Source organism: Variovorax sp. W2I14, from assembly GCF_050435205.1.
GTDB lineage: Bacteria > Pseudomonadota > Gammaproteobacteria > Burkholderiales > Burkholderiaceae_C > Variovorax > Variovorax paradoxus_C.
The window spans coordinates 3609052-3666168 of record NZ_JBNDJX010000001.1 but is presented as its reverse complement, the minus strand read 5'-3'; the positions used below and the strand labels follow the sequence as shown (position 1 = coordinate 3666168).

Annotated in this window: 52 protein-coding genes, 1 tRNA gene and 2 pseudogenes (2 of these 55 cut by a window edge); 32 read left to right on the top strand and 23 right to left on the bottom strand. The window is 62.2% G+C overall.

Features of this window, described 5'->3' with window-relative positions; all coding sequences use genetic code 11:
• The 7 genes in view from QF040_RS17145 to cyoA are tightly spaced (each overlapping or abutting the next) and all read right to left on the bottom strand, a layout consistent with a single transcriptional unit that may run on beyond the window.
• Positions 1-68, bottom strand: partial view of a response regulator transcription factor gene (locus QF040_RS17145; protein ID WP_306880863.1) — the 5' end (the start) only. The gene continues 496 nt to the left of window position 1, outside the view; 68 of the gene's 564 nt are visible here — the first part of the coding sequence; its start codon is at positions 66-68; the stop codon falls past the left edge of the window.
• On the bottom strand, positions 65-1447 hold the full coding sequence (locus QF040_RS17140) for an ATP-binding protein (RefSeq protein ID WP_429612064.1): 1383 nt from the start codon (positions 1445-1447) through the stop codon (positions 65-67). The genes QF040_RS17145 and QF040_RS17140 overlap by 4 nt, the downstream gene beginning before the upstream one ends.
• Positions 1431-2288 (bottom strand): SURF1 family protein, encoded by an 858-nt coding sequence (locus QF040_RS17135; RefSeq protein ID WP_429612063.1) that lies wholly within the window; start codon positions 2286-2288, stop codon positions 1431-1433. The genes QF040_RS17140 and QF040_RS17135 overlap by 17 nt, the downstream gene beginning before the upstream one ends.
• Positions 2285-2695, bottom strand: coding sequence for a cytochrome o ubiquinol oxidase subunit IV (cyoD, locus tag QF040_RS17130; RefSeq protein WP_307502789.1), 411 nt, complete (start codon positions 2693-2695; stop codon positions 2285-2287). The genes QF040_RS17135 and cyoD overlap by 4 nt, the downstream gene beginning before the upstream one ends.
• A complete protein-coding gene (gene cyoC / locus QF040_RS17125) occupies positions 2692-3357 on the bottom strand; it encodes a cytochrome o ubiquinol oxidase subunit III (protein ID WP_429612062.1) in 666 nt (221 codons plus the stop codon). Before cyoC ends, cyoD begins: the two co-directional genes overlap by 4 nt.
• Positions 3350-5380, bottom strand: coding sequence for a cytochrome o ubiquinol oxidase subunit I (cyoB, locus tag QF040_RS17120; RefSeq protein WP_013543084.1), 2031 nt, complete (start codon positions 5378-5380; stop codon positions 3350-3352). Before cyoB ends, cyoC begins: the two co-directional genes overlap by 8 nt.
• Entirely contained in the window at positions 5377-6402 is a 1026-nt protein-coding gene (gene cyoA, locus QF040_RS17115; protein ID WP_013543083.1) for a ubiquinol oxidase subunit II, read from the bottom strand. The genes cyoB and cyoA overlap by 4 nt, the downstream gene beginning before the upstream one ends.
• 183 nt (positions 6403-6585) lie before the next feature.
• Here cyoA and QF040_RS17110 point away from each other — a divergent pair.
• Together QF040_RS17110 and QF040_RS17105 are read left to right on the top strand one after the other, a co-directional pair.
• Positions 6586-7939, top strand: a pseudogene (locus QF040_RS17110) (MFS transporter).
• A gap of 210 nt (positions 7940-8149) precedes the next feature.
• Positions 8150-8830 carry an HAD family hydrolase gene (locus QF040_RS17105; RefSeq protein ID WP_429612061.1) on the top strand — a complete coding sequence of 227 codons (681 nt, stop codon included), beginning with the start codon at positions 8150-8152 and terminating at the stop codon, positions 8828-8830.
• 22 nt (positions 8831-8852) lie between these two features.
• Here QF040_RS17105 and paoC read toward each other — a convergent pair whose 3' ends face one another.
• The 9 genes from paoC to QF040_RS17060 form a co-directional block, all read right to left on the bottom strand.
• On the bottom strand, positions 8853-11063 hold the full coding sequence (paoC, locus tag QF040_RS17100) for an aldehyde oxidoreductase molybdenum-binding subunit PaoC (RefSeq protein WP_429612060.1): 2211 nt from the start codon (positions 11061-11063) through the stop codon (positions 8853-8855).
• A gap of 2 nt (positions 11064-11065) precedes the next feature.
• Positions 11066-12016, bottom strand: coding sequence for an FAD binding domain-containing protein (locus QF040_RS17095; RefSeq protein WP_429612059.1), 951 nt, complete (start codon positions 12014-12016; stop codon positions 11066-11068).
• The gene (paoA, locus tag QF040_RS17090; RefSeq protein ID WP_429612058.1) at positions 12013-12672 is read right to left on the bottom strand and encodes an aldehyde dehydrogenase iron-sulfur subunit PaoA; all 660 of its coding nucleotides are present in this window, start codon (positions 12670-12672) and stop codon (positions 12013-12015) included. Before paoA ends, QF040_RS17095 begins: the two co-directional genes overlap by 4 nt.
• A 201-nt stretch (positions 12673-12873) precedes the next feature.
• Complete coding sequence (locus QF040_RS17085; protein ID WP_429612057.1) at positions 12874-13884, bottom strand: AraC family transcriptional regulator N-terminal domain-containing protein; 1011 nt, start codon at positions 13882-13884, stop codon at positions 12874-12876.
• A 133-nt stretch (positions 13885-14017) separates the two neighbouring features.
• Complete coding sequence (locus tag QF040_RS17080; protein WP_429612056.1) at positions 14018-15031, bottom strand: isopenicillin N synthase family dioxygenase; 1014 nt, start codon at positions 15029-15031, stop codon at positions 14018-14020.
• 16 nt (positions 15032-15047) lie between these two features.
• A complete protein-coding gene (locus QF040_RS17075) occupies positions 15048-15791 on the bottom strand; it encodes an amino acid ABC transporter ATP-binding protein (RefSeq protein WP_306880850.1) in 744 nt (247 codons plus the stop codon).
• The gene (locus QF040_RS17070; RefSeq protein ID WP_429612055.1) at positions 15788-16513 is read right to left on the bottom strand and encodes an amino acid ABC transporter permease; all 726 of its coding nucleotides are present in this window, start codon (positions 16511-16513) and stop codon (positions 15788-15790) included. Before QF040_RS17070 ends, QF040_RS17075 begins: the two co-directional genes overlap by 4 nt.
• A 13-nt stretch (positions 16514-16526) precedes the next feature.
• Positions 16527-17222 (bottom strand): amino acid ABC transporter permease, encoded by a 696-nt coding sequence (locus tag QF040_RS17065; protein ID WP_429612054.1) that lies wholly within the window; start codon positions 17220-17222, stop codon positions 16527-16529.
• Positions 17223-17395: 173 nt separating this feature from the next.
• Positions 17396-18223, bottom strand: a complete 828-nt coding sequence (locus QF040_RS17060; RefSeq protein ID WP_429612053.1) for an ABC transporter substrate-binding protein — start codon at positions 18221-18223, stop codon at positions 17396-17398.
• Between the two features lie 164 nt (positions 18224-18387).
• On the opposite strand from QF040_RS17060, the gene fabV reads away from it, so the two are divergent.
• Genes fabV through QF040_RS17045 form a run of 3 tightly spaced genes read left to right on the top strand, consistent with a single transcriptional unit; the run spans position 18388 to position 21305 of the window.
• On the top strand, positions 18388-19584 hold the full coding sequence (gene fabV, locus QF040_RS17055; protein WP_429612052.1) for an enoyl-ACP reductase FabV: 1197 nt from the start codon (positions 18388-18390) through the stop codon (positions 19582-19584).
• Between the two features lie 26 nt (positions 19585-19610).
• A complete protein-coding gene (locus QF040_RS17050; protein ID WP_013543070.1) occupies positions 19611-20030 on the top strand; it encodes a group II truncated hemoglobin in 420 nt (139 codons plus the stop codon).
• Between the two features lie 51 nt (positions 20031-20081).
• Positions 20082-21305 (top strand): NAD(P)/FAD-dependent oxidoreductase, encoded by a 1224-nt coding sequence (locus QF040_RS17045; protein WP_429612051.1) that lies wholly within the window; start codon positions 20082-20084, stop codon positions 21303-21305.
• 34 nt (positions 21306-21339) lie between these two features.
• Here the strand turns inward: QF040_RS17045 and QF040_RS17040 are convergent, their stop codons facing one another.
• Positions 21340-22023, bottom strand: a complete 684-nt coding sequence (locus QF040_RS17040) for a Smr/MutS family protein (RefSeq protein ID WP_306880843.1) — start codon at positions 22021-22023, stop codon at positions 21340-21342.
• On the bottom strand, positions 22023-22700 hold the full coding sequence (gene radC, locus QF040_RS17035) for a RadC family protein (RefSeq protein WP_306880842.1): 678 nt from the start codon (positions 22698-22700) through the stop codon (positions 22023-22025). Before radC ends, QF040_RS17040 begins: the two co-directional genes overlap by 1 nt.
• A 108-nt stretch (positions 22701-22808) precedes the next feature.
• Here radC and QF040_RS17030 point away from each other — a divergent pair, with 108 nt between their 5' ends.
• The 5 genes from QF040_RS17030 (at position 22809) to QF040_RS17010 (ending at position 26709) form a co-directional block, all read left to right on the top strand.
• Positions 22809-23252, top strand: a complete 444-nt coding sequence (locus QF040_RS17030; RefSeq protein ID WP_429612050.1) for an FKBP-type peptidyl-prolyl cis-trans isomerase — start codon at positions 22809-22811, stop codon at positions 23250-23252.
• Positions 23249-24217: a 4-hydroxy-3-methylbut-2-enyl diphosphate reductase gene (ispH, locus tag QF040_RS17025; RefSeq protein WP_429612049.1), complete on the top strand. Its 969-nt coding sequence runs from the start codon at positions 23249-23251 to the stop codon at positions 24215-24217. Before QF040_RS17030 ends, ispH begins: the two co-directional genes overlap by 4 nt.
• Positions 24214-25176 (top strand): threonine/serine dehydratase, encoded by a 963-nt coding sequence (locus tag QF040_RS17020; RefSeq protein ID WP_429612048.1) that lies wholly within the window; start codon positions 24214-24216, stop codon positions 25174-25176. Before ispH ends, QF040_RS17020 begins: the two co-directional genes overlap by 4 nt.
• Before the next feature lie 53 nt (positions 25177-25229).
• Entirely contained in the window at positions 25230-26561 is a 1332-nt protein-coding gene (serS, locus tag QF040_RS17015; RefSeq protein ID WP_429612047.1) for a serine--tRNA ligase, read from the top strand.
• Positions 26562-26619: 58 nt separating this feature from the next.
• Positions 26620-26709, top strand: a tRNA-Ser gene (locus QF040_RS17010).
• A 188-nt stretch (positions 26710-26897) separates the two neighbouring features.
• Here the strand turns inward: QF040_RS17010 and QF040_RS17005 are convergent.
• Positions 26898-27128, bottom strand: coding sequence for a hypothetical protein (locus tag QF040_RS17005; protein WP_429612046.1), 231 nt, complete (start codon positions 27126-27128; stop codon positions 26898-26900).
• Between the two features lie 707 nt (positions 27129-27835).
• Between QF040_RS17005 and QF040_RS17000 the strand changes: the two genes are divergently transcribed.
• From QF040_RS17000 to QF040_RS16895, 22 genes are all read left to right on the top strand, one after another.
• Positions 27836-28909 (top strand): polysaccharide biosynthesis/export family protein, encoded by a 1074-nt coding sequence (locus QF040_RS17000; RefSeq protein WP_429614664.1) that lies wholly within the window; start codon positions 27836-27838, stop codon positions 28907-28909.
• Positions 28910-29077: 168 nt separating this feature from the next.
• Positions 29078-30385: a Vi polysaccharide biosynthesis UDP-N-acetylglucosamine C-6 dehydrogenase TviB gene (gene tviB / locus QF040_RS16995; protein ID WP_429612045.1), complete on the top strand. Its 1308-nt coding sequence runs from the start codon at positions 29078-29080 to the stop codon at positions 30383-30385.
• 33 nt (positions 30386-30418) lie between these two features.
• Positions 30419-31366, top strand: coding sequence for a Gfo/Idh/MocA family protein (locus QF040_RS16990; protein WP_429612044.1), 948 nt, complete (start codon positions 30419-30421; stop codon positions 31364-31366).
• 17 nt (positions 31367-31383) lie between these two features.
• Positions 31384-31974 (top strand): acyltransferase, encoded by a 591-nt coding sequence (locus tag QF040_RS16985; protein WP_306880834.1) that lies wholly within the window; start codon positions 31384-31386, stop codon positions 31972-31974.
• Positions 31971-33056: a DegT/DnrJ/EryC1/StrS family aminotransferase gene (locus tag QF040_RS16980; RefSeq protein ID WP_429612043.1), complete on the top strand. Its 1086-nt coding sequence runs from the start codon at positions 31971-31973 to the stop codon at positions 33054-33056. The genes QF040_RS16985 and QF040_RS16980 overlap by 4 nt, the downstream gene beginning before the upstream one ends.
• Before the next feature lie 7 nt (positions 33057-33063).
• Positions 33064-34449 (top strand): lipopolysaccharide biosynthesis protein, encoded by a 1386-nt coding sequence (locus tag QF040_RS16975; RefSeq protein ID WP_429612042.1) that lies wholly within the window; start codon positions 33064-33066, stop codon positions 34447-34449.
• Positions 34450-34811: 362 nt separating this feature from the next.
• Positions 34812-35018, top strand: a complete 207-nt coding sequence (locus QF040_RS16970) for a DapH/DapD/GlmU-related protein (protein ID WP_429612041.1) — start codon at positions 34812-34814, stop codon at positions 35016-35018.
• 170 nt (positions 35019-35188) lie between these two features.
• On the top strand, positions 35189-36250 hold the full coding sequence (gene wecB, locus QF040_RS16965) for a non-hydrolyzing UDP-N-acetylglucosamine 2-epimerase (protein WP_429612040.1): 1062 nt from the start codon (positions 35189-35191) through the stop codon (positions 36248-36250).
• Between the two features lie 104 nt (positions 36251-36354).
• Positions 36355-37545, top strand: coding sequence for an oligosaccharide repeat unit polymerase (locus QF040_RS16960; protein ID WP_429612039.1), 1191 nt, complete (start codon positions 36355-36357; stop codon positions 37543-37545).
• An 83-nt stretch (positions 37546-37628) separates the two neighbouring features.
• Positions 37629-38744 carry a hypothetical protein gene (locus QF040_RS16955; protein WP_429612038.1) on the top strand — a complete coding sequence of 372 codons (1116 nt, stop codon included), beginning with the start codon at positions 37629-37631 and terminating at the stop codon, positions 38742-38744.
• 69 nt (positions 38745-38813) lie between these two features.
• Positions 38814-39884: a glycosyltransferase gene (locus QF040_RS16950; RefSeq protein ID WP_429612037.1), complete on the top strand. Its 1071-nt coding sequence runs from the start codon at positions 38814-38816 to the stop codon at positions 39882-39884.
• A complete protein-coding gene (locus tag QF040_RS16945; RefSeq protein ID WP_429614663.1) occupies positions 39871-40914 on the top strand; it encodes a polysaccharide biosynthesis protein in 1044 nt (347 codons plus the stop codon). Before QF040_RS16950 ends, QF040_RS16945 begins: the two co-directional genes overlap by 14 nt.
• A 4-nt stretch (positions 40915-40918) precedes the next feature.
• Positions 40919-42046, top strand: a complete 1128-nt coding sequence (gene wbjC, locus QF040_RS16940) for a UDP-2-acetamido-2,6-beta-L-arabino-hexul-4-ose reductase (protein ID WP_429612036.1) — start codon at positions 40919-40921, stop codon at positions 42044-42046.
• Positions 42047-42067: 21 nt separating this feature from the next.
• Positions 42068-43204: a non-hydrolyzing UDP-N-acetylglucosamine 2-epimerase gene (wecB, locus tag QF040_RS16935; protein WP_429612035.1), complete on the top strand. Its 1137-nt coding sequence runs from the start codon at positions 42068-42070 to the stop codon at positions 43202-43204.
• A 3-nt stretch (positions 43205-43207) separates the two neighbouring features.
• The gene (locus QF040_RS16930) at positions 43208-44443 is read left to right on the top strand and encodes a glycosyltransferase family 4 protein (RefSeq protein WP_429612034.1); all 1236 of its coding nucleotides are present in this window, start codon (positions 43208-43210) and stop codon (positions 44441-44443) included.
• Positions 44440-45045 carry a sugar transferase gene (locus tag QF040_RS16925; RefSeq protein ID WP_429612033.1) on the top strand — a complete coding sequence of 202 codons (606 nt, stop codon included), beginning with the start codon at positions 44440-44442 and terminating at the stop codon, positions 45043-45045. The genes QF040_RS16930 and QF040_RS16925 overlap by 4 nt, the downstream gene beginning before the upstream one ends.
• On the top strand, positions 45042-45701 hold the full coding sequence (locus tag QF040_RS16920; RefSeq protein ID WP_429612032.1) for an acetyltransferase: 660 nt from the start codon (positions 45042-45044) through the stop codon (positions 45699-45701). The genes QF040_RS16925 and QF040_RS16920 overlap by 4 nt, the downstream gene beginning before the upstream one ends.
• 6 nt (positions 45702-45707) lie before the next feature.
• The gene (locus QF040_RS16915) at positions 45708-46895 is read left to right on the top strand and encodes a DegT/DnrJ/EryC1/StrS family aminotransferase (protein ID WP_429612031.1); all 1188 of its coding nucleotides are present in this window, start codon (positions 45708-45710) and stop codon (positions 46893-46895) included.
• Positions 46892-47260, top strand: a complete 369-nt coding sequence (locus QF040_RS16910; RefSeq protein ID WP_429612030.1) for a VanZ family protein — start codon at positions 46892-46894, stop codon at positions 47258-47260. Before QF040_RS16915 ends, QF040_RS16910 begins: the two co-directional genes overlap by 4 nt.
• A gap of 138 nt (positions 47261-47398) precedes the next feature.
• Complete coding sequence (locus tag QF040_RS16905; protein WP_429612029.1) at positions 47399-47833, top strand: low molecular weight protein-tyrosine-phosphatase; 435 nt, start codon at positions 47399-47401, stop codon at positions 47831-47833.
• Positions 47830-50076 carry a polysaccharide biosynthesis tyrosine autokinase gene (locus QF040_RS16900; RefSeq protein WP_429612028.1) on the top strand — a complete coding sequence of 749 codons (2247 nt, stop codon included), beginning with the start codon at positions 47830-47832 and terminating at the stop codon, positions 50074-50076. The genes QF040_RS16905 and QF040_RS16900 overlap by 4 nt, the downstream gene beginning before the upstream one ends.
• A 162-nt stretch (positions 50077-50238) precedes the next feature.
• Complete coding sequence (locus QF040_RS16895) at positions 50239-52218, top strand: polysaccharide biosynthesis protein (protein ID WP_429614662.1); 1980 nt, start codon at positions 50239-50241, stop codon at positions 52216-52218.
• 225 nt (positions 52219-52443) lie between these two features.
• Here QF040_RS16895 and QF040_RS16890 read toward each other — a convergent pair.
• The 4 genes and pseudogenes from QF040_RS16890 to QF040_RS16875 form a co-directional block, all read right to left on the bottom strand.
• Positions 52444-54532, bottom strand: a pseudogene (locus QF040_RS16890) (YjbH domain-containing protein).
• Positions 54533-55479: 947 nt separating this feature from the next.
• Positions 55480-56109, bottom strand: a complete 630-nt coding sequence (locus QF040_RS16885; RefSeq protein WP_429612027.1) for a YjbF family lipoprotein — start codon at positions 56107-56109, stop codon at positions 55480-55482.
• A gap of 135 nt (positions 56110-56244) precedes the next feature.
• Positions 56245-56532: a hypothetical protein gene (locus QF040_RS16880; protein WP_429612026.1), complete on the bottom strand. Its 288-nt coding sequence runs from the start codon at positions 56530-56532 to the stop codon at positions 56245-56247.
• A gap of 10 nt (positions 56533-56542) precedes the next feature.
• On the bottom strand, positions 56543-57117 hold the 3' portion of the coding sequence (locus QF040_RS16875; RefSeq protein WP_429612025.1) for a response regulator transcription factor. 283 nt of this gene lie beyond the right edge of the window; only the last 575 of its 858 coding nucleotides appear in the window; its start codon lies off the right edge, out of view — the gene reads right to left on this strand; it ends in the stop codon at positions 56543-56545.

Here is a 57117-nt window from a genome sequence, read left to right as displayed (position 1 = left end):
CGCGCGAACGCCTCGTCGTCCTCGACGATCAGCAACTGGCGTGGGGCTTCGGCGGTTTCTTCCGTCATGGCTTTGCGTTGGCGATGGGCTCGGCCGGCGAGACCGCTTCGTCGTCGGCTTCTTCCTCTTCCAGCACGACGGCCGCGAGCGGCAGCGTGACGGTCACGATGGCGCCGCCTTCGGGCCGGTTGCGCGCCGCGACGCGGCCGCCCAAGGTGCGCGCCACGTTGGCGACGAGGAACAGCCCGAGCCCGCCGCCGGGGCGGCCCTTGCTCGACTGGTAGGGCTTGCCGAACTCCTTGAGGATCGCCGGCAGGAAGCCCGGGCCTGCGTCGGTGACGGTGATCGTGAGGTTGTCCGCATCGTGCGCCGCTTCGAGGCGCAGCCAGTGCGGCGAGGCCTCCAGGGCGTTGTCGAGCACGTTGCAGATCATCTGCTTCAGGGCTGAGTCGGAAACCATGGGCAGGTCTTGCCCGAAGCGGTTGTCGTAGTCGAACTCCTCGACCGGGCGGGTGGTGCGCCATTCCTCCACGAGGTCGTCCAGGAAGGTGCTCACTGTGGTTTCTTCCGACGATTCGCCGCGCGCCTCCCCGGCCGACAGCAGGATGCCGCTCACGATGCTCTTGCAGCGCTGGATCTGCAGTTCCATTTCCGCCACCTCGGTCAGGAGTTCGGGGTCGGAGCTGAAATGCGGCAGGCGCCGCCAGTCTCCGAGGATCACCGCCAGCGTGGCAAGCGGCGTGCCCAGCTCGTGCGCCGCGCCCGAGGCGAGCAGGCCCATGCGCACGATGTGTTCTTCTTCCGAGGCGCGCTGGCGCAGGTCGGCCAGCCGCGCATCGCGGGCGCGCAGGTTGCGGCTGATGCGGGTGATGAAGATCACCAGCAGCGCCGCATTGAGCGCGAAGCACACCAGCATGCCCTGGATGTAGGGGCTCCAGAGGCCCCGGTTGTGGTCCAGCGGCAGCGCGAGCGGGCGCGAGAAGAGGGCCAGCCCCGCGAAGCACAGGCTGGTGATGACCACGATTGTCCAGGTCGACCAGGCCTTCAGCAGCACTGCGCCCAGGATCACCTGCAGCAGGTACAGAAAGACGAACGGGTTGGTCGCGCCGCCGCTCAGGTAGAGCTGCGCCGTGAGCGTGGCCACGTCGACCAGCAGCGCGAGGAACAGCTCGCCGTTGGTCACCCGGCGGTGGGTGCGCGAGCGCAGCAGGCTCACCATGTTGAAGAGCGCGAGGCAGGTGAGCACCTGCAGCATGTTGTCCAGCGGCAGCCGGATGCCGAAGCCGTAGTGCACCACCAGGATGGTGGCGACCTGCCCGACCACCGCGAACCAGCGCAGCTGGATCAGCTGCTGCATGTTCTTGTGGCCGGTGGCGTTGTCCAGGCTCACCACGCCTGCGCGGGGGGCGGGCAGCTCGCCCGCGACCGCTTCAGTCGCGGTACGCATCGGAGCGAGGGCTGGGGTCGGCATGGGCCGCATTTTCGCTGCTGCCGCCGGGAGCCCGCCCGGCGCGCTTGCGCCCGTCGCGCCAGACGAACCAGGCGGCGCCCAGGACCATCAGTGCCAGCCCGTACCAGGTGAGGGCGTAGACGAGGTGGCTGTTGGGGAAGGCGATGACCGTCAAGCCACGCACGGGGTAGTCGGCCGTTTCTGCAGAGAGCGACGGATCGGCCTCCGCATCGACGAAGTACGGCGCCACGTCTTTCAACCCGCGTGCCGCGCCGATGGCCTGCACATCGCGCGAGAACCAGCGGTCTGCGGCGGGGTCGTTCTTGCGGAGGAATCCGCCCTTGGGCTCGGTGATGCGCAAGAGGCCGGCGACAGTGACTTCGCCCTTCGCCTTGGTGGCCGCGCGGCTCGCGCGTTCGCGGGCTTCGGGCGGCACGAAGCCGCGATTGACCAGCACCACGGTGCCGTCGGCCGTCTGCAATGGCGTCAGCACCCAGAAGCCTGCGCCGAGCCGGGTGCTGGCCTGGGTCAGGGTTTCCTTGTCGTGCAGGAAGGTGCCGGTGACGCGCACATGGCGGTATTCGTCGTTGGCCGCGTTCACTTGCGGCCAGGCGGCGCGCGCGGGGGGCTCGGCGGCCGGGGCATGCACGCGCTGGTCGACGCGGGCGATGAGATCGAGCTTCCAGGCCCTGCGCTCGACCTGCCAGGTGCCGAGCGCGAAAAAGCCGGCAAAGGCAAGCACCGCACAGACCGCCAGTGCCACCCGGGCGGCCGCGGAGCGCGGGCGGCCTGCCGGTTTGTCGTGGCTGGGGAGGAGGTCTGGCGGCAGGGGCGTCAAGGCATGTTCTTCATGTCGTGCACCGACATCGGCATCATGTTGGTGTTCATGTGATACATGACCCAGAGCGATCCGGCCAATGTGATGACGACGAGCACGATCGTGAAGATCAGCGCCAGCATGTTCCATCCGCTCTCGGACTTGGCGTCCATGTGCAGGAAATAGATCATGTGCACGACGATCTGCACCGCGGCGAAGCCCAGGATGATGAGCGACGTGGTGTTGGTGTTCGCGAACACCTTGCCCATCACGAGCCAGAACGGAATTGCCGTCAGGATCACGGCCAGCACGAAACCGGTCATGTAGCCCTTGAAGGTGCTGTGGCTCACGGGGCCATCGTCGTGATGGTCGTCGTGGGCGCCATGCGCGTCGTGACCGTGCGCGGCGGTGTCGGTGTGGGCGCTCATGCCATCGATCCCATCAAATACACGAAAGTGAAGACGCCGATCCACACGACGTCCAGGAAGTGCCAGAACATCGACAGGCACATCAGACGGCGGCGGTTCGCGGCGGTGAAGCCGTGCTTGGGCAGCTGGATCATCAGGACGATGAGCCAGATGATGCCGAAGCTCACGTGCAGCCCGTGGGTGCCGACCAGCGCGAAGAACGACGACAGGAACGCGCTGCGCTGCGGGCCCGCGCCTTCGTGCAGCAGGTGCGCGAATTCGTACAGTTCGAGGCCGATGAAGCCCGCGCCCAAAAGGCCCGTGATGGCCAGCCACACGAGCACGCCGCCCATGCGCTTCTTCTGCATCTCGAGCATCGCGAAGCCGTAGGTGATCGACGACAGCAACAGCAGCGAGGTGTTGATCGCCACCAGCGGCAGATCGAACAAATCGGCGCCCGAGGGGCCGGCCGCGTAGCTGCGGCCCAGCACGCCGTACACCGCGAACAGGCACGCGAAGATGAGGCAGTCGCTCATCAGGTAGAGCCAGAAGCCCAGCAGCGTGCCGTTTTCCGGGTGATGGTCGTTGCCGACGTGGAACAGCTCGAACACGGGCGGCTTGCCGGTGTGGTCGCTGTGGGCGTGGGTGCCCGCGGGGGCGTGGAGGGCGGTGGTATCAGACATGGGCGGCTCCCGAGACTCCCGAGACACCCAAGAGGCGCGTGCGTTCGCCCTCGGTGCGAACGACGTCTTCCGCGGGGATGTAGTAGTCGCGCTTGTAGTTGAAGGTATGAATGATCACGGCGGCCAGCATGGCGACGAAGCCGATGCCCGCCACGAGCCACATCTGCCAGATCAGCGCGAAGCCGCAGACCGCCGCCAGGGCCGCGATGATGAAGCCGGCGCTGGTGTTCTTGGGCATGTGGATCGGGGTGAAGCCCTCGAGCGGACGCTCGTAGCCGCGGCGCTTCATGTCGGTCCAGGCATCGTTGTCATGGATGCGCGGCGTGAACGCGAAGTTGTAGGCCGGCGGCGGCGAGGAGGTCGACCATTCGAGCGTGCGGCCGTTCCACGGATCGCCCGTGGTATCGCGCAGCGAATCGCGGCGGATGTAGCTCACCACCAGCTGGATGATGAAGGAGGCGATGCCCAGCGCGATCAGCACGGCGCCGAAGGCGGCGATCTGGAACCAGATCTGCAGCGACATGTCCTGGAAGTGGCTCATGCGGCGGGTGACGCCCATCAGGCCCAGGATGTACAGCGGCATGAAGGCGAACCAGAAGCCGATGATCCAGAACCAGAACGAGCACTTGCCCCAGAACGGATCGAGCTTGTAGCCGAAGGCCTTGGGGAACCAGTAGGTGATGCCCGCCAGCATGCCGAACAGCACGCCGCCGATGATCACGTTGTGGAAGTGGGCAATGAGGAACAGGCTGTTGTGCAGCACGAAGTCGGCCGGGGGAACGGCCAGCAGCACGCCGGTCATGCCGCCGATCACGAAGGTGATCATGAAGCCGATGGTCCACATCATCGGCAGCTCGTAGCGGATGCGGCCGCGGTACATGGTGAAGAGCCAGTTGAAGATCTTCGCGCCCGTCGGGATCGAGATGATCATCGTCGTGATGCCGAAGAACGAATTCACGCTGGCGCCCGAGCCCATGGTGAAGAAGTGGTGCAGCCACACGAGATACGACAGGATCGTGATCACAACCGTGGCGTACACCATCGAGGCGTAGCCGAAGAGGCGCTTGCCCGAGAAGGTGGAGACCACTTCCGAGAAGATGCCGAAGGCAGGCAGGATCAGGATGTACACCTCGGGGTGGCCCCAGATCCAGATCAGGTTCACGTACATCATGGCGTTGCCGCCCAGGTCGTTCGTGAAGAAGTTGGTGCCGACGTAGCGGTCGAGCGACAGCAGGGCCAGAACGGCGGTCAGCACCGGGAAGGCAGCGACGATCAGCACGTTGGTGCACAGAGCCGTCCAGGTGAAGACGGGCATCTTCATCATGGTCATGCCGGGCGCGCGCATCTTCACGATGGTCGCCAGCAGGTTCACGCCAGAGAGCAAGGTACCTACCCCCGCTATCTGCAGTGACCATATGTAGTAGTCGACCCCCACGTCGGGGCTGAAGAGAATGCCCGACAGCGGCGGGTAGGCGAGCCAGCCCGTCTTGGCGAACTCGCCGACGAACAGCGACGCCATCACGAGGCCGGCGCCGAAGGTGGTCATCCAGAAGCTGAAGTTGTTCAGGAACGGGAAGGCCACGTCGCGCGCGCCGATCTGCAGCGGCACCACGAAGTTCATGAGGCCCGTGACCAGCGGCATCGCCACGAAGAAGATCATGATCACGCCGTGGGCGGTGAAGATCTGGTCGTAGTGGTGCGGCGGCAGGAAGCCCGCGTTGTCTCCGAAGGCGAAGGCCTGCTGGGCCCGCATCATGATCGCGTCGGCAAAGCCGCGCAGCAGCATCACCAGCCCGAGGATGATGTACATGATGCCGATCTTCTTGTGGTCGATGCTGGTGATCCAGTCGCGCCACAGCACACCCCACACCTTGAAGTAGGTGAGGGCGCCCAGGAGGGCCAGGCCGCCCAGCACCACGGCCGCGAAGGTCGCAAGCAGGATGGGCTCGTGGTAGGGAATCGCCTCCCACGTGAGGCGGCCGAAGACGAGCTTCGTCAGGTCAAGGTTCGCAAGCATCGTCATTCTTCGGTGGTGCACATCGCCGTCACGTACTTACGCTTGGGCGAGTTGAGGGTGTCGGGTTGCCAGCTCTGCATGGTGGCGACGTTGAATGCGCCGGGCTTGCCCAGGCCGCCGTCGGCGTCGATGGCCATCATCTGGCTCATGCACATCTTGTTGCGGTCGACGCAGCGGTTGAGGATGGCGTTGTACAGGTCGGCATCGACGCTGGCGTAGTGGCGCACGGGCTCGCGCTCGCTGGGCACTTCGAGCTTCGTGTAGCCCTCGCGGGTGAGCTCGCCTTCCTTGCCGGCCTTGACCTTGGCAACCCACTGGTCGAAGTCGTCCTTGTTCAGGCCGTGGAACTTGAAGCGCATGCCCGAGAAGCCCGCGCCGCTGTAGTTGGCCGAGAAGCCTTCGAATTCGCCCGGCTTGTTGATCACCGCGTGCAGCTTGGTTTCCATGCCCGGCATGGCGTAGATCTGGCCGGCCAGCGCGGGGATGAAGAAGGAGTTCATCACCGAGGAGGCGGTGATCTTGAAGCTGATCGGCACGTCCACCGGCGCGGCCAGTTCATTCACCGTGGCGATGCCCTGCTCGGGGTAGATGAAGAGCCACTTCCAGTCGAGCGCCACCACTTCGACCACCAGCGGCTTGGTCTCGGGCGAGATCTGGCGCTTGGCGTCCAGGCGCGTGAGCGGGCGGTACGGGTCGAGCGTGTGGGTGCTGATCCAGGTGATCGCGCCCAGCGCGATGATGATCAGCAGCGGTGCCGCCCAGATCGCCAGTTCGAGCTGGGTGGAGTGGTCCCAGTCGGGGCTGTAGGTGGCCTCTTTGTTCGACTGGCGATAGCGCCAGGCGAAGAAGATGGTCAGCGCGATCACCGGGATGATGATGATCAGCATCAGCACCGTGGACACGACGATGAGTCGGCCCTGCTGGTTGGCGATGTCGCCGGAGGGGTTCATGAGCACCGTGTTGCAGCCCGCCAGCAAGGCGAGGGGGAGCAAGACGAGCCATCGGCGAAGGGAGTGGAGGGTGGGCATGCCGAAGAGAAAGAAAGAAGTGCGTGGGCTGCGCTAAGACTCCACAATCTACGACCAAAGGGACTTGGCGCCTATTGGACGTTTTGTCCTATGGCGGGAAACTGCTTTCGGTGAGACGCTCGGGGCATTCCTGTTAATGGCCTACCTTTGTCACTGTCGGTGACACCCGAATTACAAAACGCAATGACGACGACGTCCAGCATCAGTCCGCAAGGCGCACAGCCTGTGCCGAACACGTCCGGAAACGGCGCCGGCCCGAGCCAGAGTGGCAATGCCGATCACTCGCACATCGCTCCGGGCGAAATCGCCGTCGGCGTGGTCATCGGCCGCGCTTCCGAGTATTTCGACTTCTTCGTCTACGGCATCGCCTCGGTGCTGGTCTTTCCGTACGTATTCTTCCCGTTCGAGCAGCGCCTGGAGGGAATCCTCTACGCGTTCGTGGTCTTCTCGTTCGCGTTCATCGCCCGGCCGTTCGGAACTGTCATCTCGATGGCGATCCAGCGACGATTCGGGCGCGAAACCAAGCTGACCATCGCGCTGTTCCTCCTGGGCACGTCCACGGCCGGCATCGCGTTCCTGCCGGGCTACGAGAGCCTCGGGTTCACCGCGATCGTGCTGCTGTCGGTGTTCCGCTTCTGCCAGGGCCTCGCGCTCGGCGGCTCGTGGGACGGCCTGCCTTCGCTGCTGGCGCTCAATGCGCCGCCGAACCGCCGCGGCTGGTACGCCATGCTGGGCCAGCTGGGCGCGCCCATCGGCTTCTTCATTGCCAGCGCGCTGTTCGCGTACCTCTACGCAAGCCTCTCGATCAAGGAATTCCTCGACTGGGGCTGGCGCTACACCTTCTACGTGGCCTTCGCGATCAACGTGGTGGCGCTCTTCGCGCGCCTGCGTCTCGTGGCGACCGAAGAATATTCGCGCCTCCTCGAAGAGCGCGAACTGCAGCCGACCAGCGTGGTCGAGCTGACCCGCTCGCAGGGCGCCAACCTGCTGATCGGCGCGTTCGCCGCGCTGGCCAGCTATGCGCTGTTCCACCTCATCACCGTGTTCCCGCTGTCATGGATCACGCTGTACTCGGACCAGTCGATCACCGAATTCCTGGTGGTGCAGATGATCGGCGCGGTGTTCTGCGCCGGCGGCATCGTGGCCTCGGGCCTGATCGCCGACCGTGTGGGACGCCGTTTCACCTTGGGCGGCCTCGCCGCGCTGATCGCGGTGTTCAGTGGCTTTGCCCCCACGCTGCTCGACGGCGGGCCGCATCGGGCAGGACGTCTTCATCCTGCTGGGCTTCGTGCTGCTGGGCCTTTCGTATGGCCAGGCCGCGGGCGCCGTGACCTCGAATTTCGAACCCAAGTACCGCTACACCGGCGCGGCCCTCACGGCCGACCTGGCCTGGCTGATCGGCGCTGCGTTCGCACCGCTGGTGGCGCTGGGGCTGTCGGCGAACTTCGGTCTGGCGTATGTCAGCGTCTACCTGCTCTCCGGCGCGGCGGGCACGCTGGCGGCGCTGGGATTGAACCGGGCACTCGTGCGCGACTGAGAAGGTGTGAATAAACCTGCTGCGCGGTCCGATCTCGCACCTGCGGTCCTCACCGTACAGAGTACGGCTCCGGTCCTCGGTGCAAGCTCGAACCGCTCGCTACGGTTTCTTCACACCTTCTGAGCACATCAAAAGCAGTTTTTGAAGAGGGGCCTTCCGGCCCCTTTTTCTTTTCCGATGCGGCGGCGCACGCTGGCTTAGGATTCGCCCATGTTCTCCGCCGCCATCTTCGACATGGACGGGCTCCTCATCGACTCGGAGCGGCCCATCATGGCCGCCTGGATCGAAGCGGCCCGCACGCTCGACATCGAGCTTTCTCACACGCAGTACCTGCAGGTCGTGGGCCTTGCCACGGTGGAGTCCGAGGTGATCCTCGGTTCGCTGCTCGGCGGACCTGAGGCCTACCGCCATGCCATCGCGCATGTCCGCAAGCTGCTGCAACTCGAGCGCTCCGACGGCACGCCGCTCTTTCCCATCAAGCCCGGCGCGGCCGAGTTCCTCGCCGCATTGCGCCAACGCGGCACGCGCTGCGCCGTGGCTTCGTCTTCGACGAGCGCCCAGATCCAGGCCTGCCTCGGGAGCCTCGACGTGCTCCATCACTTCGAGGCCTTCGCGGGCGGCGACGAGGTGGTGCGCGCCAAGCCCGATCCGGCGCTCTACCTGCTCGCAGCTTCGCGCCTGGGCGTCGACCCTGCGGAGTGCATCGCCTTCGAAGACAGCGAGAACGGCGCCAAGGCCGCGCTGGCGGCGGGGCTCCGCGTCGTGATCGTTCCCGACCTCAAGCACCCGCCGGCATCGATCGTCGAACAGGCCTTCCATGTGCTGGCGTCGCTGAACGACGCCACGGCGCACCTGCCGCGCTGGTTTCCCGGCGAACTGGTGCGGCCCTGATCCGAGACCGCTTCGCCCTGGTTCACGCCACCGGCGGCAGTCCTGCGAGCAGCTTGTCGAGCGTGATCGGGTACTCGCGCACCCGCACGCCCGTCGCGTTGTAGATCGCATTGGCCACCGCGGCCGCGACGCCGCACATGCCCAGTTCGCCGACGCCCTTTGCCTTCATCGGCGAGGAGATCGGGTCGGTCTCGTCCAGGAAGATCACGTCCTGATGAGGGATGTCGGCATGCACCGGCACCTCGTAGCCGGCCAGGTCGTGGTTGACGAAGAAGCCATGCCGCTTGTCCAGCGCCAGCTCTTCCATCAGCGCGCCGCCGACGCCCATCGTCATTGCACCGATCACCTGGCTGCGCGCGGACTTGGGATTCAGGATGCGCCCGGCGGCGCACACCGCCAGCATGCGCCGCACGCGGATCTCGCCGGTGGCGGCATCGACGCCGACCTCGACGAAATGCGCGCCGAAGGTGGACTGCTGGTACTTCTTGTCTAGATCGCCGTACTCGATGCCGTCTTCGGCCGCGAGGCCCTCCGCACCCGCCGCTTCGGCAAGCGGCACCGAACGCCCGCCGGCCCGCACCATGCCGTCCGAGAACTGGGCTTCCGCCGCGGCCATGCCCAGCTTCGCCGCCACGGCCTCGCGCAGCTTCATGCAGGCCGCGAAGACACCCGAGGTCGAGTTGTTCGCGCCCCATTGCCCGCCCGAGCCGGCCGAGACCGGGTAGGCCGAATCGCCCAGGCGCACCGACACCTTGTCGAGCGACACGCCCATCGTTTCGGCGGCGGTCTGCGCAATGATGGTGTACGACCCGGTGCCGATGTCGGTCATGTCGGTTTCCACCGTGACCATGCCGCGGTTGTCCAGCCGCACGCGCGCGGCCGATTTCGTCAGCAGGTTGTTGCGGAACGCGGCGGCGACGCCCAGGCCCACGAGCCAGCGCCCGTCGCGCTGCTGTGCCGGCGTTGCGCTGCGCTTGCCCCAGCCGAAGCGCTCGGCGCCCATGCGGAGGCACTCGTTGAGCCTGCGCTGCGAGAACGGGCGCTCGGGCTTCTCGGGATCGACCTGCGTGTCGTTGAGCACGCGGAACTCGACCGGATCGAGCTTGAGCTTCTCCGCCATCTCGTCCATGGCGATCTCCAGCGCCATCAGTCCCGGGGCCTCGCCCGGTGCGCGCATCGCATTGCCTTCGGGCAGGTCGAGCACGGCGAGCCGGGTGGTCGTCAGGCGGTTGGCGCCGGCGTACAGCAGCCGCGTCTGGTTGACCGCCGTCTCGGCCTGGCCGCCGGGCAGGTCGCCCGACCAGCCTTCGTGCGCGATGGCGGTGATCTTTCCGTCCGGCGTGGCACCGATGCGGATGCGCTGGATGGTCGCCGGCCGGTGCGTGGTGTTGTTCATCATCAGCGGCCGCTGCAGCGCCACCTTCACCGGCCGCTTGGCGGCGCGGGCACCGAGCGCGGCGAGCACCGCGTCCGCCCGCACGAACAGCTTGCCGCCGAAGCCGCCGCCGACAAAGGGCGAGACCAGGCGCACCTTGTCCTTCGGGATGCCGAGCGTCTTGGCGACGTCGCCGACGCCCCAGGCGATCATCTGGTTGGAAGTCCAGATCGTCAGCCTGTCGCCCTGCCATTGCGCGATGGAGGCATGCGGCTCCATCATGGCGTGCGACTCGTCGGGCGTGGTGTAGGTGGCGTCGAGCTGGACCGGCGCCGCGGCGAACGCGCCCGGGAAATCGCCGGTCTTGGTTTGCGGCTCGCCCGAAAACGGATTGGGCTTGGGCATCTGCGCCGCATCCTTTTCGGCGGCGAGATCGAAGCGTCCGGAGCCACGTTCGTACGTGATGCGCACCAGCTGCGCCGCGGCGCGCGCCTGCTCGAAGGTGTTCGCCACGACGACGGCCACCGCCTGGTGGTAGTGGTCGATCTCGGGGCCGCCCAGCAGCTTGGCGGTATTGAAGTCGCCCTTGGCCAGCTTGCCGGCATTGCGCGCGGTCACGACGGCCAGCACGCCGGGTGCGGCCTGCGCGGCGCCCAGGTCCATCGACGCGATGCGGCCCTTGGCGATGCCTGCGCCCACGACGTATCCATGGGCCGCGCGCGGCACTTCGGCGTTGCGTTCGTAGGCGTAGCGGGCGGTGCCGGTCGTCTTGACCGGACCGTCGATGCGGTCGGTCGGTTTGCCGATGACCTTCAACTGGTCGATGGGATTGGTCGTGGCGGGTGTGTCGAATTTCATGCTCAGCTCCTCGCCTGCACCAGGGCGGCGGCCAATGCGCGCTCGGCCAACGGCAACTTGAATGCGTTCTCGTGGGTCGGCTGCGCATCGGCCAGCAGCCGTGCCGTCACGGCCTTGGCACCCTGCGGCATCGTGGCCTCCGCGGCCTCGAGCCGCCACGGCTTGTGCGCGACGCCGCCGAGCGCCACCCGGCCCGATCCGTCGCGCTGCACGATCGCCGCGACGGAAACCAGCGCGAAGGCATAGGAGGCGCGGTCGCGCACCTTCCGGTAGATGTGCGTGCCGCCGATGGGCTTGGGGAGCGTGACGCCGGTGATGAGTTCATCCCGCGCCAGCGTCGTCTCGATGTGCGGCGTGTCGCCGGGCAACCGATGGAAATCGGCGATCGGAATCACGCGGGCACGTCCGTCGGGGCGGATGGTTTCCACGGATGCGTCCAGCACGCGCATCGCCACGGCCATGTCGCTCGGATTCGTCGCGATGCAGGCCTTGCTGGCGCCGACGATCGCAAGCTGGCGCGTCACGCCGCCGATGGCGCTGCAGCCGCTGCCGGGCCGGCGCTTGTTGCAGGGCTGGTCGGTGTCGTAGAAGTAGGGGCAGCGCGTGCGCTGCAGCAGGTTGCCCGCGGTCGTCGCCTTGTTGCGCAACTGGCCCGATGCACCGGCCAGGAGCGCGCGGGACAGCACGCCGTAGTCGCGCCGCACGCGCTCGTCGGCCGCCAGGTCGGTGTTGCGCACCATGGCGCCGATGCGAAGGCCGCCTTCGGGCGTGGGCTCGATCCTGTCCAGCGCCAGGCGGTTCACGTCGACCAGGTGCACCGGGGCTTCGATCTGCAGCTTCATCAGGTCGAGCAGGTTGGTGCCGCCTGCGATGAACTTGGCGCCCGGGTTGGCGGCGACGGCCGCCGCGGCTTCGGTCGCAGACTGCGCGCGCTCGTAGGTAAAAGGTTTCATGCCCTGCTCCCGGCCACTTCGGTGATGGCTTCGACGATGTTGGAGTAGGCGCCGCAGCGGCAGATGTTGCCGCTCATGCGCTCGCGAAGTTCCTCCGCCGAGAGGATGGGTCTTGCCGTGAGATCGGCGCTCACATGGCTAGGAATTCCGCGCTTGACCTCGTCGATCACCGCCACCGCCGAGCAGATCTGGCCCGGCGTGCAGTAGCCGCATTGGTAGCCGTCGTGCTTGACGAAGGCGGCTTGCAGCGGGTGCATGTTCTGCGGCGTGCCCAGGCCCTCGATGGTGGTGACCTGCGCGCCGTCGTGCATGACGGCGAGCGTCAGGCAGGAATTGATGCGCCTTCCGTCCACGATCACCGTGCAGGCGCCGCATTGGCCATGGTCGCAGCCTTTCTTCGTACCGCTCAGGTGCAGGTGCTCGCGCAGTGCATCGAGCAAGGTGGTGCGGGTGTCGAGTTCGAGCGCGTGCGCTGTTCCGTTGACGTTCAGCGACAGCTTCGCCTGGGGTATCGGCCCGGTGCCTGTCGTTGCCGGGGCCGGCGCCGCAGTGGCGGGCGCGGGCGACGACACCGCCGCGGCGGTGGCGGTCGCGGCGCTGACGATGAGGGCGTTGCGCCGCGAGATCAAAGTCAATGGGATCGTGGGACTGTCCATGTCGGCTCCTGTTGTTCGGGGTTCGGGTGTGCGTCGGCAATCACTGCTGATATCGCGAGCCTGCTGCGATGGCAATAGGAGACCGGCTGTTATTTCCGGTCGATTTCCCGACATCGTGGAGCCCCGCCGTAAGCGAGGTTTGACTGGCCATTCTTCTGGAGCTGCACGCCGACCGATAGCGCATTTCGCTCCGTTTCTTGCCTAATCCGATGAACTCGCAGCCGCTTGCAGTTCGAGGTCTGCAGTCGTCGTGTTCGGTGCGCCGGCCACAGGGGCTTCGATGTTGCGGGCACCGCCGCGCAGCACCTCGATGTCTCTTCGCGGTGGTGCACCGAACAGCCGGCTGTATTCGCGGCTGAACTGGGACGGACTTTCGTAGCCGACCTTGAAGGCCGCGCTGGCGGCGTCGCAGTGCTCGTTCAGCATCAGCCGTTTCGCTTCGTTCAACCGCAGCCATTTCTGGTACTGCAGCGGACTCATCGCGGTGAGCTGGCGAAAGTGATGATGAAACGTGGGCGCGCTCATCTGCACGCGCGCCGCGAGTTCATCGACGCGAAGCGGCGAGGTGTAGTTCAGCTTGAGCCAGTCGATGGCCCTGGCGATCCGGTGGCCCTGGCCGTCCACCGAGGCGATCTGCCGCAGCTTGTCGGCCTGGTCGCTCATCAACAGGCGGTAGTGAATTTCCCGGTGGATCAGCGGTGCGAGCACAGGAATGGCACCGGGTTCTTCCAGCAACTCCAGCAGGCGCCCGATGGGCGCGAGCAGGGCGGCCGTGGCCGTGCCGATGCCCACACCCACGCCCGAACTGCCGCGGCGGTCGCGATGCGGCGGCAGGCCGCCCTGGGCAGCCAGTTCGGCCAGCGTGCGCACGTCGAGCTTCAGCACCAGGCCCAGGCACGGCTGCGCCGCGCTGGCCGCCTTCACTTCCGAATTGGCGGGCATGTCCAGCGAGGTGACGAGGAACCGCGAGGTGTCGTAGGGGTAGGCCGCGCCGCCCACCCACAACTGCTTGGCGCCTTGGGCAACGAGAACGATGCTGGGCTCGACCATGCAAACAACGGGCGGGGCCGGGGCGTCGCGCCTGAAGAAGCTCAGGCCGGGGATCGGCGTCTCGTAGTCACCCATGCCCGGCGTGCGCGCGCCGATGACGTGCGCCATCGCTTCGTGCGGCGATCTGCCTGGAGCGACCGTGTCGTGGGGTCTGGGTGTCATGTCGGAGGTGCCTCGCGCGAAGCACTCTACTCGCCAGGCCCGGCGCGAATCGCGAAAGGGGCTCGTGCTCAGAGGAACAGGCAAGAAATCCAGCGATCTGCGCAAGCACGCAGCTTCGCTCCGCGAGCCCGGCTCAGAGCACTTCGTCGCGCAACTGCGGAAACACCTTCGACACCTTCGCGAGCAGGTAGTCGCCATAGCGCCCGCTGAAGGCGTGCACGTTGGCGCGGTCCCAGCGCTCGGCGCTGTCATCGAGCGCCTCGGCGCCCGCGAGGCCCTCGATGCGCTGCACGCGCGCCTCGAAGTTCGGATCGAAGAACAGCGGAAACGACAGCCGGTCGCGCCCCGAGGTGTTGCGCTTCACGCGGTGCGGCGTCGACTTGTAGAGCCCGCCAGTCATGCGGTCGAGCATGTCTCCGATGTTGCAGACGAAGGAGCCGGCAACCGGCGGCGCGTCGATCCAGCCGCTGGGCGTGTGCACTGCGAGGCCGCCCACGGTGTCCTGGTGAAGGATGGTGAGGAGGCCGTAGTCGGTGTGCTCGCCGACGCCCCATTGCACGTCGAGCCCTTCGGGCACGGGCTGCGAGGGGTAGTTGAAGAGGCGGAACAGGATCAGCGGATCGGCCGTGTAGCGCTCGGCGAAGTACGTGGCCGAAAGGCCGAGGCTCAGCGCGATGCCTTCCATCAGCCGATGACCGAGCTGCGTCACCGCGGCCATGTAGTCGAGGATGGTTTCGCGGAACCCCGGCACCTCGGGGAAGAGGTTCGGCCCGTGCACCGGCGTCTTCGCCAGCACCAGCGGATGCGTCGCGGGCAGCTCGGTGCCGAGGTACAGGCCTTCCTTCCAGTCGGGCCGGCCCGAAGTCAGTTCGCCGCCGAGCGGGAAGAAGCCGCGCCACGCACGACCGCCGAGGGCCATGCGCCATTGCATCTTGGTTTCTTCGGGCAGGTCGAAGAACTGGTGGCTCAGGTCTTCGAGCCGCTGCACCAGCGCCGCATCGATGCCATGGCCCGTGACATAGAAGAAGCCGTGCGCGCGGCAGGCGGCGCCGATCTGCGCGGCCACGTCGCTGCGCTCGGGCGTGCCGGCCACGAGCGGCGCGACGTCGATCACGGGCAGCGAAAGAAAAGGGGCGGTGGTGGTCATGGTCGAAGAGAGCATGTCACGCGTCGCGCGCGAACGGCGAGCGGATGTCCGAAAGAAACTGCTGCGCACGCGGATGCTGCGGCCGGTTGAAGAAATCGTCGGGCGTCGCGCGTTCGAGCACCTTGCCTTCGTCCATGAAGATCACGCGGTCGGCCACTTCGCGCGCGAAGCCCATCTCGTGCGTCACGCAGACCATCGTCATGCCGTCGCGCGTGAGGTCGCGCATTACGAGCAGCACCTCGCCGACCATCTCGGGATCGAGCGCGCTGGTGGGTTCGTCGAACAGCATCAGCGGCGGCTGCATCGCAAGGGCGCGCGCGATCGCCACGCGCTGCTGCTGGCCGCCCGAGAGTTCGCTCGGCCATGCGTCGGCCTTGTTCGCGAGGCCCACGCGTTGCAGCAGCGCCATCGCGCGCTCGTCGGCTTCCTTGCGCGTGAGGCCGCGCAACTGCATCGGCGCCATCGTGCAGTTCTGCAGCACCGTGAGGTGCGGGAACAGGTTGAACTGCTGGAACACGAAGCCGATGCGCGAGCGGAACGCGTTCACGTCGGTGCCCGGCGCGTGGATGTCCTGGCCCTCGAAGAGGATGCGGCCCGACTGGATCGGCTCCAGCCGGTTGAAGGTGCGGATCAGCGTCGACTTGCCCGAGCCCGAAGGCCCGCACACCACGACGACCTCGCCCTTGTGGATGGTCTCGTTGATGTCGACCAGGGCCTGGTAGCTGCCGTACCACTTGTTGACGTTCTGCAGTTCGATCATGCGGACACCTTGGGGGCCGAGGCCGAAGAGGTAATGCTGGACATGCCGCGGCGCGCGAGCCGCCGCTCGAGCCAGTAGGCGAAGCGCGACAGGCCGAAGCAAAGAATGAAATACGTGCCGCCCAGGATCAGGTAGATCTGCGCGGGTTTGGTGAACACCTGCGTGTTGATCTGCGTCGCGATGAACGACACCTCCGCGAGGCCGATGATGTAGCCGAGCGAGGTTTCCTTGATGGTCGAGACGAACTGGTTCACCAGCGAAGGCAGCATGCTGCGCAGCGCCTGCGGCAGCACCACGAGGCGCATCGCGCGGAAGTAGCTCAGGCCGAGCGCACGCGCGGTTTCCATTTGCCCGCGCGGCAGGCCCTGGATGCCGGCGCGCACGATCTCGGCGAGGTAGGCGGCATCGAAGATCACGAGTGCGATCAGCATGGTGGTGAACTGGTCGGTCTTCACGCCCGTCACACTGGGCAGGAAGAAGTAGGCCCAGAAGATCACCATGAGCAGTGGCAGGCCCCGCACCACGAACACGAAGCCCGTCACCGGCCAGCGCAGCCACCGCCACGGGCTCACGCGCGCGAGGCCGAGCACGATGCCCAGCGGCAGCGCGAGCACGAGGCCGCACGAGGCCAGCAGCAGCGTGAGCACCAGCCCGCCGAGCGGACCGTTCGGGTACTGCCCGATGAGGAAGTAGACCCAGTAGTCGTTGATGATTTCCAGCATCGAATCAACGCCTTCAGATGGTCCGCACCGGGAACCGGTGGTGGTACCAGGTGGCGAGCCCGGTGATCGCGAGCGACACCGTCAGGTAAGCCGCGCTCGCGAACGCGAACGACTCGAAGCTGCGGAAGGTCGCGCTCTCCACTTGCCCGGCCTGGTACATCAGCTCGGCCACGCCGATCACTGTGGCAATGGAGGTGTTCTTCCAGAGGCTCAGTGTCTGCGAGATGAGCGGCGGCACCGTGATGCGCAGCGCCTGCGGCAGCACCACGCGGCGCATGGTGTCCATGAAGCCGAAGCCCAGCGCACGGCCCGCCTCGAACTGCACGGTCGGGATCGCGCGGATGCCGCTGCGGATGTCCTCCGCCATGAAGGCGGCCGTGTAGAGCGCGAGCGCGACGATGGCGCTGTAGGCCTCGATGTGCCCCGCATAGAGCCATTGCTTGATGCCCTCGGGCAAGAGCTCCGGCGCGCCGAAATACCAGAAGAGCATGTGCGCGAGCAGCGGGATGTTGCGGATCGATTCCACATACGCAAAGCCCAGCCAGCGCAGCGGCGCGACCGGCGAGAGGCGAAGCAGCGCGACCACCAACGCGATGGGCAGCGCGAGCACGAGCGAGGCCGCGAGCAACTGCAGCGAGAGCAGCAGGCCCGCGACGAGCATGTCGTGGTACTTGCCGGTCAGCAGCAAGGAATAGTCGAACAGGGGCATGGGGGGCGACAGTATCACCGTCGCGAGGGAATTTGCTTGGCTCCCTCCCCCGCTGGGGGAGGGTTGGGGTGGGGGCACGGCGGCGCTTGATGCGCCGCGGCCTGTTCAAAGGCCGCTGGCCCCCATCCCGGCCTTCCCCCGGAAGGGGAAGGAGAAATGCAAAGACAGGAAGCTCAGTCGATCTTGTCGGATTCGAACTTGAAGTCGCGCGTCTCGAAGCCCGATGCCGTCGTCGGCCCGTACCACTTCACGAAGATCTTCTGCGCCTCGCCCGACTTCTCGAGTTCGCGCAGCGTGTCGTCCACCACCGCCTTCAAGCCGCTCTCGCCCTTCTTGATGCCGATGGCCAGCGCCTCGGTGCTCAGGTTCTGCTTGAGCACCACGTACTGCGCCTTGGCCGGGCCGAGCTTGGCGTAGCTGCGCAGCAGCGCGGCTTCGTCGTCCACGTAGCCGACGCCCTTGCCCTGTTGCAGCGCCTGGAAGGCTTGCTGGCTCGTGTCGAAGGTCACGACCTCGGCGGTGGGCACGGCCTTGCGGATGTTGGGTTCCTGCGTGCCGCCGCGGATGGTCAGCACCTTCTTGCCGCCCAGTTGCGGCACATCGGTGATGCCGCTGTTCTTCTTCACGATGGCCTTCTGGCCGGTCACGAAGGTGGTGAGCGAAAAGTCGATCTGCGCCTCGCGCTCCTTGTTGTGCGTGAGGCCCGCGGCCACCAGGTCCACGTGGCCCTGCTGCAGCTCGGGAATGCGCGCGGCCACCGCGATTTGCTTCAACACCGGCTTCACGCCGATCTTCTTGGCGATGGCGTTCACCAGGTCGACTTCGTAGCCGACGATCTGGCGCGTCTTGGGGTCGACGAAGGTGGCGGGCTCGTCAGTGCCGAGCACGCCGACCACGAGTTCGCCCTTCTTCTTGATGTCGGCGAGCTGGTCCGCGTGGGCGACGGTGCCCAGGAGGAAGGTGGAGGCGGCGAGGGCCGCGGCGAGCAAGGTGTGGCGCATGGTTGTTCTCTCTCCGGTTGGAAATTCAGGGCCGAACCATATCAATAAAACCGCAGATTATTAAATCGTCAATCGACATATGCATATGGCTCGCATGGGATGCCTTTGCGACCGGCTGGGTTAAATTCGCGTGCTTCCCCGGCATCACATCCAGCGAGGTCTTCATGATCATCAAACCGCGCGTGCGCGGCTTCATCTGCGTCACGACCCACCCCACGGGTTGCGAAGCCAATGTGAGGCAGCAGATCGATTACGTGCTGGCCCAGGGCCGCATCGCCGGCGGGCCGAAGAAGGTGCTCGTCATCGGCGCATCGACCGGCTACGGGCTCGCCGCGCGCATCACCGCGGCCTTCGGCAGCGGCGCCGACACGCTGGGCGTGTTCTTCGAGCGGCCCGGCAGCGAGACGAAGCCCGGCTCGCCCGGCTGGTACAACACCGCGGCCTTCCATCGCGCGGCGGCCGAAGAAGGCCTCTACGCAAAGAGCATCAACGGCGACGGCTTTTCCGACGAGGTGAAGCAGAAGACCATCGACGCGATCCGCGCGGACATGGGCCAGGTCGACCTCGTCGTCTACAGCCTCGCCGCACCGCGGCGCACGCATCCGAAGACCGGCCAGGTCTTCAACTCGACGCTCAAGCCCATCGGCAAGGCCGTGACCCTGCGTGGCCTCGACACCGACAACGAGGTCGTCAAGGAAACCGTGCTGGAGCCGGCCACGCAGGAAGAAATCGACAACACCGTCGCCGTGATGGGCGGCGAGGATTGGCAGATGTGGATCGACGCGCTGCAGGACGCCGGCGTGCTGGCCGAGGGCGCGAAGACCACCGCCTTCACTTACCTCGGCGAGCAGATCACGCACGACATCTACTGGAACGGCTCCATCGGCGCCGCCAAGAAAGACCTCGACCAGAAGGTGCTCGGCATCCGCGCCGGCTTGGCTGCGAAGGGCGGCGATGCGCGCGTGTCGGTGCTGAAGGCCGTCGTCACGCAGGCGAGTTCGGCCATTCCGATGATGCCGCTGTACCTGTCGCTGCTCTTCAAGGTGATGAAGGAGAAGGGCACGCACGAGGGCTGCATCGAGCAGGTGCAGGGCCTCTTCGCCGAGAGCCTTTACGGCAGCACGCCGCACCTCGACGCCGAAGGGCGCCTGCGCGCGGACTACAAGGAGCTCGCCCCCGACGTGCAGGCGCGCGTGGTCGAACTCTGGCCCCAGGTGACGAGCGAGAACATCCACGAACTCACCGACTTCGCGGGCTACAAGACCGAGTTCCTGCGGCTCTTCGGCTTCGCGGTCGAAGGCGTGGACTACGAGGCCGACGTGAACCCCGATGTGGGCATTCCGAACCTCGTCCAAGCCTAGAAACGCTCAGAGGGATACTCCCGCCCATGCAGATTCAAGAAAAGCCGCCCGCCGGCACGCCCTTCGAGTGGATCGGCGGCGAGCCGAAAGTGGAGGCGCTGGTCGAGCGCTTCTACGACCTGATGGACCTCGAGCCCGCCTACGCGCAACTGCGCGCCGTGCACGGTACGAACCTGGACAACGCGCGCCAGCGCCTCTTCTGGTTCCTGTGCGGCTGGCTCGGCGGCCCGCAGCACTACACGGACCGCTTCGGCCATCCGATGCTGCGCGCGCGGCACCTGCCGCAGAGCATCGGCGGCCACAGCATCGGCATCAAGGAGCGCGACCAGTGGCTCGCCTGCATGGACCAGGCGATGGGCGAGACCGGCGTGCCCGATGACTTGCGCGCAAGGCTGCGCACCTCGTTCTTCCAGACCGCCGACTGGATGCGCAACCGCGGCGAGTAGCCGCGAATTGCGGCGAATAAAACAGACACCGATCCCGAAAGACTCTCCCTCATGAATTCCATCGTCATCATCGGCGGCGGCCACGCCGCGGCCCAGCTTTGCGCCGGCCTTGCCGAAGCCGGGCAGGGCGCGCGCGTGCACCTGGTCTGCGAAGAAGCCTGCGAGCCGTACCACCGGCCGCCTCTCTCGAAGGCCTTCCTCAAGAGCGCCGAAGAAACCACGCAGCCGCACAAGGCCGCCGACTGGTACCGCGAAGCGGGCATCACGCTGCACCTGGGCGATGCGGCCGTGGCCATCGACCGCGAGGCGCATACCGTCACGCTGCGCTCGGGTGCGGTGCTGCCTTGGGAGCGCCTCGTGCTCGCGACCGGCACGCGCGCACGCCAGATGCCCGACCTGAAGCCGGGGCTCGAAAACGTCGCGAGCCTGCGCGCCGCCGACGAGGCGCATCGCCTGCGCGAACGGCTCGCGAAGGCGGAGCAGGTCACGGTACTCGGCGGCGGTTTCATCGGCCTCGAAGTGGCGGCCACTGCCAAGGCGCTCGGCAAGAGCGTGCAGGTGATCGAGAGCGCGCCGCGCCTGCTGGGCCGCGCCGTGTCGCCCGAGCTGTCGGCGCACGTGCTCGCGACGCATCGCGCAGCGGGCATCGACATCGTGCTCGGTGCGCAGACGGGCGCGTTCGAGGTCGAGGGCGATCGGCTGGTATCGATCCAGGTCAACGGCGCGAAGCAGCCGGTGGACCTGCTGCTGCTCGGCATCGGCGCCGTGCCCGAGACCGCGCTCGCGCAAGCCGCGGGCATCGAGTGCGCCGACGGCATCGTGGTCGATGGCCACATGCAGACCAGCGCGGCCGACGTGCTCGCCGTGGGCGACTGCACGCGCTTTCCCGATCGTCGCGCGGGCCGCGCACTGCGGCTCGAATCCGTGCAGAACGCGAACGACCAGGCACGCACCGCGGTCGCCACGCTGACTGGCGCGCCGCGACCGCACGATGCCGTCGCGTGGTTCTGGTCCGACCAGGGCAGCATGCGCTTGCAGATGGTGGGACTGATGCCTGCCGAAGGCATGCCGGGCCTCGTCAGCGTGCGCCGCCCCGGTCCCAAGCCCGAGGCGTTCTCGCTGTTCCATTACGTCGATGGGCAGCTCGTGTGCGTCGAGTCGGTCAACGCGCCGGTCGATCACATGATGAGCCGCAAGCTGCTCGACGCGGGCCGCAGCCCTGACCCGGCGGCAATTGCGGATGCGTCGGTGCCGTTGAAGAATCACCTGGCATAGCGCATTGCTCTTCCCCTAGCGGGGAAGGAGCAAGTCAGCGGCGCACGGGCGCCAGCAGCACCACCAGCGCGCCTGCACCGCCTTCGGCCGGCTTCGCCTGCACGAAGGCGATCACCTCGTTCTTCTGGATCAGCCAGCGCTGCGTCTTGGTCTTGAGCACCGGCTGCTTGCCGGGCGAGCCGAGCCCCTTGCCGTGAACCACGCGCACGCAGCGCAGGCCCTGCTTGTGCGAGGTGCGGATGAAGCCGCCGAGCGCCTCGCGCGCCTCGTCGCTGCGCAGGCCGTGCAGGTCGACCTGCGCCTGGATCGACCAGTCGCCCTTGCGCAGCCGCGCCGTCACGTCGGTGCCGATGCCGGGACGGCGGAAGCTCATGGCGTCGTCAACGTCCAGCAGCGTGGTCACGTCGAACTCGTCGGAGAGCGATTCGCGCAGCACGCGCTGCTCGTCGAGCTGGTGCTGCACCGGGATCGGCGCTGGCGGCTCGGGCGCGAGCGGCACGGCGGCCTTGCGGCGCAGCGGTTCGGTGGCGCCGATGGCGCGCGCGAACAGGTCTTTCTCGGCCGCGCGCTTGCGTTCTGCAGCGGCTTTGGCCGCCGCTTCCGCCGCTTCGCGCTCGCGCGTTTCGGCCAGTGCACGCTGCACCTGCTTGAGGTCGGCGAGGTTCTTCAGCGTTTTCGGCGCGGAGGAGTGGGAGGGAGGGGTGGAACGCGAGGCCATCAGAGCACTCCTTTTTCGGCCATCGAGAAGCTCTGTCCCGGGCTCACGATGACATGGTCGATCACGCGCACATCCACCAGCGAGAGCGCGGCCCTGAGCGTTTGGGTGAGCGATTCGTCGGCGCGCGAAGGCTCGATGCTGCCGCTCGGGTGGTTGTGCGCCAGCACCACGGCCGCGGCCTGGTGGTGCAGGGCGCGCATGACGATTTCTCGCGGATAGACGCTCGCCTGCGTGAGCGTTCCGCGAAACAGCTCTTCCAGCACGATCAGCCGGTGCTGCACGTCGAGGAACAGCACCGCGAACACCTCGTGCGGCCGTGAGCCGATGTGCAGCTGCACGTACTGCTTGACGGCATCGGGCGAGTCGAACACCGTGCGCTCCTTGAGCTGCTCGGCCATCGCGCGGCGGGCCAGTTCAAGCACCGCGATGAGCTCGGCGCGCTTGGCATCGCCGCCCATGCCCTTGACGAGCTTCAGTTCCTCGGGGCCGGTATGCAAGAGGCCCGAGAGGCCGCCGAAGCGCTCGAGCAGTTCCTGCGCCATCTGCAGCACGTTCTTGCCCGCGACGCCGGTGCGCAGCAGCAGCGCCAGCAGCTCGGCGTCGGCCAGCGCGGCGACGCCCCGTGCGATGAGCTTTTCGCGCGGGCGAGCGTCGACAGGGAGATCCTTGAAAGCCATCGAAACCTTGGGAAACCTTGAATGGAACGGGTGGAAGGCCCCCGTCCTTAAAATGCAGTCCAGTTTATCGGGACACCTCCCTTGTCTTTGCCCACCTCCGCTTCCTCCATGTCCCACGTCGTGACTTCCGGCTCGTTCCTCACCCTGCACTACCGGCTGGCCGGACCGGCGGGCGACATCATCAACACCTTCGCCGACAAGCCCGCGACCCTGTCGCTCGGCACCGGCGAGCTTTCGCCTGCCATGGAGCAGCGCTTGCTGGGCCTCGAAGAGGGTACGCACGCCACCTTCGAGCTGCCCGCCGGCGAGGCGTTCGGCGATCGCAATCCCGAGATGCAGCAGTGGGTCGCGAGGAAGCTGCTCGCGCAGATGGGCGACCCCGACGAGAAATACGCAGTCGGCGACGTGGTGCAGTTCCCCACGCCCGATGGCACCGGCAGCTATGCCGGCGCGGTGATCGAATCGAGCGAGACCGCGGTGCGATTCGACTTTAACCACCCGTTGGCCGGCCAGCCCGTGACCTTCGAGGTGAAGCTGATCGGGGTTCTATGAATCCGAACATCGAAGAAGTCCTGCTCGCCGAGCCGCGCGGCTTCTGCGCGGGCGTGGACCGCGCCATCGAGATCGTCGAGCGCGCCATCGCGAAGTTCGGCGCGCCGATCTATGTGCGCCACGAGATCGTGCACAACACCTACGTGGTGAACGAGCTCAAGGCCAAGGGCGCGATCTTCATCGAGGAGCTGTCCGACGTGCCGCCCGGCGCCACGCTGGTGTTCAGCGCGCACGGCGTGAGCAAGGCGGTGGAGCAGGAGGCGCGCGACCGCGGCTTCGAGATCTTCGACGCCACCTGTCCGCTCGTGACCAAGGTGCACGTCGAGGTGGCCAAGCTCGCGAAGGAAGGCTACGAATTCATCATGATCGGCCACAAGGGACACCCCGAGGTCGAGGGCACGATGGGCCAGCTCTCCAGCGGCATCCATCTCGTGGAAGACGTGGCCGATGTCGCGAAGGTCTCGCCCGGGCAGACCGACAAGCTCGCGGTCGTCACGCAGACCACGCTCAGCGTGGACGACGCCGCCGAGATCGCCGCCGCGGTGCGCGCGCGCTTTCCGAAGGTGCGCGAGCCCAAGCAGCAGGACATCTGCTACGCCACCCAGAACCGCCAGGACGCGGTGAAGATCATGAGCCCGCAGGTCGACCTCGTGATCGTGGTCGGCAGCCCCACCAGCTCCAACAGCAACCGGCTGCGCGAACTCGCGCAGCGCCTGGGCACCGAGAGCTACATGGTCGATTCGGCCGACGAGCTCAAGCCCGAATGGTTCGAGGGCAAGGGCCGCGTCGGCATCACGGCCGGTGCTTCGGCCCCCGAGGTGCTGGTGCGCGAGGTGATCGATCGCGTGCGGGCCTTCGGCGCGGTGTCGGTCCGCAAGATGGACGGCATCGAGGAGACCATCAAGTTTCCGCTCCCCAAGGGCCTCAAGCTCGACGACATTCCGCCTCCGGGACATATCTCTTGAACAAGCAAACGACAAACTGGCGCTCTGAAATAGAAAGCGCCTCCCGCAGGCTGCGCGAACGCGCCGCCGCCTTCCTGCGCGAGACGCCGCTGTGGAAGCTGCCCGCGTCCGCCTTCGGCATCGCAACGCCCGGCGTGGAGGTCTGGCTCAAGCTCGAGCACCTGCAGGTGAGCGGCAGCTTCAAGGCCCGCGGCATGATGAATCGGCTGCTCGCCAACGACATTCCCGAGAGCGGCGTGGTCGTGGCCTCGGGCGGCAATGCCGGCATCGCCACCGCAGCCGCCGCCAAGGCGCTGGGCGTGCGCTGCCAGGTGTTTCTGCCCGGCGTGTCGTCCGAAGCCAAGCGCGCGCGCCTGCGTGCGCTGGGCGCCGAAGTGGTCGTGGTCGGCGAGCTTTATCCCGATGCGCTGGCTGCGTGCCTTACGCGGCAGAAGGAAACCGGCGCCTTGCTGACCCATGCCTATGACCAGCCCGAAGTCGTGGCCGGTGCCGGCACGTTGGGCCACGAGATCGAAGCGCAGGGCGGACTGCCCGATTCGGTGCTCGTGAGCGTGGGCGGCGGCGGCCTCATCGGCGGTCTTGCCGGCTGGTTCGAGAAGCGCGCCCGCGTGGTGGCGCTCGAGCCCGAGAAGGCACCGACGCTCTTTCGCGCACGCGAGGCCGGCGAGCCGGTCGACGTCGAGGTCGGCGGCATCGCGGCCGACTCGCTCGGCGCACGCCGCATCGGCGCGATCTCATGGGAGATCACGCAACAGCAGGTGCAGGACGCGCTGCTGCTGTCCGACGAATCCATCCGCGCCGCCCAGCAGTGGCTGTGGAAGGAAATGAAGTTCGCCGTGGAGCCGGCCGCCGCACTGCCGCTCGCTGCGCTGCAGACCGGCGCCTACATGCCGCGCGAGGGCGAGAAGGTGTGCCTGATCGTCTGCGGGGCGAATGTGGATCCGGCCACCGTCGCCTGAGATTGCTTGCGGGGTGGGGCGGTGCGACACCGCGCCCCACCTAAAATCGGCGGATGCTCGACATCACCCTGCTCCGAAAAGACCTGGCCTCCGCTGTGGCCGGCCTCGAAAAACGCAAGAAGAACCAGCCTTACCTCGATGTGTCGGCGTTCACCGCGCTCGAAGCCGAGCGCAAGACCGTCCAGACCCGCACCGAGGAAATCCAGGCGCGCCGCAACGCTCTGAACAAGCAGATCGGCCCGCTCAAGGCCAAGGGCGAATCGACCGATGCGCTGATGGCCGAAGTCAACGCACTCAAGGCCGAGCAGGAATCGCAGTCCAAGCGCCTCGACGAGATCCAGCCCGAACTGCAGGCCTTGCTGCTCGCCGTGCCCAACCTGCCGCACGCCAGCGTGCCGGTGGGCGAGGACGAGACCGGCAACGTCGAAGTGCGCCGCTGGAGCCCGCAAGGCGGTGCCGGCGCCAACGCCACGCCGCTGGGCTTCGCCGCGAAGGATCACGTGGACCTCGGCGCACCGCTGGGCCTCGATTTCGAAATGGGCGCCAAGCTCGCCGGCTCGCGCTTCACCGTCATGAAGGGGCCGATCGCCCGCCTGCACCGCGCGCTCGCGCAGTTCATGCTCGACACGCAGACCGAGAAGCACGGATACGCCGAGTGCTACGTGCCCTACATCGTCAATGCCGCCACGCTGAGCGGCACCGGCCAGCTGCCCAAGTTCGAAGGCGACCTCTTCGCCGCGAAGAAGGGCGGCCAGGACGGCGAGCCCGCGCCCGACCATTCGGCGCTCTACCTGATTCCGACCAGCGAAGTGCCGCTGACCAACTTCGTGCGCGACGAGGTGGTGGCCGAGTCGCAATTGCCAATCAAGCTCACGGCGCACACGCCGTGCTTCCGCTCCGAAGCCGGCAGCGCGGGGCGCGACACGCGCGGCATGATCCGCCAGCACCAGTTCGACAAGGTCGAGATGGTGCAGATCGTTCATCCCGAGACGAGCTACGACGCGTTGGAGCAGATGACCGGCCATGCCGAGGCCGTGCTGCAAGCGCTCGAATTGCCCTACCGCGTGGTGCTGCTGTGCACCGGCGACATGGGCTTCGGCGCGACCAAGACCTACGACCTGGAGGTCTGGCTGCCGGCGCAGGACACCTACCGCGAGATCAGCTCGGTCTCGAACTGCGAGGCCTTCCAGGCGCGGCGCCTGCAAGCTCGCTTCAAGAACGCGCAAGGCAAGAACGAACTCGTGCACACGCTCAATGGCTCCGGCCTGGCGGTGGGGCGTGCGCTGGTGGCGGTGCTTGAAAACCACCAGAACGAGGATGGCTCGATCAACGTGCCGGCCGCGCTGCGGCCGTACCTCGGCGGACTGGAACTGTTGCGCGGTTGAGTGCGAAGGCTTCAAAAGCCCAGTTTTTATCCGCTATAATCGTGGGCTCGACAGCACCGGAGAGGTGGCAGAGTGGTCGAATGTACCTGACTCGAAATCAGGCGTACTAGCGATAGTACCGAGGGTTCGAATCCCTCCCTCTCCTCCAGACATGCTTGCAAGCCATGGATTGATCGAAGCTACTCAGCTCGTCATTCCTCCGCTGGCAAAGCTACTAAAAAAGCCGCAGTGATTTCTCACTGCGGCTTTTTGCTTTTTGGGTGCCACTCATTTGTCAGTTGGCTCGCTTGTCGATGCAGCAATGCAGATCGCAGGGCGCTTCGAGCGCAATGCAGGCTAATGCTTGAGCGAACCCGTCGCTCCGGTGCGGGGCTTCGTTGCGGCACGTGCCTGCGCCTCTCTCTTGGCCTTGGCCACATCGATCTCGCGTTCGGAATGGAGCTGGTGCTTGCCGCAGTTGTCGCAGCGATACAGCCGCAACCACGGCAGCATTCGCATCCACGCGCTGCGGTGCGTGCGCTTGAGATGGTCGATGCCGCATGGGCAGGCGGAAAACAGGTTGTGCATAGCGAGGCCGATCCGGATGTCATGGGCCCCCCTTGCCAAGCTCTACGGCTTATAGGCAGACGTGTACTGCAGCGCAGCATTCTTCCAGCGATCTATGACCACGCCACTACCATGTTCGCGGTATTTGTAATCTTTGCTACTACATGCAGACTACAGCTTGCCGTAGGGCCTGAAGGCGCGCTGCAGCTTCAAGAGCGCTCAATGCGCGGTCTTGAACAGGAGTCAACTCTTCAAAATCACCCCGCATTGCTCCCTGGCCAATCAGTTCAGATCGAGCTCTAAATGGTTGGGATACAGAGGCATATCCACACGCACCTTTACCCGTCCGCGGGCATGCCAAGGCGACCAGCGGCGTATTGCGCTGGTACGATCAGGGAGAAAGTTAGCAATGATTAGCTTGGTAACGACTCTTCGGAGAGAGCCAAGCGACTCTGATGGCGACTTTGGCGCCATCACTACCTTTTCACCAACTCACGCATCTGTTTGTGAGTTTTCAGTGTGAAGCGTAAACGATTTTTTACAAAAAATTCGTCGATAGCCACTGAGCCTGAAAATTGTGTGAAGAAACTGCGCACGGCCTCTCGCGTGCGTTGCTGGTAAATATTGACTTCTGGGGGATCAGATTGAGAAGAAATTCGAACGTCTTGGCATGGGCGTTGGCACTTGCAGGTGCGATGGTGCTTCAAGGTTGCGCAATCGTGCCGGGCATGGGTACCGTGGAGCCCTACGACGGCCGGGAAGAGTTGCCATCGCAGTTCCGCTACCTGCCCGACGCGGCCCCAGAAGGCGCGATCACCCCCATTTCCCTCGCGCTCGTGCGCACGCTGAACGAGACCGCGCCAAAGGGCGTGCCGCCCGAAGTGCAGGCGCTGTTCGGCAAGAGCGAGCGCTACACCATCGGTCCTGGTGACGTGGTGGGCGTGATCGTTTATGACCATCCTGAACTGCTGCCCAACGCGGGCGCCGTCATCTCGCAGTCCGTGGACCCCACCGGCGTGCAAGTAGCCCCGGGTTTCATCGTCGACCCCGACGGGGAAATTGCCTTCCCATACATCAGCCGTGTGCGTGTTGCCGGTTTGAGCGAAGCCGGCGCTTCCGACCTGATCCGCGACTTGCTGAAGCCGCATGTCGAGAACCCGCAGGTGACGGTGCGCATCCAGTCCTTCAGAAGCCGTCGTGCTTATGTAGAGGGCGAAGTGCGCGTCCCCGGGTCTCAGATCTTCACCGACGTGCCGATGACGCTGAACGAGGCCATCAACCGAGCCGGCGGCATCACGACCAACGGCAACCTGTCTGCCTTGACGCTCATCCGAAATGGCAAGTCGATCCCGATTGACATGACGCGGCTGCGCGAGGCCGGTTACGACGGCAACAGCATTCCATTGAAGAGCGGCGACACCGTTCGCGTGGCGCACCGCGAAGATTCCAAGATCTTCCTCATGGGCGAGGTCGTGGCGCCGCTGGCTTTGAACATGCGAAGCAACGGCCGCCTGAGCCTGAGCGAGGCGCTGGGCGAGGCCGGTGGTCCCCAGAATGCAACCGCCAACGCGGGACAGATCTACGTCATTCGCCAGGGCGCCACGGGCGCGCCTGCCGTTTTCAATCTCGATGCCAAGAACCCGGCCGCCATGGCGATCGCGAGCCAGTTCCGGCTGCAGTCGCAGGACGTGGTCTATATCGACCCCGTGCCGCTGGTCAAGTGGAACCGCGTGGTCAGCCTGATCCTGCCGTCGGCATCGGTGGCCAACAGCGCCAGCGAGATTTACGTCAGGCATCGCTAGTCAGTCAGGGGAGCGGAGAGGGTTCACCACCGCCGCAACGGCGGGGCATGGACTCACCTGAATCGAAAGACATCAGCCGTGGGCGCTCGAATGAGCACGCGCGGCATGGCGGCAGGGCTTCTTTATCCAGGAACCAGGCCGTCAATTTTTTTGTTCCAGCCATCCATCATGCAAGCAGCAGCCATTCATTCAAATCAACCGATCGCGATCATTGGCCTGGGCTACGTAGGCCTTCCCCTCGCCGTGGAGTTCGGCAAGAAGCGCCAGGTTGTCGGCTTCGACATCAACGTCAAGCGCATTGCCGAGCTGCAAAACGGCCAAGACCACACGCTCGAGACCACGCCCGAAGAACTGAAGGCCGCTGCACAACTGGCCTTTACGTCGCACCTCGACGACCTGCGCGACTGCGGCGTCTTCATCGTGACCGTGCCGACGCCCATCGACAACGCCAACCGGCCCGACCTGACGCCCTTGATCAAGGCCAGCGAATCCGTCGGCAAGGTGATGAAGGCCGGCGCCATCGTGATCTTCGAATCGACGGTGTACCCGGGCGCGACGGAAGAGGTTTGCGTGCCCGTGCTGGAAAAGTTCAGTGGCAAGAAGTTCAACGTCGACTTCTTCTGCGGGTACAGCCCGGAGCGGATCAATCCGGGGGACAAGGTCAACACGCTCACCAAGATCAAGAAGATCACCAGCGGAAGCACGCCCGAAGTGGCCGACCTCGTGGATGCGCTCTACAACGAGATCATCACCGCCGGCACGCACAAGGCCACCAGCCTCAAGGTGGCCGAGGCCGCCAAGGTGATCGAGAACACGCAGCGCGACCTGAACATCGCTCTGGTCAATGAGCTCTCGGTGATCTTCGAACGCCTGGGCATCGACACCCTCGACGTGCTCGAGGCCGCGGGCAGCAAATGGAATTTCCTGCCCTTCCGTCCAGGACTCGTGGGCGGCCATTGCATCGGCGTGGATCCGTACTACCTCACGCACAAGGCAGAGCAGGTCGGCTATCACCCGCAGGTCATATTGGCCGGGCGCCGCATCAACGACAACATGGCGCGGTACGTGGCGCGCAACACCATCAAGTTGATGCTGAAGAACGGCATGGACGTGCCGCGCTGCCGCATCGGCGTGCTGGGCATCACCTTCAAGGAAAACTGCCCGGACATCCGCAACAGCAAGATCGTGGACATGGTGCGCGAGTTCGAGGCGTGGGGCGCTTCCGTGGAAGTCGTGGACCCGTGGGCGGAAGCCGAAGAAGTGGCTCGCGAGTACGGCCTTCAACTCGGCAAGGTCGATGCAGACCACCCGGTCGATGCGCTCGTCGTTGCCGTGGGCCACAACGAGTACCGCGGCGCGACGATGTCCGAACTGCGCGCCCTGTGCCGAGGCGAGCAGCCCGTGCTGGTCGACGTCAAGAGCCTGTTCAACGCACAGGAAGCCCGCGACAGCGGCTTCTCCGTGTTCCGCCTGTAAGCCCACTTCCTGTTTCTCCGTTTCTTCCTCGACATGAAAAACTTTGCTCTCATCGGCGCCGCCGGCTACATCGCTCCGCGCCACATGCGTGCCATCAAGGACACGGACAACCGCCTCGCGGTGGCCTACGACATCAACGATTCGGTCGGCATCATCGACAGCATCTCGCCGCAGAGCGAGTTCTTCACCGAGTTCGAACGCTTCTACGAACACGCGCAGCAACTCAAGCGCAATCCCGCTACCGCGCTCGACTATGTGGCGATCTGCAGCCCCAACTACTTGCATCACCCGCACATCGCTGCGGGTCTGCGCCTGGGTTGCGACGTGATCTGCGAGAAGCCCCTGGTGCCCACGCCGGACCTCGTCGACGAACTGCAACGCGTTGAAAAGGAAACCGGCAAGCGCGTCTTCAACATCCTGCAGCTGCGCCACCACGACGCCATCCTGAAGCTGCGCGACAAGGTGGCAGCGGCGCCCGCGGACACCAAGTTCGACGTCGAGCTGACCTACATCACCTCGCGCGGCAAGTGGTACATGGAAAGCTGGAAGGGCGACAACCGCAAGTCGTTCGGTGTGGCGACCAACATCGGCGTGCACTTCTACGACATGCTGCACTTCATCTTCGGCAAGCTGCAGCGCAACGTGGTGCACTACAGCGGCACGGCCAAGGCGGCGGGCTACCTCGAATACGAACGCGCGCGCGTGCGCTGGTTCTTGTCCATCGACGCCAACGATCTGCCGGCCGATGTGAAGGGCAAGAAGACCACCTTCCGCAACATCGACATCAGCGGCGAGAAGCTCGAGTTCTCCGAAGGCTTCACCGACCTGCACACGGTGAGCTACAAGGAAATCCTGGCCGGCCGCGGCTATGGCCTCGAAGATGCGCGCCATTGCATCGAAACCGTCAACGTGATCCGCAGCGCCACGCCCGTGAAGGGCGAGCAGGGCGAAGTGCATCCGTTCGTGCGGCAGCTCGCCTGACGCCCCGCGAGACCGGCATGGCATACAAGGCCCATCCCACCGCGATCGTCGACGAGGGCGCCCGCATCGGCGACGGCACCCGCATCTGGCACTGGGTGCACGTCAGCGCACAAGCGTCCATCGGCGAGGGCTGCTCGCTCGGGCAGAACGTGTACGTCGGCAACGACGTGACCATCGGCCACAACGTCAAGATCCAGAACAACGTCAGCGTCTATGACGCAGTCACCCTGGAAGACGATGTGTTCTGCGGGCCGAGCATGGTCTTCACCAATGTCTACAACCCGCGCTCGGCCGTCACGCGCAAGGACGAATATCGCCGCACCCTCGTGAAACGCGGCGCGACGCTGGGGGCCAACTGCACCATCGTCTGCGGCAACACCGTGGGCGAATACGCCTTTGTCGGCGCCGGCGCCGTGATCAACAAGAACGTGCCGGCCTATGCACTCATGGTCGGCGTGCCTGCCAGGCAGATCGGCTGGATGAGCGAATTCGGCGAGCAACTCGCGTTGCCGCTGCAAGGCGCAGCAGAAGCCATTTGCGCGCACACCGGCGCGCGCTACGTACTCGACGGCAATGCCGTGACCAAGTTGGATGCCAAGACGCCATGATCGAATTCATCGACCTCAAGACCCAGCAAGCCCGCATCAAGGACCAGATCGACGCGGCGATTCAGCGCGTGCTGGCGCACGGTCAATACATCCTCGGGCCTGAAGTGGCCGAGTTGGAAGAGAAGCTGGCTGCCTATACGGGAGCCAAGCATTGCATTACCGTGGCAAACGGCACCGATGCTTTGCAGATCGCGCAGATGGCGCTTGGCATCGGGCCGGGCGATGAAGTCATTACGCCGGGTTTTACGTATATCGCCACTGCCGAGACGGTGGCGCTGCTGGGCGCCAAGCCGGTGTACGTGGATATCGATGCGCGCACCTACAACCTGGACCCGGCGCTGCTGGAAGCTGCGATCACGCCGCGGACTAAGGCCATTGTTCCGGTGAGTCTGTATGGGCAGTGCGCGGATTTCGACGCGATCAATGCGATCGCCGCTAAACACGGAATTCCGGTGATTGAGGATGCGGCGCAGAGTTTTGGCGCTACCTATAAGGGGCGCAAGAGTTGCAATCTCAGCACCATTGCTTGCGCCAGTTTTTTTCCGAGCAAACCATTGGGGTGTTATGGGGACGGTGGGGCGATCTTCACCAACGATGACGAATTGGCGAAGGTGATGCGGCAGATTGCGCGGCATGGGCAGGATCGGCGGTATCACCATATTCGGGTGGGTGTGAATAGCCGGTTGGATACGTTGCAGGCTGCGGTGCTTCTGGCGAAGCTTGAGATCTTTGATGACGAAATTGCTAGTCGTCAGTGGGTGGCTGCGGAATATGGACGCTTGTTGAGCGAGAGCGATATTGTTGGCGCTCCCTACGTCGAGCCGCACAACCAGAGTGCGTGGGCTCAATACACGGTGTGTGTGGCTGACCGCGAAGGTGTTCAGGCTCGCATTAAGCAGGCTGGGGTGCCGACAGTCGTGCATTACCCCATTCCATTAAATCAGCAGCCTGCTGTGGCAGATGAAAAGGCCATCCTGCCCGCGGGCGACAAGGTGGCGCAAGCAGTGTTGAGCTTGCCTATGCATGCATATCTAACATCGCCTGACCAAGCTGTGATCGTGGCGGCGCTGCTATCGCGCTGATTTGCCGATGTTTGTTCCACAGGCCCTGCGAGTACTGCGCGCCAAGCTCCAGTCGCTCAACCGAGCAGGGTTCGTGCGTTCGGTTGGTGTGCTGGTGGGTGGCACTGCATTTGCCCAAGCGATCACTGTATTGGTGCTGCCTCTTCTCACCAGGCTTTACACCCCTTTTGATTTCAGCCTGCTCGCAGTCTTTGCTTCGATCCTCTCGATCATTTCTGTTGTCGCGTGTTTACGTCTTGAGATCGCCATTCCAATGCCTGAAAGCGATGACGAAGCCGCAGATCTTTTGGCACTAGCTTTTTTTAGTTGCACCATAGCGGCAGCAACTACCGGGATAACGGTCGGCCTGTTCTCTAAAGAAATTACTGAATTAATCGGGCAACCTTCGTTGCAACCCCATTTGTGGCTCTTGCCGTTGGCCGTATGGTTGGCCGCCGGCTACTCTGCCACTCAATTTTGGTCGACGCGTAAGAAGAGATTCGGAATTATTGCTAAGTCTCGTATAACTCAATCGGTCGGCGGAGCTTGCACTCAAGTCGCCTTCGGCTGGATTGGAGTTGCTCCGATGGGCCTATTGTTGGGGCAAACAATTAACAGTGGGGCGGGCCTTCTGAATTTACTGATCTCCGCCATTCGCAAGGATGGAAATTCTTTAAGAAGAATTAGCTTGCGGGGAATGCGGCGGACCTTACGGAAATATGATCGATTCCCAAAATACTCCACTTTTGAGGCATTTGCCAACAACGCAGGGCTTCAATTGCCGATCATTCTCATTGCGGCAGCTGCTATCGGACCAGAAGCAGGATATTTGATGCTGGCAACCCGCGCAATGGCTGTGCCGATGGGGCTGATTGGAGGCGCGATTGCACAGGTTTACCTATCTAGAGCACCTGAGGAACTGCGCAACGGGAAGCTCGGCTTATTTAGTGCGGAGATACTCGCGAATTTGCTTAAAACCGGCATAGGGCCTTTGCTCTTTATAGGGATTGTCGCGCCGCCATGTTTTGCCATAGTGTTTGGCGAAAAGTGGGAAAGATCGGGTGAAATCGTGACATGGATGATTCCATGGTTCATTCTTCAATTCATGTCTTCACCGATCTCTATGGTGATGCACGTGGTGAATAAACAAAGAATGATGCTTGCTCTTACCTTATTTGGTTTGATAGTGCGTCTGGGATCCGTCATCTTGGCCTCTCACTATGCGACCAAATATCTTTCTGAAATCTATGCGCTTTCTGGCGGAGTGTTTTATCTAGTCTGTTGTTGGGTGTTTTCGCAAGCGGCAGGAGTGAGCGGCGCGGCCATAAAAAATATGTTTAGGGCCAACTTCCCTCAACTGGTTTGCTGGGTGTCCATTGCCTTTGTTTTGCGAATATTTTTTTATATGATATGACAGCCAGAAATTTTCTCAAATCGATCGTAATTGGGTCTCGTCCAATCTTAAATATTTTCCTATCATTTTTTTTTGATAAAAAATATTTGAGAGGACGTCATTTTGAGTCGGGTTATGCCGGTTACTTCTGGGCCATTAGATCAATCTGGATAAAAAATATACTTCGAATTTCGATGCCTCATCCTTGGCCCACAGCACTGAGTTGTACGTTGTCAAGTTCAAAAAACATTGAATTCCATTGTGACGATCTAAATAATTTTCAGTCACCAGGGGTATATTTTCAGAACTTCAAAGGGTGCATATTTATTGGACGAGGGAGTTACATTGGCCCGAATGTGGGACTTATTACCTCGAATCACAAAATGGACAGTCTTGATAAACACGAAGAAGGTGAAGACATAGTTATCGGTGAGCACTGCTGGATTGGCATGAATGTAGTGGTATTGCCCGGGGTAGTGTTAGGTCCGAAAACAATAGTTGCTGCGGGAGCCGTGGTGACAAAGAGCTTTCCAGAAGGGAATTCGGTTATTGGCGGCGTTCCAGCTAAGTTGCTAAAAAGATTGACCTGAAGGTCGCGTTGTCTCGGATCGAAAAGAAGATCGGGGTTGTATTGCCATAGCGGCACAACTGAGTTTTGCGGGACTTATGCGGCGGAGTTGATCCTAAGCTTTTTTTAACCGTGATCGCAAGATCACTAGCCCATCACACCACTGTGAGGATGGGCGAGAAATTAACTGATATGAAGATTCTGACTGTCATCGGCGCTCGCCCGCAATTTATTAAAGCTGCGGTCCTATCACGAGCTTTTAAAGAACATCGTCAAGACGTTGAAGAAATTATTGTTCACACGGGTCAGCACTACGACGCAAACATGTCGAATGTGTTTTTCGATGAACTGGATATCCCAAACCCTGCGCATAACCTTGGAGTTGGTGGAGGCTCGCATGGTGAAAATACAGGCCGCATGCTCGAGAAGCTAGAAGCGCTATTTTTAATAGAAGAGCCGGATTGGGTATTGGTCTATGGTGATACCGACAGTACTCTCGCGGCGGCGCTGGCTGCAAGTAAATTGCACGTTCCTGTTGCGCACGTTGAAGCAGGACTCCGATCATTCAATCGCCGCATGCCGGAAGAAATTAATCGTGTACTCACGGATCACATGGCGACTTTGCTCTTTGCACCTACTGAAACGGCACGCGTTAACCTTCTGCGAGAGGGTATTGCCGCCGAAAAAATCCATGTTCTGGGCGATGTCATGTACGACGCGGCGCTTTTCTACAAAGCACGGGCTTCTGAACCGGCTTGGTTCGCCGGTTCAGGAATTACTCAAGATCAATTTGTACTTTGTACCGTTCATCGTGCTGAAAATACCAATGATCCGGCGCGCATGGAAGGAATCCTTAACGGACTGAGCGCGTCTAATTTGCCTGTTGTACTACCGTTACATCCGCGGACACGCGGCAAATTGTCGCAAGCAGGCCTCGCAATTCCAGGGAATGTAACAGTAGTCGATCCGGTCGGGTATTTGGAGATGGTCTGGCTGGAAGCTCACTGTAAATTGATCGCAACGGACTCCGGTGGGGTGCAAAAAGAGGCTTATTTCCATCGAAAGCCATGTGTTACTTTACGCGACGAAACGGAATGGATTGAACTCGTTGAGTGTCGAGTTAATACCTTGGTAGGAACTAATGCCAATGCTATTGAAGCCTCAATCTTAAATGCAAGTCTTCCGGCCGATTTTGATGAGTGGCTTTATGGCGATGGAAATTCAGGAATGAAAATCGCATTAGCGATTCTTTAAGCAATTATTCAAAAAATGATAATGCGATAAGCAATTCGCCACGTTGCGAATTTTGAATAATATTTTGTATGAAGTTTCGCATAAACTGCGCTTGGTTCGCTTAGATGGCCAAAAGATTTAACTCTGTATGGATGCTTGAGCCGAAAAATATCATAGCGTTGTTATTTTTTGGGCAGTTCATTCTTTGGCTTTTGTTTTTCCCCGAGGTCAGCTCAGTGGAGAATGGCGAGCCGAAAATATGGAATTTTCTTTCCATACTGTTTTTTTGCTCTGCCACGTTAGTTATTGTTTTTGGAGCCTTCATAGGGCAAATTTCCTTTAGAGTGGCATCGCCGCCACGAATAAGGCCAAAAACCTATTACCGTTTTGCTATTGGATCTTTGCTTCTGTCAACGGTGGCGACACTTTTAAAGTTTCAGCCAATTTTGAGTGATCCGGCAATGCTGTTGCTATTTTTGCAACCGAGCGGCGCCAATATGATTTACGTAGCGGTTTCCGAAAGCGATTTTGGAGTTGCTTCGCTACAAACTCTTTGGGTAATCCCAGCGATTGTTTTTTCTTTTTTTCTTTTTTCGGGTGTTCATAAAGAATTCAAATATTTTAAATTCTTTTACTCGATTCTTTTGTTAGATGTGCTTTCAGTGGCAGCGATAAATTCCAACCGAATCGCTGTCATCAACTTTATGCTGGTCTCCGCGGTCGTTTACGTATATTTACGACGTCCTCGTTTGAGGGTGGGGCGGGTGATCACGGCGATCTTAGCGGTTTTGATCGTCTACTGGATTGGCTCGCTAATGCGAGACGGATTGGTTTTTGCGGACGAAAATAACTTAAGTGTGTTGGATCCTCAGGTTTTTCTTTATATTTTTAAAGTTTTTCTTGAAAAATACAGCGTTGGAGAATTGAATAACGCGTTCGTGATAATGGAATATGTGGCTGATCCCAGGAATTTCGCGTACGCCACTATGTTTCAAAGATATTTTCCAGCAGACGCGCCTTTGAGAAACATCAATACGCTTAATGTCATTGGAATTTGGTACTGGCAGTTTGGTTTCTTGCTCGCGTTGGTAGTTGCCCTAGGCTTTGGCTTCATTGTTGGAGCGCTATACAGGAAGTCAATGCATTTTGCTAATACGAGAGATATCAGTGCATTTAAGTTGTTTTACGTCCTTTTTTATATCGGTATTTTTAATATCTTGCGCGTCAATTATTACTTCCTCCAGATTTTCCTGGTGCCGTTTGCAGTCGTCTGTTTGTTTTTTGTCGTCAATTCGCTGTTCAATTTGCGGCGTTAAATATATATTCGCCGTATTAATTGAATGTTGATCCAGCATTTGAGGTGTATGGGCGAGCTAGTTTTAATTTTGTATCGAATATCATGAATAAGATAATTGTTTTTACGACTCATGTCCATAATTCGAAAAGAAAAGCAGGCTTTCATTGGATTGCTGATGCCTTTTATCGGCGCGGGTGGGATGTTACTTTTGTCACCTGTATTTCTTATATCGAAACGTCGCGAGGCGATTATCGCGTCGAATATATAGATAAGTCTAAATACAATAAGCTTGAAAAAGTTCGCGACAGGTTTACCTCATACGTGATGTTTAACCTAGTCCGTCCTTTTGCCGTCAGCCCATTGGTTGATAAGCTCACCCAATATGTTTTCACGCTATACGGGAAAACCGGGTTTGGGGAGCTGACTGAACGGCTTGCTGCCGCTGATTTGATAATTCTTGAGTCGATATACGAAATCATGTATTTCGAAAAGATTAGGAAAATAAACCCGACCGCAAAAATAGTCTACAGAGTGTCGGACGATATGGACGTCGTCAACGTGCATAAGGTTTGCAGGGATTATGAGCGAAAGATTTCTCCGAAGTTCGATTTGGTTAGCTGCCCCACCGAAATGATCTTTAAAAAGTTTGACCGACTGGAGAATTCGGCAATCCATAAACACGGCGTGCCCGTGCATCTTTACGATGAGCCTTGCAGCAATCCTTACCCAGAGAATTCCATAAATGCCGTATTTATTGGAACATCAGCATTCGATTTTGAATTCCTCGAAGTTGCGAGTAAAAATTTCCCCCGAGTTAGCTTTCATGTAATTGGACCAATTGAGAAGCGTTTTTCAGCTCCGAACATCATTTACTACGGGGAGATGGCGTATGTCGACACCATTCCTTATGTAAAGCACGCGAATATTGGGCTGAGTCCTAGAACATTGGTCGGGCTGGGCGAGAGCAACAAGATTCAGCAGTATGAATATTGCAAGTTGCCGATTGTCATGTCCTCGATCAGTGAGTCGAATAACAAAAGGATAATCTTTTATAAAATAGGTTCGGAGGCCAGTGTTATCGAGGCGATGCACGCCGCTTTAGAGTGGGTTCCGTCTGATTCGATTAGCTCTTCGGTGCGGTCGTGGGACGATTTACTGGATGATATTTTGTCATCCATAGACGCTGTAACTTCACCGCTTGTCGAGCTGCAAAGTTAGATATGACTGAAATTATTGTGCGCGATAACTGGTGTGTTGGACGTGGGTGAGAATAAATTGGAAAATGAGATGACAGCATTGCTTAAAAAAAAGAGAAGAATCGGTTTTGATTTCACTCCTTTTGTTTACGGTCGCGCTGCAGGATATAACGAATACGCTTTGTCTCTCATCGAAGGCTTGGTGTCTTGTGCGAGAGAAGACTGCTCAATAATCTTGTTCGTGCGACAGGATCAACGTCAACACTTTATATCTTTGCCGTCGGATTTTGAAGTTGTCGGAATCAACGTTTCAAGCGTGGTAAGACGCGTTCTTTGGCAGAATCTCAAATTGCCGTTTATAGGGGATATCGATTTTTTTGTGTTTACTGGAAACTTCGCTCCACTGTACATTGGAACGCCTTATCTTCTCATTACGCATGATCTGAATTACAAAAAATACGCCGCCAACTTCAGTGCTTTGGGCTTGGCCTATAGGCGCTTTATTTCTAAACGGTCCGTATTGAGAGCCGCAGTTTCTGTTACAGGTAGCGAAGTGGTGCGAGAGGAAATTTCCAATGAGTTCGGGCGAGTTGCTTCGGTCGTTTACAACCCAGTGAGAGTTTCCGTGGAAGATGCGGTCGAGGACAGAAAAATTGTGGTGTGTCCAACCTCTTTAGCGCTACACAAAAATGCTGCCGCCACGTACGACGCTTGCATGCGGTTTGCGGCGCAATTTCCCGATGTCAAATTCTATTTTATCGGCAATTGGGCAATTGAAGATTTTCCTGTAAAGCAGCGGATTCCGAATATTGAGCTTCTCGGGTATGTCGACGATGCGGTGAGGTCAGCAATTTTTGCTAGTGCTTGTTGTATTTTAACCGCCAGCGTTTATGAAGGTTTTGGCATGCCCTATGCCGAAGCTATGTTGATGAATAAGTCTTTGATCTGCAGCAACATACCAATCGCAAACGAGGTGGCTGTTGGATATCCCTTTTATATCGAAGCGCCTTTTGATGCAGACGCAATTTATAGCGCACTCTGTAAAGCATATATTTCGGAGTTTTCCCCTGGCATTGTGGATTCCTTCGTGATCGATCGATTTCGCCCCCGGTGTGCAGCCAAATCCTATCTCGAGCTTATAAATGAACATCTTCAACAGTAGAACTCTTTGCATTACAGGCGGTACAGGGTCCTTTGGGGATGCCGTCTTAAAGCGCTTCTTGCATAGCGGCTTGGCCGAAATTCGGATCTTCAGCCGAGACGAAAAAAAACAGGATGACATGCGCAAGCGCTACAACCATCCCAAGCTCAAGTTCTATATCGGCGACGTTCGCGATTCGCGCAGCGTAAGTTCCGCCATGCGCGGTGTGGATTACGTCTTTCACGCAGCGGCACTCAAACAAGTCCCGTCCTGTGAATTCCACCCCATGCAGGCAGTCCGCACCAACGTCCTCGGCACTGAAAACGTCTTGGAAGCCGCAATCGCCGCAGGCGTAAAACGCGTCGTCTGCCTCAGCACCGACAAAGCGGTCTATCCCATCAACGCCATGGGCATCAGCAAGGCCATGATGGAAAAGGTGATGGTCGCCGCCAGCCGGAATCTGGAGAGCACCAACACCGTGATCTGCGGCACCCGCTATGGCAACGTCATGGCCTCCCGCGGCTCGGTCATTCCGTTGTTCGTGGAGCAGGTGCTGGCGGGCAAGCCCATCACCGTCACCGACCCGTCCATGACCCGTTTCATGATGACCCTGGAGGACGCAGTCGAACTGGTGCTGCATGCCTTCGAGCACGGCAACAACGGCGACATCTTTGTGCAGAAGGCGCCCGCCGCCACGGTGCAGGTTCTCACGCAAGCCATCCTGGAACTGATGGGCAAGCCCGATCACGAAGTGCGCGAAATCGGCACTCGCCATGGCGAGAAGCTTTATGAGGCCCTGCTGAGCCGCGAAGAAATGGCCTGTGCCGAAGACCAGGGCGATTACTACCGGGTGCCGCCCGACGGCCGCGACCTGAACTACGCCAAGTACGTGGAGCAGGGCGAGAAGCGCATCACTCAAAGCTCGCACGGCGAAGACTACAACTCGCACAACACCACCCGTCTCGATGTCGAAGGCATGAAGAAGCTGCTGCTCAAGCTCGACTTCATGCAGCGCATCGCACGGGGTGAATCCGCCGTGGCGGAAGGATAAGACGATGAAGGTGTTGATTACCGGCGCCAGCGGTTTCGTGGGCAAGAACCTGCAGTTGCACTTGGCCGAGCGCAAGGGCATGCAGGTGGCCTGCTTCACCCGCGACCACAGCGTGGAGCAACTGCCGGCGCTGCTTGAGGGTGTGGACTTCGTGTTTCACCTGGCAGGCGTCAACCGCCCGCAAGACCCGCAGGAATTCGCCACCGGCAACGCGGAGCTCACGCAGAGCCTCTGCCGCGCCGTCGGCGACATCGCGAAAGCAAGTGGCAAGAAGGTGCCGATCGTCTACACGTCGTCCACGCAGGCTGGGCGCGACAACCCGTATGGCAACAGCAAGCGTGGTGCCGAAGAAGCGCTGCAGGCCGCGGCCGCCAGCCACGGCATTCCGGTGCACGTCTTCCGTTTGCCCAACGTGTTCGGCAAGTGGTGCCGGCCCAACTACAACTCGGCCGTGGCCACCTTCTGCCACAACATCGCGCGCGACCTGCCGATCCAGGTCAACGACCCGGCCGCGCCGGTCACGCTGGTGTATGTGGACGATGTCATCGAGCGTTTCGTCCAGCTCATGGATGGCGCCGATGCCACCGTAGACGCCGACGGTTTCGCGACGGTCACGCCGCAATACACCACCACCGTGGGCGAGCTGGCCCGGCAGATCCAGTCGTTCAAGGACAGCCGCAACACGCTCATGACCGACCGCGTCGGAACGGGCCTGGTGCGCGCGCTCTATTCGACTTACGTGAGCTACCTGCCGCCCGAATCGTTCGCCTACACCGTGCCGCAGCACGGGGACGCGCGCGGTGTGTTCGTCGAAATGCTCAAGACGCCGGACGCCGGCCAGTTCTCGTTTTTTACAGCGCACGCGGGCATCACGCGGGGCGGCCACTACCACCATAGCAAGACCGAGAAGTTCCTCGTCATCAAGGGGCAGGCGCGCTTCAAGTTCCGGCACATGCACACCGGCGAAACCCACGAACTGGTGACCGCGGGCGACAAGTCTGAAATCGTCGAAACCGTGCCCGGCTGGACGCATGACATCACCAACATCGGCACCGAAGAAATGGTCGTGATGCTCTGGGCCAACGAGGTGTTCGATCGCGCGCGGCCTGACACCTTCGCGTGCCCGTTGTAGCCACTGGACTTTGGATACTCAATGAAAAAACTCAAAGTCATGACCGTGGTCGGCACCCGGCCCGAAATCATTCGCCTGTCGCGCGTGCTGGCCCGCCTCGACGAGCACTGCGATCACGTGCTGGTGCACACCGGCCAGAACTACGACTACGAACTCAACCAGGTCTTCTTCGACGACCTGGGCGTGCGCAAGCCCGACCACTTTCTGAACAGCGCGGCCAACGCCACGAGCGCGGCGCACACCATCGGCAACCTCATCATCGCGGTGGACCAGGTGCTGGGCGAAGTGCAGCCCGAGGCCATGCTGGTGCTGGGCGACACCAACAGCTGCCTCTCGGTGATTCCGGCCAAGCGCCGCAAGATTCCGATCTTTCACATGGAAGCGGGCAACCGTTGCTTCGACCAGCGCGTGCCCGAGGAAACCAACCGCCGCATCGTGGACCACACGGCGGACGTCAACCTCACGTACAGCACGATCGCGCGCGACTACCTGTTGCGCGAAGGTCTGCCGCCCGATCTGGTCATCAAGACCGGCAGCCCGATGTTCGAGGTGCTGACGCACTATCGCCCGCGCATCGAGGCGTCCGACGTGCTGGAGCGGCTGGGTCTGCAGGCGGAGCAGTACTTCGTGGTCAGTGCCCACCGCGAAGAGAACATCGAGTCGCCGCAGTCGTTCGGCAAGCTGGTGGCGGTGCTGAATGCCGTGGCCGAAGACCACGACATGCCGGTCATCGTCTCGACGCACCCGCGCACGCAGAAACGCATCGATGCGACCGGCGCCCGCTTTCATCCGCAGGTGCGTTTGCTGAAGCCGCTGGGCTTTCACGACTACGTGAAGCTGCAGCTCTCGGCGCGCGCCACGTTGTCCGACAGCGGCACGATCAACGAAGAGTCGTCGATCCTGAATTTTCCGGCGCTCAACTTGCGCGAGGCGCATGAGCGGCCCGAAGGGATGGAAGAGGCAGCCGTGATGATGGTGGGCCTCGAGGTGGAGCGTGTGCGCCAGGGCTTGGCCATCCTCGCGGGCCAGCCGCGAGGCGATGTGCGCGGCCTGCGCCAGGTGGCTGACTACAGCATGCCCAATGTGTCGGACAAGGTGCTGCGCATCGTTCACAGCTACACCGACTACGTGAATCGCGTGGTCTGGAAGAAGTACTGACGCATGGCAATTCGCGTGTTGTTGCTGATGCAATGGTTCGACCCCGAGCCCACGTTCAAGGGCATCGTGTTCGCCCGCGAACTGGTGCGCCAGGGCTTCGAGGTCGAGGTGTTGACGGGCTTCCCCAACTATCCGGGCGGCAAGGTGTACCCGGGCTATCGCATCAAGCTGCTGCAGCGCGAAACGATCGACGGCGTTCAGGTGACGCGCGTGCCGCTCTATCCCAACCATGACCAGTCGGCGATCAAGCGGGTGTTGAACTACGCGAGCTTCGCCGCGTCGTCGCTGTTCTATGGCTTGTTCATGGCGCGGCGGCCTGATGTGATCTATGCCTACCACCCGCCGCTCACGGTGGGCATCACCGCCGGCCTGCTGCGGCTGTTGCGCCGCGTTCCCGTGGTCTACGACATCCAGGACATGTGGCCCGATACCTTGCGTGCCACAGGCATGGTCAACAACGCCCGCGCGTTGCGTGCGGTGGCTGCGGTGTGCCAATGGGTGTATCGCCGTGTGGACCACATCGCGGTTCTTTCCCCGGGGTTCAAGCGCTTGCTGTTGGAGCGCGGCGTGTCCGAAGCCAAGGTCGAAGTCATCTACAACTGGGCCGACGAAGTCGCGCTGGCTTCGCCACAAGGCCATCCGCCGGACAGCTTTCCGGGGCCGGATCAGTTCCGCGTTCTCTTCGCGGGAAACATGGGCAAGGCTCAGGCGCTGGACGCCGTGCTCGAGGCGGCCGTTCTGCTGCAGGCGCGCAACTCGCGGGTGTGCTTCGTGCTGCTGGGCGGCGGCGTGGAAGTGGGCCGGCTCAAGCAGCGCGCCGCAGACCTGCGGTTGCGCAACGTGGTCTTTCTGCCGCCGGTGCCGATGTCGGACGTGGGTGCGTTGCTGAATGCCGCCGACACGCTGCTGGTGCACCTTCGCAAGGACCCGCTCTTCGAGATCACCATCCCTTCCAAGACACAGGCCTACATGGCCGTCGGCAAGCCGCTGTTGATGGCGGTCGATGGCGATGCGGCCGGGCTGGTTGCGCAGTCGGGTGGCGGCGTGGTCGTCGAATCCGAAAACCCCAACGCGCTGGCCGATGCTGCCGATGCGCTCGCAGCGATGCCGTCCGATGCCTTGGCGGCCATGGGGCAGCAGGCGCAGCGCTACTACAGTGAACAACTGGCCTTGAAGGTTGGCGTCGCAAAATTCGGCGCCATCTTCACGCGGCTCGCGAACAGGTCGAAATCCAGATGAAGCGCTTTTTTGACATCGTGCTCGCTTGCGTGGCGTTGCTGCTCCTTGGCATTCCGCTGCTGTTCCTGACATGGCAGGTGCGTCGCAAGCTGGGCAGCCCGGCGTTCTTTCGCCAGACGCGCCCGGGCATGCAAGGGCGGCCGTTCAACATGGTCAAGTTCCGCACGATGACGGATGCACGTGGTGCCGATGGAGCGCTGTTGCCCGACGCGGACAGGCTGACGCCCTTCGGCCGCTTCCTGCGCGCGAGCAGCCTCGACGAGTTGCCTGAACTCTGGAACGTGCTCAAGGGCGACATGAGCCTGGTCGGCCCGCGCCCGTTGCTGATGGACTACCTGCCGCTGTATTCCACCGAGCAATCCCGTCGACACGAGGTGCGCCCCGGCATCACAGGCTGGGCGCAGATCAATGGGCGCAACGCATTGAGCTGGGACGAGAAATTCAAGCTCGACGTCTGGTACGTAGACAACCGATCGCTCTGGCTCGACATCAAGATCCTGTGGCTGACGGTGCGCAAGGTGCTTGTGCGCGATGGCATCAGTGCGGCGGGCGAGGCCACGATGCCTCGATTCGTTGGCTCTCAAACTGGAGACAAGCAGTGACTCTTCCTCTTTTTGCCGTTTATGGTGCCAGCGGGTATGGCCGCGAAGTGATGCCACTGGCGCGCGAGCAATTGCGGCGCCAAGGAATTCCGGCCGAGCAATTGGTGTTCGTTGACGACCATCCCGAGGCGCAGATGGTCAATGGTCAGCGCGTGCTCCGCTATGCGGAATTCATGAAGGCCGATGCCAGCACGCGCCATGCGGTGCTGGCTATTGCCAACAGCACCGTAAGAGAAGAACTGGCCGCAAGATGCGCCGCAGATCAGGTGTTGCCGTGGACCGTGACGGCCGCCAACGTGGTGATGCTCGACGATGCCGTTCTGGGAGAAGGGGCCATATTGAGTCCCTTCGCCATGCTCACCTCCAATCTCCGGATCGGGCGGCACTTTCACGCCAACATCTATAGCTATGTAGCCCACGATTGCGTGGTGGGCGACTTCGTGACCTTCGCGCCCGGCGTCAAATGCAATGGCAATGTCGTCATCGAAGACCACGCCTATATCGGAACAGGCGCGGTCATCAAACAAGGCAAGCCCGGGCAGCCGCTGGTCATCGGCCGTGGCGCGGTGGTCGGCATGGGTGCTGTCGTCACCCGCGACGTACCGGCGGGTGCCACCGTGGTCGGAAATCCCGCCAAACCATTTGTCAAAGGCTGAACTCTTGTGTTGAACACTTCTTTCTCCCCATGGCCGAGCTTCACGACCGAAGAAGCCGATGCCGTGCAACGCGTGCTCCTGTCCAACAAGGTCAATTACTGGACGGGGCAGGAATGCCGCCTGTTCGAAAAGGAATTCGCCATATGGGCAGGCACCGCGCATGCCCTCGCGCTGGCCAATGGCACGCTGGCCCTGGACGTGATTCTCAAGGGCATGGGCATCGGCCCGGGTGATGAAGTCATCGTCACGCCGCGCACCTTCATCGCGAGCGTCTCGTGCGTAGTGAATGCGGGCGCGACGCCGGTGTTCGCGGATGTCGATGCGGAAAGCGGCAACCTCTCGGCCGAGACCATCGCCAAGGTCGTCACGCCGCGCACCAAGGCTGTCATCTGCGTGCACCTGGCAGGCTGGCCCTGCGATATGGACCCCATCATGGCGCTCGCCGCCACGCACGGCTTCAAGGTCATCGAAGACTGCGCGCAAGCGCATGGCGCGCGCTACAAGGGCCGGTCGGTCGGCGCCATCGGCCATGCGAGTGCCTGGTCTTTCTGCCAGGACAAGATCATGACCACGGGCGGCGAGGGCGGCATGGTCACCACCGACGACGAGGCGCTGTGGCGCGCGATGTGGGAATACAAGGACCACGGCAAGAGCTACGAAGCCGTGTACGAACGCAAGCACGCGCCGGGCTTTCGCTGGCTTCACGAGAGCTTCGGCACCAACTGGCGCATGCTCGAGTTGCAGGCCGTCATCGGCCGCATCCAGTTGCAGCGCATGGCCGAGTGGACCGCCGCGCGCAGCCGCCATGCACAGGCGCTCTGCGATGCGGCGCGTCCGCATTCGGCGGTGCGGGTGCCGTCGTTCGCGGCTCACGCGGCGGCTGGCAGCGTGCACGCCAACTACAAATGCTATGTGTATGTGCAGCCCGAGCGGCTCGCGCCCGGTTGGAGCCGCGACCGTATCGCCGATGCCGTGCAGGCCCACGGGGTACCTTGCTATCAAGGCTCCTGTTCGGAGGTGTATCTCGAGCGGGCTTTCGACGGCACGGGCTGGCGCCCCACTGAACCCTTGCCCGTTGCGCGCGCGCTCGGCGAAACGAGCTTGATGTTCCTCGTGCACCCGACGCTCACGCCGACCGAAATCGACAAGAGCTGCACGGTCATTGCACAGGTGCTGGCCGAGGCCTCTGCGTGACTGCGCTCGGGCGGCTGATGGCGGGTACCGCGCTTTGGCGCGGTCTGTTGCTGGCCGCCATGCTCGTAATGCTGGTGCTCTGCCTAGCGCCTGCGTCGCCTTCGTTGCCCAGCACCGGATGGGACAAGGGCAACCATGTCATTGGCTTCGTGGTGCTGGCGGTTCTGTCGCATTGGGCTTGGCCCGGGCGGACGCTTATTGCATTGCTGGGACTGCTTGCTTACGCCGGGCTCATCGAGGTCTTGCAATCCTTCACGCCTGACCGGTTTGCCGAATGGGGCGACATTGGGGCGAGCGGGGTAGGGTTGCTGATCGGCGAGGTGCTGGCGCGAGGGGTTTGGCATTGGTTACCCCAACGCTCGTGACCGTGCCCGTATGCGGGCCGAAGGGATAGTTACTGTTGGCAACTAAAATGAAATCTGTAAGGGAGTTCTTATTGTGATGAACCGTTCTGCGCTATCGCCACCCTCGGAGGCCGCCGGTCTGATGCTCGGCCACATGCGATGAAGTCTGTCCTGGTCATTTGCATCGGCAACATCTGCCGCAGCCCGATGGGGCAGGCGCTGATCGCTGCCGCGCTGCCGCACCTGGAGGTCAAGTCGGCAGGCATTGGCGCATTGGTGGGCCACCCCGCAGATCCAGTGGCGCGACAGCTCATGGCCGAACGCGGGATCGACATCGAACACCACCGCGCGCGCCAGCTCACCAACCAGATGTGCCAGCAGGCTGACTTGATCCTCGTCATGGATGAGGAGCAACGCTTGCATGTCAATCAGACCCACCCGCTCACACGCGGCAAGCTGTTTCGTCTCGGTGAAGTCGCGCGCGTGGACATCCCCGATCCCTATCGCCTGGGCCGGCCGGCCTTCGAGCGAGCCCTGAAACTCATCGACGACGGCGCGAGTGCGTGGGTCGAACGCATCAAAAAACTCTCATGACTGCTCTTGCTTCTTCTACGGCGTCCGTTGTCACATCTTCACGCGAAGATGACGACGATATTCGCCTGTCCGAATACCTTGATATCTTGATCGACCGGAAGTGGCTGGTCGCATGTGTCACGCTCATCGCCCTCGTACTGGGCGCTGCTTATGCGCTGGTCTCCACGCCCATCTATCAGTCCAACTTGCTTATTCAGGTCGAAGACTCGGCTCCAGATGCGAAAAACTTTCTCGGCGACACAGCCAACTTGTTCGATGTAAAGACGCCCGCAACCGGCGAAATTCAGATCATTCGATCACGCATGGTCATGGGCGGAGCTGTGGAAGCAACTCGGCTGTATATCGATGCTCGCCCGCATCGAATCCCGTTAATTGGCGAATGGCTTTCGCGGCGCGCTAAAAATTTGTCCGAGCCTGGGTTTCTTGGCATGGATGGTTACGTATCGGGCACGGAGTCAATCAGTATCGGTAAATTCGACGTGCCCGCTGCACTCGAAGATCAGCAGCCCTTCATGATTACGGCGCAGGCTGGTGGTCAGTACACGCTAATACATCCTGACCTTTCAGCGCCACTGACAGGTACCGTTGGCGACCTCCTGAATCAAGAGACGCCCGATGGCACGATCACGCTCATGGTGTCGAAACTCGACGGAAAGCCCGGAGCAGAGTTTGTTGTTTCGCATGGCTCCGTGCTCGCAACCACTGAGTCTTTGCAAAAACGGGTGCAGCTGAGCGAACAGGGCAAGCAGTCGAACGTAATCAGCGTGACACTTGAAGACAGCGACCGCGACCGTCTGCGGCGAATTCTTAATGCAATCGGTGAGCAATATGTGCGCCAGAACATCGAGCGTAAAGCGGCCGAGGCGGAGAAGACGCTTGAGTTCCTTGATCAGCAACTACCCGAGTTCAAAAAACAACTCGAAGCTTCTGAAGACGCCTATGCAAGCTTCCGAAACAAGAACGGCACCATCGCGTTTGACGATGAGGCCAAGGCCATGCTCAATCAGGTAGTGGATTTGCAGAAGCAACTGCTTGAGGCGGAGCAATTGCGGCGGGATTTGCGCTCACGCTTCACCGCGACGAATCCCAAGGTAGGCGTGATCGATGGTCAGATATCCGCCATCCGCCGGCAACTTGATCAGATTGACAACCGTGTGAGCGCCATGCCGGTCGTTCAGCGCGATGCATTGCGATTGGAGCGCGACGTCCGTGTGAATGGCGAACTCTACAAATCGCTGCTCAATAGCTCGTTGCAGTTGCGCCTCGTCAAGGAGGGTAAGGTAGGCAACGTGCGCCTGCTCGACAAGGCCACCGAGCCAAAGAGGCCTGTGAGGCCGCAAAAGTCTCTGATCGTAGCGCTGTCACTGGTGCTAGGCCTGCTCGCTGGCATGACCTTTGCCATCATTCGCAGCAAGATGGCCAGCGGCATCAACAACCCGCAGGAGATCGAGGACCGCCTCGGCCTGAACGTCTACTCCGTCGTGCCCCTCGCCATCGAGCAGGAGCGGATTGGGCAACGCATTGCAGGCGGCGTCGGTGGTGTCCAGGTGCTGGCCATCAACGAGCCGGAGAGCCTGGCCGTGGAAAGCTTGCGCAACCTGCGCATTTCTCTGCAGCTGGCCTTGATGGAGACCGACAACAACCGCGTGCTCATCACCGGCGCCACGCCAGGTGTCGGCAAGAGTTTCGTTTCAGGCAACTTCGCGGCGATCATGGCCGAGGCCGGTCGGCGCGTGCTGCTAGTCGATGCTGACTTGCGAAAGGGCCACCTCCACACCGCCTTCGGCTTGCCGCGCAAGGGCGGGCTGGCCGACATCCTCTCAGGTGACATGACCAGCGAGCAGGCGATCCACAGCCAGGTGACGCCGAATCTCGACGTTCTCACGACGGGCAACTACCCGTTCAATCCGGCAAGCATGATGCTGTCGTCGACGCTGAGGGAGTTCCTGGAAGCCATGTCGGCCCGCTACGACCTCGTGGTGATCGACAGTCCGCCCGTGCTGGTGGCGGCCGATGCCGCCGCGGTTGCGGCGCACGCTGGCGCGATCCTGTTGGTGGCCCGCGACAACCTCACGCAGATTGGCGAACTCAGCGAGAGCGTCAAGCGCCTGGCCCATGCAGGTCAGCGGGTCAGCGGCGTTGTCTTCAACGGCATGGATCTTTCGCGCCGGCACTATGGTAGCTATGGCTATAAATACGGTGGTTACCGGTACACCGAATACAAATACAAGGATGCCGCCTGATACGTCAGTCGCGTCCTACCGGTTGCGGTGACGTCATCTGACAATAGATACATAGGCTCACATTTCAGGAGGGTTTGATACCCTGAATAGGGGAGGCAAGAGCGAGAGCTTCGGGGAAAATTGTTATCAGCCAAAAACAATTAATCACCCAAAGTGCGATCCCTGATCAACTGTCTTGCAGCACCCTTGCTTGCGATGCCCCGCCCTGCCAAACGCCTGCTGGCGCTGGCTGTCGATGCCACGCTTTGCGTCCTGTGCGTGTGGGTAGCGTTCAGTCTTCGTTACGAGCAGTGGGTAACCCTTCGCGGTGTTCAATGGACGGCGGTCGGTGTGGCGATCGTCGGCGCGCTTCCTCTCTTCATTGTTTTCGGGCTGTATCGGGCCATCTTCCGTTATGCCGGTCCCGCCGCATTGATGGCCATCGTGCGTGCCTGCGCGTTCTTCGGCATTGGGTACGGGCTCGTGTTTTCCGTGATCGGTGTGAGCGGGGTGCCGCGGACGGTCGGGTTCCTCATGCCCATGATGCTGTTCCTGACAGTGGCGAGTTCGCGCATGCTGGCGCGCTACTGGTTGGGCGGCATGTACATGAGCGCGCTCGACCGGAAGGCACTGCCCCAAGTGGTTATCTACGGTGCCGGCGGTGCCGGGGTGCAATTGGCTGCTGCATTGACCCAGAGCCGCGAGATGTCGGTTCGTGCCTTCATCGATGATGCAAGGCACCTCCAGGGCAATACCCTTCATGGCCTGCCGATCCACTCCCCCGATTGGCTCAAGGACAACGCCGCAAAACTGGGCATTACCGATGTGTTGTTGGCAATGCCTTCGGCCAGCCGTGCGCGCCGGGCGGAGATCCTGAATCAACTGCTGCCTCTGTATCTTCACGTGCGGACGCTCCCGGCACTCGCCGATCTGGCCAACGGCCGAGTGCAGGTCCACGATCTGCTCGAGGTCGACATCGAAGACCTCTTGGGTCGTGACCCGGTCGCGCCGAGAGGCGATTTGCTGCACAAGAACATCCGCCATCAAGTCGTGCTGGTCACGGGAGCGGGCGGTTCCATTGGCAGCGAGCTGTGCCGGCAGATCGTGCAGCTCTCGCCGAAGACGCTGCTGCTGGTGGAGATGAACGAGTACGCGCTCTATGGAATCCATCAGGAGCTCGAAGCCTTCGTGCCACACATCCACGTGGTTCCTCTGCTGGCGTCGGTGTGCGACGCGGCGCGTTTGCGTGAAGTGATGCGCGCCTGGCACCCGGACACCGTCTATCACGCCGCCGCCTACAAGCATGTGCCATTGGTCGAGCACAACCCCATCGAAGGCGTGCGCAACAACGCGCTGGGCACGCTCACGGCGGCGCAGGTCGCCATGGAGTGTCAGGTTCGCCGCTTCGTGCTCATCAGCACCGACAAGGCAGTGCGCCCGACCAACATCATGGGCGCCAGCAAGCGGTTGGCCGAGATGACTTTGCAAGGGCTCGCGCAACAAAAATCGGGCACCTGCTTCTCGATGGTTCGTTTCGGCAATGTGCTGGGCTCGAGCGGTTCGGTGGTTCCGCTGTTCCGCCGGCAAATCGAAGCGGGTGGCCCCATCACGCTGACGCATGCGGACATCACCCGCTACTTCATGACCATTCCCGAGGCGGCGCAACTGGTCATCCAGGCCAGCGCAATGGCCGAGGGCGGCGATGTGTTCGTGCTCGACATGGGCGAGCCGGTGCGCATCATCGACCTGGCGCGCCGCTTGGTTGAACTGTCGGGCCGCACGGTGCGAGACGAGAACTCGCCCGATGGCGACATCGAACTACAGATCACCGGCCTGCGGCCCGGCGAGAAGCTGTACGAGGAACTGCTGATCGGCGACAACGCCTTGCCGACTTCGCACCCGCGTGTGATGAAGGCGCACGAGCCTTGCCTTCCCGAGGAAGAGCTTTGGCGCCAGTTCGACGTATTGACGGCCGCGCTTCGTAACGGCGACGTGCCGGCCCTCAAGCGCACGCTGCAGCAGATGTTGCCCGGCTACCGCGCGCATGCGGAAGTGGTCGACTGGGTGCACATGGAGCGGGAGCGGAATCGCTTGGCAGTGACCGTGGTGGGTCGCGACGAAGAAAGCGCGAACTCGGACATGCCGATCGCCATCGCGCTGTAAAGCGTCGCGTCGGTCGGACCCGTGCAGCGAATCTACGTGGGCATTTGAAGAACTCCCTTCAGTTGCTCTTCATGCGTGTTGGCGTCGTGTGATGCCGCTATCGGCTGCCGACCATGGCGGTCAATCAACGATGTGCGCGCCTCAGATACTGCTAGAAAGTTCATGGGCAAGCGCTTTCCCGCCTGAACACTCCCGCCTTTTCGCCGGCCTTGCCGCGCTCTATTTTTACCGCGCGTTCTCGAAATTGAGAATGTTGTCTCCAGCCTTCGGCTGCTTGTTCTCCGGCGCCGCGAAGCTGAAAGCCTTCGGGTCGCGGACAGACGTCATTTCGTAGAGCGGGTTGATCCGCCCCAGCTTCGCACCGCCGTCGCGCGTCAGCGGCGACCACGCAAAGCCCGCGGAGTACTTGCTGGACTTCGGCAGGAATGCATCGAACGGCACGGAGATATAAATGCCCTTGTCGAAACTGCCTTCGCCGAATTGGGCCGCCGACACATTGGTCTTGGTTGCATAGACGCCAACCATCACGCCATTGTCGAAACGTCGGCTGATGTCGAGCGTGACCCCGCGATCCCCGGCCAGGTATTGGCCGGCGCTGATCCTTGTCATCACGCCGTTCCAACCCGTGTCCCAGTACAGCGTGGCATGGCCGGTGTTGACCTTGTAGTCGCGCAGGCCGAAGTCTTGCTGGAAGTCGCGTTGGCGCACGTGGTTGATGTCGATGCCCAGGGCGAACTTGCTGCGCCATGGGCGATACAGCCATTCGGCACCCACGCCGGCGAACATCGATTCAAGGGCGCCGCCGTAAACGCTGTAGTACTGGTCTTCGCTCAGCCGGCCCACATGGGTCAGCTGGAACACCGGCATCGTCACCCGCGAAGTGGTGACGTATTCGCGTTGGAAGGTGCGCACGCGTGGAAGATTGCTGGGCGCGGTGTAGGTGAACTTGTCGAAGTTGTCCAGCAGGCGCCAGTTCAGCGCACCGTTCACCCATGTGCTCGGCGTGAAGCGGTATTCCGCCGTGGCCTGAACGCCGATCTGGTAGAGCATGAAGGCGTCGGGGCCGCCAATGATCTGCGAGAAATACGGCGTCACGCCGTAGGTGAATTTCTCGGTGCGGCGCTCCCATGGCGCTAATGCCGCCGTGTACTGCTGCTGCGCGGAAGCGGTTGCCGCGTTGTCAGTGGCGGTGGCGATCTTTTCCGGCGGCAGGAACAGCCGGTCTTCGCTCGCGTCCTGGTGCGGCGCGTAGTCGCGCTGGCTGGCTGCGCGCGCTTCGGCGGGCGACTGCGCCTGGTAGTGCTCGGCAACCCATTCACCCCGGTCGACGACCTGTGCGTGCATCGCGAGGCCGCGTTCGTTGTAGTGCAGGATGAAGCTCTTGATCGACGCGGGCGAATCGCGATGCAGCACGGCAATGATCTGCTCCACCCCGTGCTTGGCGGTAAACGGTGTTGCTCTCGGTGATCCACACGTGCACGCCGCTGCCTTGCGGTGCGATGCGCTGGACCGTCCATTCGGTTCGGGCTTCGATCTCGGCCGCTGTCGACGCCCAGCCCGGCGGGTTCTGCGGCGCCTGGGGCGTGAAGCGGGGCTGTGGCGGATCGGCCGGCTTGGGTGCCCGCAGTGATGCCACGTTGGTGGACAAGGTCACGCCGACCATCAGCTTGTTGCCGCGCTCCAGGCCAGCGGAGAAGGCAACGCCAGGTGAATAGCGGTACTCGAAGCCGATGTTGAAGGGGGTGCGCTGCTCCTGGTTGTTGGCGAACGGTTCGTTCTTGTAGTTGTTGCCTTCGTATTCGAGCTTGACCGTCAGTGGCTCCCACGGCGTGCGCCATTCCACACCGCCGAAGAGCGCGGCAGGGCCGCGGAAGAAGGCGCCGAAGTTGGTTTCTCCGCCCTGCGCCGAACTCACCCTGCGCCTGTCGAAGCGGCTGCTCAGGAGCGTCAGGGGATTGCGGATGTTGCCGCTGTTGCCGAGATATCCCCAGCCGACGCCGAGACTGAAGTCGAAATCGCCATATCGCTTGTTCGCAACCAGGTATTCGGCGGAGAACAACCCGGTGCCGCCGATATCTCGAAAACCGAGCGCAAGTTCGGGTACATAGGCGGACTCACGGATGAGTCGCACCTTGAGGTCGATGCTCTTGTCTTTGGTGCTCTGGCCGGTGGTGCTGGCGGTGTAGGGCACGTTGCTGATCGACGTGTACCGAAAGCCGCCTTCCATCCAGTCCAGCGGCTGGAACATCACGTTCAGCCGGGTGTACGGCGAAACATGGGTGATCGATGTCCGGAAGTCGCCGGCCTGGCCCATGCGTGCGGTGGGGGTCTGGAGCAGGCCGGTTTCGCCCCAGTCGTTGCTGCTGGTGCGAATGGCGTTGTACTGCGGCGCCACTTCGGGGCGCACGGAGACGGTGGTCGACGGCGTGATCGTCGGCACCGGCGCTGAAGGTTGCTGCGCCCCCGATTGCGCGGAAATTCCCGCTGATGAAACCTCGCCTTGAGGCGAGGGGCCTTGCGTGGCGAGAAACTTGATGATCCCCTCGGACGCGGCGACCAGGTCGGTCATCTCGCGGGGAGCCGCCCAGATCCACGCGCCTGGCGCCGGTTCGTCCGAAGGCTCGCTGTTCCAGGGGGCCACGCCCACGCGGGCGGTGCGGCCATCCGGCTGCGCGACCCAGGCCCAGTCGGAGGGGCCTCGAGGCTCGCAGGCCGCCACGTAGTCCCAGGCGGTTCGGCCGGCTTCATGCGTCACATGGCAAAGCTCTCCGCTGGGGCGGACCACCACGATGGTCTTCAGGTTCGGCGGCGCGGCAACCAGCTGCTGGCCGGCCGCAAGCACCGGGTCTTCTTCGGGATGCGCCTGCAGCCAGCGGGGGTCCACGATGCCGAGCGCCACCCGGCCTGTGACCGGCAAGGCCTGGAGCCAGGTAATCAGGCTCAGGCGATCGGCTTGTTCCGAACGCGGCGCGCGCCGGTTGATCGACTCGATGCGAACCAGCAAGGTGTTCTTGAGAAACTGCTGCGCCAGCCGTTCCTGGGGCACACGCCACGCAAGGCCGGGAGAGGCTGCATCGGCGGCCTGGCGCAACAGCCAGGTGCTCAGGCGCTCACCGGGGCGCACGTCGGCGTCATTTGTCGCCTCAGTTTTCGTGGCCGTGCTGAGTGGTTGTGCCGAGACGCCGAAACTTGCCGCCAGCGCGCACGCGATGGCCGCTCGACGAGGCCAATGCCGTTTGCCAATACCGCGAACCCAGGGATTCATGTGCCGGAACTTGCCGATCTACCGGCTGCCGGTGCGGGGGGCGTCCATTGTTCGAAGCTCATGCAGAAGTCGCTGGTGAGGCACTGCTCTGAATACACGACCTGCGGTGTTCCCGAAGAGTTCGATATGCCGAAGCGAGCTGCAGGCAGTGAAGCCGTGGATGGCCGCGACACGCTGCGCTCTTCGTACCAACGCAAGGAAGCGGGATTCGCGCCTGCGAGGGAGGTGTTCTGTGGTGGTGAGATGGGAGTTCGAACGATTTCGTCGCGAATTCCGAAGCGATAGCCTGGCATGAGATCACGCAGGCGTGTGTAGCTTTGGCCCGAACCGCCTGAGGTGCTGGTTGTATCGGGAGTTGGCCACACAGGCAGTCCAGTGAATCGAACGTTTCGCCAGTCGGTACTGAGGCCGGTGGTGCCCACAAGCTGACCATTCAGAAGCCTGACAACTTCACCGCTGCCGCTGTACCAGACTTCGACAGGGCCTTCGGCGCGCTGATCGATATAGCCGAGAACCATGAACAGGGTGCGATCACCGACCTGTGTGCGCAGATAGCGGTAGGCGGGATTGAAATCCGGCTGGGCCGCAGTTTGGCCCTTGTATACGAGCCGAGCGGCATCCAGCATGGCTGAAGACCCGGAGGAACAACCGCCAACGCCCAAATAAAACGTTGCCCAAAGGCAACGTTTTAAAAGTCGCGTGGCGAAACCAACGCGCGGAGCTCTCAGCGAATGCCCTCCCAGTGGGAGGGCACGCAGCATTTAACGCGTGCCGGTGGTGCCTGTGCCAGTACCGGTGCCGGGGATGATGACGAAGCCACCACCGCCGTTGCCACCGTTGCTGCTGGCGACTGCCACCAGCAAAGCGGTGCTGCCTGCAACAGCACCCCATTGGCCGGGGGTCAGACCGCCGGTCGTTGCGGCGGTTGCGCCGGCTGCACCAGCGGGTGCGGGTGCCGGCGTCGTGTTGCTGGCGGGTGCCGGTGTTTGGGCAAATGCCGACGAAATTGCCAGGGAGGCAAGGGCGGCTGCGAGCTTGATCATCTTCATGGAAGTCCTCTCAAATTTCTTTGTGGTCGAGGGTAGCACGCCTCACAAGTGCGCCGCAACCCATTTCCCTCTCGTGGGCGCGTGCGAATGTGTAGCTTTTCGGGGGTGTTGAATTCGCCTTCATGAGCCTTTCCTGCGAGATAGGGCCAGCCTGTACTTCGTCCTGCGCAGAAACCGTCTCGAGCCGATAGCCGAATCCGCGCAGGGCCGCCAACAGAAAGCCATTTGCCGGCCACAGATCGAGCTTGGCCCTCACGCGCGACAGATGCGTGTCCAGCGATCGCGAAAGCACCTCGAAATCGGCGCCCCAGATCGCTTGGTACAGCTGCTCACGTGACAGCAGGCGGCCGGTGTTCTGGAAAAGAAACAGCGCGAGGTCGTACTCGCGGCTTCTCAGTTCGACCCGCACCCCGTTGAGCTTGACGGTGCGCCACGCCGGAAGGAACTGATAGGGCCCGAAGACCAGTTGGGGCTCGTGCAACGCGGGGTACGACCGGCGCAGCAGCCCGCCGATGCGCGCTTCGAGTTCCACGTCGGAGATGGGCGAGATCAGGAAATCGTCGGCGCCGGCATGCAGGCTCATGG

Excerpts from the sequence above, each read along its gene's own strand:
- QF040_RS17140 (WP_429612064.1), bottom strand. The coding sequence starts at position 1,447 with ATGCGTACCGCGACTGAAGCGGTCGCGGGCGAGCTGCCCGCCCCCCGC.
- cyoD (WP_307502789.1), bottom strand. The coding sequence starts at position 2,695 with ATGAGCGCCCACACCGACACCGCCGCGCACGGTCACGACGCGCATGGC.
- cyoC (WP_429612062.1), bottom strand. The coding sequence starts at position 3,357 with ATGTCTGATACCACCGCCCTCCACGCCCCCGCGGGCACCCACGCCCAC.
- cyoB (WP_013543084.1), bottom strand. The coding sequence starts at position 5,380 with ATGACGATGCTTGCGAACCTTGACCTGACGAAGCTCGTCTTCGGCCGC.
- cyoA (WP_013543083.1), bottom strand. The coding sequence starts at position 6,402 with ATGCCCACCCTCCACTCCCTTCGCCGATGGCTCGTCTTGCTCCCCCTC.
- QF040_RS17105 (WP_429612061.1), top strand. The coding sequence starts at position 8,150 with ATGTTCTCCGCCGCCATCTTCGACATGGACGGGCTCCTCATCGACTCG.
- paoC (WP_429612060.1), bottom strand. The coding sequence starts at position 11,063 with ATGAAATTCGACACACCCGCCACGACCAATCCCATCGACCAGTTGAAG.
- QF040_RS17095 (WP_429612059.1), bottom strand. The coding sequence starts at position 12,016 with ATGAAACCTTTTACCTACGAGCGCGCGCAGTCTGCGACCGAAGCCGCG.
- paoA (WP_429612058.1), bottom strand. The coding sequence starts at position 12,672 with ATGGACAGTCCCACGATCCCATTGACTTTGATCTCGCGGCGCAACGCC.
- QF040_RS17085 (WP_429612057.1), bottom strand. The coding sequence starts at position 13,884 with ATGACACCCAGACCCCACGACACGGTCGCTCCAGGCAGATCGCCGCAC.
- QF040_RS17080 (WP_429612056.1), bottom strand. The coding sequence starts at position 15,031 with ATGACCACCACCGCCCCTTTTCTTTCGCTGCCCGTGATCGACGTCGCG.
- QF040_RS17075 (WP_306880850.1), bottom strand. The coding sequence starts at position 15,791 with ATGATCGAACTGCAGAACGTCAACAAGTGGTACGGCAGCTACCAGGCC.
- QF040_RS17070 (WP_429612055.1), bottom strand. The coding sequence starts at position 16,513 with ATGCTGGAAATCATCAACGACTACTGGGTCTACTTCCTCATCGGGCAG.
- QF040_RS17065 (WP_429612054.1), bottom strand. The coding sequence starts at position 17,222 with ATGCCCCTGTTCGACTATTCCTTGCTGCTGACCGGCAAGTACCACGAC.
- QF040_RS17060 (WP_429612053.1), bottom strand. The coding sequence starts at position 18,223 with ATGCGCCACACCTTGCTCGCCGCGGCCCTCGCCGCCTCCACCTTCCTC.
- fabV (WP_429612052.1), top strand. The coding sequence starts at position 18,388 with ATGATCATCAAACCGCGCGTGCGCGGCTTCATCTGCGTCACGACCCAC.
- QF040_RS17050 (WP_013543070.1), top strand. The coding sequence starts at position 19,611 with ATGCAGATTCAAGAAAAGCCGCCCGCCGGCACGCCCTTCGAGTGGATC.
- QF040_RS17045 (WP_429612051.1), top strand. The coding sequence starts at position 20,082 with ATGAATTCCATCGTCATCATCGGCGGCGGCCACGCCGCGGCCCAGCTT.
- QF040_RS17040 (WP_306880843.1), bottom strand. The coding sequence starts at position 22,023 with ATGGCCTCGCGTTCCACCCCTCCCTCCCACTCCTCCGCGCCGAAAACG.
- radC (WP_306880842.1), bottom strand. The coding sequence starts at position 22,700 with ATGGCTTTCAAGGATCTCCCTGTCGACGCTCGCCCGCGCGAAAAGCTC.
- QF040_RS17030 (WP_429612050.1), top strand. The coding sequence starts at position 22,809 with ATGTCCCACGTCGTGACTTCCGGCTCGTTCCTCACCCTGCACTACCGG.
- ispH (WP_429612049.1), top strand. The coding sequence starts at position 23,249 with ATGAATCCGAACATCGAAGAAGTCCTGCTCGCCGAGCCGCGCGGCTTC.
- serS (WP_429612047.1), top strand. The coding sequence starts at position 25,230 with ATGCTCGACATCACCCTGCTCCGAAAAGACCTGGCCTCCGCTGTGGCC.
- QF040_RS17005 (WP_429612046.1), bottom strand. The coding sequence starts at position 27,128 with ATGCACAACCTGTTTTCCGCCTGCCCATGCGGCATCGACCATCTCAAG.
- QF040_RS17000 (WP_429614664.1), top strand. The coding sequence starts at position 27,836 with ATGGGTACCGTGGAGCCCTACGACGGCCGGGAAGAGTTGCCATCGCAG.
- tviB (WP_429612045.1), top strand. The coding sequence starts at position 29,078 with ATGCAAGCAGCAGCCATTCATTCAAATCAACCGATCGCGATCATTGGC.
- QF040_RS16990 (WP_429612044.1), top strand. The coding sequence starts at position 30,419 with ATGAAAAACTTTGCTCTCATCGGCGCCGCCGGCTACATCGCTCCGCGC.
- QF040_RS16985 (WP_306880834.1), top strand. The coding sequence starts at position 31,384 with ATGGCATACAAGGCCCATCCCACCGCGATCGTCGACGAGGGCGCCCGC.
- QF040_RS16980 (WP_429612043.1), top strand. The coding sequence starts at position 31,971 with ATGATCGAATTCATCGACCTCAAGACCCAGCAAGCCCGCATCAAGGAC.
- QF040_RS16975 (WP_429612042.1), top strand. The coding sequence starts at position 33,064 with ATGTTTGTTCCACAGGCCCTGCGAGTACTGCGCGCCAAGCTCCAGTCG.
- QF040_RS16970 (WP_429612041.1), top strand. The coding sequence starts at position 34,812 with ATGGACAGTCTTGATAAACACGAAGAAGGTGAAGACATAGTTATCGGT.
- wecB (WP_429612040.1), top strand. The coding sequence starts at position 35,189 with ATGAAGATTCTGACTGTCATCGGCGCTCGCCCGCAATTTATTAAAGCT.
- QF040_RS16960 (WP_429612039.1), top strand. The coding sequence starts at position 36,355 with ATGGCCAAAAGATTTAACTCTGTATGGATGCTTGAGCCGAAAAATATC.
- QF040_RS16955 (WP_429612038.1), top strand. The coding sequence starts at position 37,629 with ATGAATAAGATAATTGTTTTTACGACTCATGTCCATAATTCGAAAAGA.
- QF040_RS16950 (WP_429612037.1), top strand. The coding sequence starts at position 38,814 with ATGACAGCATTGCTTAAAAAAAAGAGAAGAATCGGTTTTGATTTCACT.
- wbjC (WP_429612036.1), top strand. The coding sequence starts at position 40,919 with ATGAAGGTGTTGATTACCGGCGCCAGCGGTTTCGTGGGCAAGAACCTG.
- wecB (WP_429612035.1), top strand. The coding sequence starts at position 42,068 with ATGAAAAAACTCAAAGTCATGACCGTGGTCGGCACCCGGCCCGAAATC.
- QF040_RS16930 (WP_429612034.1), top strand. The coding sequence starts at position 43,208 with ATGGCAATTCGCGTGTTGTTGCTGATGCAATGGTTCGACCCCGAGCCC.
- QF040_RS16925 (WP_429612033.1), top strand. The coding sequence starts at position 44,440 with ATGAAGCGCTTTTTTGACATCGTGCTCGCTTGCGTGGCGTTGCTGCTC.
- QF040_RS16905 (WP_429612029.1), top strand. The coding sequence starts at position 47,399 with ATGAAGTCTGTCCTGGTCATTTGCATCGGCAACATCTGCCGCAGCCCG.
- QF040_RS16900 (WP_429612028.1), top strand. The coding sequence starts at position 47,830 with ATGACTGCTCTTGCTTCTTCTACGGCGTCCGTTGTCACATCTTCACGC.
- QF040_RS16885 (WP_429612027.1), bottom strand. The coding sequence starts at position 56,109 with ATGCTGGATGCCGCTCGGCTCGTATACAAGGGCCAAACTGCGGCCCAG.
- QF040_RS16880 (WP_429612026.1), bottom strand. The coding sequence starts at position 56,532 with ATGAAGATGATCAAGCTCGCAGCCGCCCTTGCCTCCCTGGCAATTTCG.